The organism is Bacillus crepusculi (genome assembly GCF_014764715.1).
Classification (GTDB): Bacteria; Bacillota; Bacilli; order Bacillales; family Bacillaceae; genus Bacillus.
This window is the reverse complement of the sequence record NZ_JACXXE010000003.1, coordinates 229,477-286,576: the sequence shown is the minus strand read 5'-3', so window position 1 is coordinate 286,576 and position 57,100 is coordinate 229,477. Positions and strand designations below refer to the sequence as shown.

Annotated in this window: 61 protein-coding genes, 1 tRNA gene, 4 pseudogenes and 1 riboswitch (2 of these 67 running past the window's edge); of the genes and pseudogenes, 42 read left to right on the top strand and 24 right to left on the bottom strand. The window is 40.4% G+C overall.

Going from position 1 to position 57,100, the window contains the following annotated elements:
- The 4 genes from IEE86_RS08305 to IEE86_RS08290 form a co-directional block, all read right to left on the bottom strand.
- Positions 1-4, bottom strand: the 5' end (the start) of a protein-coding gene (locus tag IEE86_RS08305; RefSeq protein WP_191096782.1) for a CotY/CotZ family spore coat protein. 488 nt of this gene lie to the left of the window's left edge; the window shows 4 of its 492 coding nt (coding positions 1-4); its start codon is at positions 2-4; the stop codon falls past the left edge of the window.
- 146 nt (positions 5-150) lie between these two features.
- Entirely contained in the window at positions 151-633 is a 483-nt protein-coding gene (locus IEE86_RS08300; RefSeq protein ID WP_191096781.1) for a spore coat protein, read from the bottom strand.
- Positions 634-718: 85 nt separating this feature from the next.
- The gene (locus IEE86_RS08295; protein WP_191096780.1) at positions 719-1,063 is read right to left on the bottom strand and encodes a spore coat protein; all 345 of its coding nucleotides are present in this window, start codon (positions 1,061-1,063) and stop codon (positions 719-721) included.
- Between the two features lie 43 nt (positions 1,064-1,106).
- A complete protein-coding gene (locus tag IEE86_RS08290) occupies positions 1,107-1,502 on the bottom strand; it encodes a spore coat protein (RefSeq protein ID WP_318010271.1) in 396 nt (131 codons plus the stop codon).
- 167 nt (positions 1,503-1,669) lie between these two features.
- On the opposite strand from IEE86_RS08290, the gene IEE86_RS08285 reads away from it, so the two are divergent.
- The 5 genes from IEE86_RS08285 to spoVIF all read left to right on the top strand — a co-directional run bounded on the left by IEE86_RS08285 (position 1,670) and on the right by spoVIF (position 3,142).
- A complete protein-coding gene (locus IEE86_RS08285; protein ID WP_191096922.1) occupies positions 1,670-2,020 on the top strand; it encodes a DUF1360 domain-containing protein in 351 nt (116 codons plus the stop codon).
- A 71-nt stretch (positions 2,021-2,091) separates the two neighbouring features.
- Positions 2,092-2,220 carry a hypothetical protein gene (locus IEE86_RS19550; RefSeq protein WP_263479576.1) on the top strand — a complete coding sequence of 43 codons (129 nt, stop codon included), beginning with the start codon at positions 2,092-2,094 and terminating at the stop codon, positions 2,218-2,220.
- 84 nt (positions 2,221-2,304) lie between these two features.
- On the top strand, positions 2,305-2,526 hold the full coding sequence (locus tag IEE86_RS08280; protein WP_191096778.1) for a hypothetical protein: 222 nt from the start codon (positions 2,305-2,307) through the stop codon (positions 2,524-2,526).
- Positions 2,527-2,610: 84 nt separating this feature from the next.
- On the top strand, positions 2,611-2,748 hold the full coding sequence (locus IEE86_RS08275; RefSeq protein ID WP_008348419.1) for a YjcZ family sporulation protein: 138 nt from the start codon (positions 2,611-2,613) through the stop codon (positions 2,746-2,748).
- 136 nt (positions 2,749-2,884) lie between these two features.
- The gene (gene spoVIF / locus IEE86_RS08270) at positions 2,885-3,142 is read left to right on the top strand and encodes a sporulation-specific transcription regulator SpoVIF (protein WP_008348417.1); all 258 of its coding nucleotides are present in this window, start codon (positions 2,885-2,887) and stop codon (positions 3,140-3,142) included.
- A gap of 16 nt (positions 3,143-3,158) precedes the next feature.
- Here spoVIF and IEE86_RS08265 read toward each other — a convergent pair whose 3' ends face one another.
- Positions 3,159-5,471 (bottom strand): ATP-dependent helicase, encoded by a 2,313-nt coding sequence (locus tag IEE86_RS08265; RefSeq protein WP_191096777.1) that lies wholly within the window; start codon positions 5,469-5,471, stop codon positions 3,159-3,161.
- Positions 5,472-5,598: 127 nt separating this feature from the next.
- On the opposite strand from IEE86_RS08265, the gene IEE86_RS08260 reads away from it, so the two are divergent.
- Entirely contained in the window at positions 5,599-5,856 is a 258-nt protein-coding gene (locus tag IEE86_RS08260; RefSeq protein ID WP_008348414.1) for a hypothetical protein, read from the top strand.
- An 84-nt stretch (positions 5,857-5,940) separates the two neighbouring features.
- On the opposite strand, the gene IEE86_RS08255 is transcribed toward IEE86_RS08260, so the two are convergent.
- From IEE86_RS08255 to IEE86_RS08245, 3 genes are read right to left on the bottom strand one after another with little or no spacing between them, the layout of a single operon-like run.
- A complete protein-coding gene (locus tag IEE86_RS08255) occupies positions 5,941-6,375 on the bottom strand; it encodes a GNAT family N-acetyltransferase (RefSeq protein WP_191096776.1) in 435 nt (144 codons plus the stop codon).
- A 6-nt stretch (positions 6,376-6,381) separates the two neighbouring features.
- Entirely contained in the window at positions 6,382-6,897 is a 516-nt protein-coding gene (locus IEE86_RS08250) for a YjcG family protein (protein ID WP_191096775.1), read from the bottom strand.
- A 52-nt stretch (positions 6,898-6,949) separates the two neighbouring features.
- The gene (locus tag IEE86_RS08245) at positions 6,950-7,690 is read right to left on the bottom strand and encodes an alpha/beta hydrolase (RefSeq protein WP_191096774.1); all 741 of its coding nucleotides are present in this window, start codon (positions 7,688-7,690) and stop codon (positions 6,950-6,952) included.
- A 220-nt stretch (positions 7,691-7,910) separates the two neighbouring features.
- Positions 7,911-8,032: riboswitch (SAM riboswitch) on the top strand.
- Between the two features lie 78 nt (positions 8,033-8,110).
- Between IEE86_RS08245 and IEE86_RS08240 the strand changes: the two genes are divergently transcribed.
- The 5 genes from IEE86_RS08240 (at position 8,111) to IEE86_RS08220 (ending at position 13,124) form a co-directional block, all read left to right on the top strand.
- Positions 8,111-9,229, top strand: coding sequence for a methionine biosynthesis PLP-dependent protein (locus IEE86_RS08240; RefSeq protein WP_191096773.1), 1,119 nt, complete (start codon positions 8,111-8,113; stop codon positions 9,227-9,229).
- Positions 9,226-10,404, top strand: a complete 1,179-nt coding sequence (metC, locus tag IEE86_RS08235; protein ID WP_191096772.1) for a cystathionine beta-lyase — start codon at positions 9,226-9,228, stop codon at positions 10,402-10,404. The genes IEE86_RS08240 and metC overlap by 4 nt, the downstream gene beginning before the upstream one ends.
- 127 nt (positions 10,405-10,531) lie before the next feature.
- A tRNA-Val gene (locus IEE86_RS08230) sits at positions 10,532-10,604 on the top strand.
- A 432-nt stretch (positions 10,605-11,036) separates the two neighbouring features.
- A complete protein-coding gene (locus IEE86_RS08225) occupies positions 11,037-12,683 on the top strand; it encodes a T7SS effector LXG polymorphic toxin (RefSeq protein WP_191096771.1) in 1,647 nt (548 codons plus the stop codon).
- Between the two features lie 21 nt (positions 12,684-12,704).
- Complete coding sequence (locus IEE86_RS08220) at positions 12,705-13,124, top strand: hypothetical protein (protein WP_191096770.1); 420 nt, start codon at positions 12,705-12,707, stop codon at positions 13,122-13,124.
- A gap of 441 nt (positions 13,125-13,565) precedes the next feature.
- On the opposite strand, the gene IEE86_RS08215 is transcribed toward IEE86_RS08220, so the two are convergent.
- Positions 13,566-13,985 (bottom strand): stress protein, encoded by a 420-nt coding sequence (locus IEE86_RS08215; protein ID WP_191096769.1) that lies wholly within the window; start codon positions 13,983-13,985, stop codon positions 13,566-13,568.
- Positions 13,986-14,152: 167 nt separating this feature from the next.
- Between IEE86_RS08215 and IEE86_RS08210 the strand changes: the two are divergent.
- From IEE86_RS08210 to IEE86_RS08190, 5 genes and pseudogenes are all read left to right on the top strand, one after another.
- Positions 14,153-14,959 (top strand): annotated as a pseudogene (locus IEE86_RS08210) (sialate O-acetylesterase).
- A 152-nt stretch (positions 14,960-15,111) separates the two neighbouring features.
- Positions 15,112-15,774, top strand: coding sequence for a type A chloramphenicol O-acetyltransferase (gene catA, locus IEE86_RS08205; RefSeq protein WP_191096768.1), 663 nt, complete (start codon positions 15,112-15,114; stop codon positions 15,772-15,774).
- 205 nt (positions 15,775-15,979) lie between these two features.
- Positions 15,980-17,096: pseudogene (locus IEE86_RS08200) on the top strand (tetratricopeptide repeat protein).
- Positions 17,086-17,286 (top strand): RapH phosphatase inhibitor, encoded by a 201-nt coding sequence (locus tag IEE86_RS08195; RefSeq protein ID WP_191096766.1) that lies wholly within the window; start codon positions 17,086-17,088, stop codon positions 17,284-17,286. The pseudogene IEE86_RS08200 and the gene IEE86_RS08195 overlap by 11 nt, the downstream one beginning before the upstream one ends.
- Before the next feature lie 132 nt (positions 17,287-17,418).
- Positions 17,419-18,248, top strand: a pseudogene (locus tag IEE86_RS08190) (SMI1/KNR4 family protein).
- A 32-nt stretch (positions 18,249-18,280) separates the two neighbouring features.
- Here IEE86_RS08190 and IEE86_RS08185 read toward each other — a convergent pair.
- The 4 genes from IEE86_RS08185 to IEE86_RS08170 all read right to left on the bottom strand — a co-directional run bounded on the left by IEE86_RS08185 (position 18,281) and on the right by IEE86_RS08170 (position 21,601).
- Positions 18,281-19,165 carry a LysR family transcriptional regulator gene (locus IEE86_RS08185; RefSeq protein ID WP_191096765.1) on the bottom strand — a complete coding sequence of 295 codons (885 nt, stop codon included), beginning with the start codon at positions 19,163-19,165 and terminating at the stop codon, positions 18,281-18,283.
- 20 nt (positions 19,166-19,185) lie between these two features.
- Entirely contained in the window at positions 19,186-19,887 is a 702-nt protein-coding gene (gene cuyB, locus IEE86_RS08180; protein ID WP_191096764.1) for a cysteate racemase, read from the bottom strand.
- 243 nt (positions 19,888-20,130) lie between these two features.
- Complete coding sequence (locus tag IEE86_RS08175; protein WP_191096763.1) at positions 20,131-20,694, bottom strand: GNAT family N-acetyltransferase; 564 nt, start codon at positions 20,692-20,694, stop codon at positions 20,131-20,133.
- Between the two features lie 16 nt (positions 20,695-20,710).
- Positions 20,711-21,601 (bottom strand): LysR family transcriptional regulator, encoded by an 891-nt coding sequence (locus IEE86_RS08170; RefSeq protein ID WP_191096762.1) that lies wholly within the window; start codon positions 21,599-21,601, stop codon positions 20,711-20,713.
- A 127-nt stretch (positions 21,602-21,728) separates the two neighbouring features.
- Here IEE86_RS08170 and IEE86_RS08165 point away from each other — a divergent pair, with 127 nt between their 5' ends.
- Entirely contained in the window at positions 21,729-22,886 is a 1,158-nt protein-coding gene (locus tag IEE86_RS08165; protein ID WP_191096761.1) for an MFS transporter, read from the top strand.
- Positions 22,887-22,981: 95 nt separating this feature from the next.
- Here the strand turns inward: IEE86_RS08165 and lpdA (IEE86_RS08160) are convergent.
- Positions 22,982-24,280, bottom strand: a pseudogene (gene lpdA, locus IEE86_RS08160) (dihydrolipoyl dehydrogenase); the annotation flags it as partial.
- A gap of 122 nt (positions 24,281-24,402) precedes the next feature.
- On the opposite strand from lpdA (IEE86_RS08160), the gene IEE86_RS08155 reads away from it, so the two are divergent.
- From IEE86_RS08155 to IEE86_RS08145, 3 genes are all read left to right on the top strand, one after another.
- Positions 24,403-24,822, top strand: a complete 420-nt coding sequence (locus IEE86_RS08155) for a GNAT family N-acetyltransferase (RefSeq protein WP_191096760.1) — start codon at positions 24,403-24,405, stop codon at positions 24,820-24,822.
- A gap of 156 nt (positions 24,823-24,978) precedes the next feature.
- A complete protein-coding gene (locus IEE86_RS08150; protein WP_224740870.1) occupies positions 24,979-25,656 on the top strand; it encodes a tetratricopeptide repeat protein in 678 nt (225 codons plus the stop codon).
- A 528-nt stretch (positions 25,657-26,184) separates the two neighbouring features.
- The gene (locus IEE86_RS08145) at positions 26,185-26,493 is read left to right on the top strand and encodes a protein CgeA (protein ID WP_191096759.1); all 309 of its coding nucleotides are present in this window, start codon (positions 26,185-26,187) and stop codon (positions 26,491-26,493) included.
- 619 nt (positions 26,494-27,112) lie between these two features.
- Here IEE86_RS08145 and IEE86_RS08140 read toward each other — a convergent pair.
- Complete coding sequence (locus IEE86_RS08140) at positions 27,113-27,376, bottom strand: LacI family transcriptional regulator (RefSeq protein ID WP_191096758.1); 264 nt, start codon at positions 27,374-27,376, stop codon at positions 27,113-27,115.
- Positions 27,377-27,635: 259 nt separating this feature from the next.
- Here IEE86_RS08140 and alr point away from each other — a divergent pair, with 259 nt between their 5' ends.
- The 4 genes from alr (at position 27,636) to hag (IEE86_RS08120) (ending at position 32,617) form a co-directional block, all read left to right on the top strand.
- On the top strand, positions 27,636-28,817 hold the full coding sequence (gene alr / locus IEE86_RS08135; RefSeq protein ID WP_191096757.1) for an alanine racemase: 1,182 nt from the start codon (positions 27,636-27,638) through the stop codon (positions 28,815-28,817).
- A gap of 116 nt (positions 28,818-28,933) precedes the next feature.
- Positions 28,934-30,436: a Kelch repeat-containing protein gene (locus IEE86_RS08130; protein WP_191096756.1), complete on the top strand. Its 1,503-nt coding sequence runs from the start codon at positions 28,934-28,936 to the stop codon at positions 30,434-30,436.
- Positions 30,437-30,660: 224 nt separating this feature from the next.
- On the top strand, positions 30,661-31,500 hold the full coding sequence (gene hag, locus IEE86_RS08125) for a flagellin Hag (RefSeq protein WP_191096755.1): 840 nt from the start codon (positions 30,661-30,663) through the stop codon (positions 31,498-31,500).
- Between the two features lie 295 nt (positions 31,501-31,795).
- Entirely contained in the window at positions 31,796-32,617 is an 822-nt protein-coding gene (hag, locus tag IEE86_RS08120) for a flagellin Hag (protein ID WP_191096754.1), read from the top strand.
- 32 nt (positions 32,618-32,649) lie between these two features.
- Here hag (IEE86_RS08120) and IEE86_RS08115 read toward each other — a convergent pair whose 3' ends face one another.
- Positions 32,650-34,119 (bottom strand): NAD(P)/FAD-dependent oxidoreductase, encoded by a 1,470-nt coding sequence (locus tag IEE86_RS08115; RefSeq protein ID WP_191096753.1) that lies wholly within the window; start codon positions 34,117-34,119, stop codon positions 32,650-32,652.
- Between the two features lie 219 nt (positions 34,120-34,338).
- Here IEE86_RS08115 and IEE86_RS08110 point away from each other — a divergent pair, with 219 nt between their 5' ends.
- On the top strand, positions 34,339-35,157 hold the full coding sequence (locus IEE86_RS08110; protein WP_191096752.1) for a methyl-accepting chemotaxis protein: 819 nt from the start codon (positions 34,339-34,341) through the stop codon (positions 35,155-35,157).
- Positions 35,158-35,203: 46 nt separating this feature from the next.
- Here the strand turns inward: IEE86_RS08110 and IEE86_RS08105 are convergent, their stop codons facing one another.
- A complete protein-coding gene (locus IEE86_RS08105; RefSeq protein WP_191096751.1) occupies positions 35,204-35,575 on the bottom strand; it encodes a DUF5412 domain-containing protein in 372 nt (123 codons plus the stop codon).
- A gap of 243 nt (positions 35,576-35,818) precedes the next feature.
- Here IEE86_RS08105 and IEE86_RS08100 point away from each other — a divergent pair, with 243 nt between their 5' ends.
- Positions 35,819-36,442 carry a poly-gamma-glutamate hydrolase family protein gene (locus IEE86_RS08100; protein ID WP_191096750.1) on the top strand — a complete coding sequence of 208 codons (624 nt, stop codon included), beginning with the start codon at positions 35,819-35,821 and terminating at the stop codon, positions 36,440-36,442.
- Positions 36,443-36,466: 24 nt separating this feature from the next.
- On the opposite strand, the gene IEE86_RS08095 is transcribed toward IEE86_RS08100, so the two are convergent.
- Positions 36,467-37,015: an ImmA/IrrE family metallo-endopeptidase gene (locus tag IEE86_RS08095; protein ID WP_191096749.1), complete on the bottom strand. Its 549-nt coding sequence runs from the start codon at positions 37,013-37,015 to the stop codon at positions 36,467-36,469.
- Positions 37,016-37,324: 309 nt separating this feature from the next.
- Between IEE86_RS08095 and IEE86_RS08090 the strand changes: the two genes are divergently transcribed.
- Positions 37,325-38,224, top strand: a complete 900-nt coding sequence (locus IEE86_RS08090; RefSeq protein ID WP_191096748.1) for an N-acetylmuramoyl-L-alanine amidase — start codon at positions 37,325-37,327, stop codon at positions 38,222-38,224.
- Here IEE86_RS08090 and IEE86_RS19545 read toward each other — a convergent pair.
- The 6 genes from IEE86_RS19545 to IEE86_RS08065 all read right to left on the bottom strand — a co-directional run bounded on the left by IEE86_RS19545 (position 38,213) and on the right by IEE86_RS08065 (position 41,795).
- Entirely contained in the window at positions 38,213-38,344 is a 132-nt protein-coding gene (locus tag IEE86_RS19545; RefSeq protein ID WP_263479575.1) for a hypothetical protein, read from the bottom strand. The genes IEE86_RS08090 and IEE86_RS19545 overlap by 12 nt on opposite strands.
- A gap of 98 nt (positions 38,345-38,442) precedes the next feature.
- Positions 38,443-38,613, bottom strand: a complete 171-nt coding sequence (locus IEE86_RS08085) for a type II toxin-antitoxin system SpoIISB family antitoxin (protein WP_411955689.1) — start codon at positions 38,611-38,613, stop codon at positions 38,443-38,445.
- Positions 38,588-39,358, bottom strand: a complete 771-nt coding sequence (locus IEE86_RS08080) for a type II toxin-antitoxin system SpoIISA family toxin (protein WP_191096746.1) — start codon at positions 39,356-39,358, stop codon at positions 38,588-38,590. The genes IEE86_RS08085 and IEE86_RS08080 overlap by 26 nt, the downstream gene beginning before the upstream one ends.
- A gap of 140 nt (positions 39,359-39,498) precedes the next feature.
- Entirely contained in the window at positions 39,499-40,497 is a 999-nt protein-coding gene (locus tag IEE86_RS08075; RefSeq protein WP_191096745.1) for an inorganic phosphate transporter, read from the bottom strand.
- A 15-nt stretch (positions 40,498-40,512) separates the two neighbouring features.
- Positions 40,513-41,130: a DUF47 domain-containing protein gene (locus IEE86_RS08070; RefSeq protein ID WP_191096744.1), complete on the bottom strand. Its 618-nt coding sequence runs from the start codon at positions 41,128-41,130 to the stop codon at positions 40,513-40,515.
- Between the two features lie 206 nt (positions 41,131-41,336).
- Positions 41,337-41,795: an ASCH domain-containing protein gene (locus tag IEE86_RS08065; RefSeq protein WP_191096743.1), complete on the bottom strand. Its 459-nt coding sequence runs from the start codon at positions 41,793-41,795 to the stop codon at positions 41,337-41,339.
- Positions 41,796-42,022: 227 nt separating this feature from the next.
- Between IEE86_RS08065 and ggt the strand changes: the two genes are divergently transcribed.
- The 15 genes from ggt to IEE86_RS07990 all read left to right on the top strand — a co-directional run.
- A complete protein-coding gene (ggt, locus tag IEE86_RS08060) occupies positions 42,023-43,777 on the top strand; it encodes a gamma-glutamyltransferase (RefSeq protein ID WP_191096742.1) in 1,755 nt (584 codons plus the stop codon).
- A 256-nt stretch (positions 43,778-44,033) separates the two neighbouring features.
- A complete protein-coding gene (locus tag IEE86_RS08055) occupies positions 44,034-45,068 on the top strand; it encodes a sulfate ABC transporter substrate-binding protein (protein WP_191096741.1) in 1,035 nt (344 codons plus the stop codon).
- A gap of 11 nt (positions 45,069-45,079) precedes the next feature.
- Complete coding sequence (cysT, locus tag IEE86_RS08050; RefSeq protein ID WP_191096740.1) at positions 45,080-45,925, top strand: sulfate ABC transporter permease subunit CysT; 846 nt, start codon at positions 45,080-45,082, stop codon at positions 45,923-45,925.
- Between the two features lie 5 nt (positions 45,926-45,930).
- Positions 45,931-46,800, top strand: coding sequence for a sulfate ABC transporter permease subunit CysW (gene cysW / locus IEE86_RS08045; RefSeq protein WP_191096920.1), 870 nt, complete (start codon positions 45,931-45,933; stop codon positions 46,798-46,800).
- 15 nt (positions 46,801-46,815) lie between these two features.
- Positions 46,816-47,547, top strand: coding sequence for a sulfate/molybdate ABC transporter ATP-binding protein (locus tag IEE86_RS08040; RefSeq protein ID WP_191096739.1), 732 nt, complete (start codon positions 46,816-46,818; stop codon positions 47,545-47,547).
- Between the two features lie 238 nt (positions 47,548-47,785).
- On the top strand, positions 47,786-48,253 hold the full coding sequence (locus tag IEE86_RS08035; protein ID WP_191096738.1) for a PTS sugar transporter subunit IIA: 468 nt from the start codon (positions 47,786-47,788) through the stop codon (positions 48,251-48,253).
- Between the two features lie 53 nt (positions 48,254-48,306).
- Positions 48,307-49,680: a PTS galactitol transporter subunit IIC gene (locus tag IEE86_RS08030; protein WP_191096737.1), complete on the top strand. Its 1,374-nt coding sequence runs from the start codon at positions 48,307-48,309 to the stop codon at positions 49,678-49,680.
- A 19-nt stretch (positions 49,681-49,699) separates the two neighbouring features.
- Positions 49,700-49,978 (top strand): PTS sugar transporter subunit IIB, encoded by a 279-nt coding sequence (locus IEE86_RS08025; RefSeq protein WP_003212259.1) that lies wholly within the window; start codon positions 49,700-49,702, stop codon positions 49,976-49,978.
- 63 nt (positions 49,979-50,041) lie between these two features.
- Positions 50,042-50,488, top strand: coding sequence for a hypothetical protein (locus tag IEE86_RS08020; RefSeq protein ID WP_191096736.1), 447 nt, complete (start codon positions 50,042-50,044; stop codon positions 50,486-50,488).
- Positions 50,485-51,516, top strand: a complete 1,032-nt coding sequence (locus tag IEE86_RS08015) for an alcohol dehydrogenase catalytic domain-containing protein (protein ID WP_191096735.1) — start codon at positions 50,485-50,487, stop codon at positions 51,514-51,516. Before IEE86_RS08020 ends, IEE86_RS08015 begins: the two co-directional genes overlap by 4 nt.
- Before the next feature lie 182 nt (positions 51,517-51,698).
- Complete coding sequence (pdhA, locus tag IEE86_RS08010) at positions 51,699-52,682, top strand: pyruvate dehydrogenase (acetyl-transferring) E1 component subunit alpha (RefSeq protein ID WP_191096734.1); 984 nt, start codon at positions 51,699-51,701, stop codon at positions 52,680-52,682.
- A gap of 31 nt (positions 52,683-52,713) precedes the next feature.
- On the top strand, positions 52,714-53,694 hold the full coding sequence (locus IEE86_RS08005) for an alpha-ketoacid dehydrogenase subunit beta (protein WP_191096919.1): 981 nt from the start codon (positions 52,714-52,716) through the stop codon (positions 53,692-53,694).
- A 17-nt stretch (positions 53,695-53,711) separates the two neighbouring features.
- Positions 53,712-55,037 carry a dihydrolipoamide acetyltransferase family protein gene (locus IEE86_RS08000; protein ID WP_191096733.1) on the top strand — a complete coding sequence of 442 codons (1,326 nt, stop codon included), beginning with the start codon at positions 53,712-53,714 and terminating at the stop codon, positions 55,035-55,037.
- 12 nt (positions 55,038-55,049) lie between these two features.
- Entirely contained in the window at positions 55,050-56,432 is a 1,383-nt protein-coding gene (gene lpdA / locus IEE86_RS07995) for a dihydrolipoyl dehydrogenase (protein ID WP_191096732.1), read from the top strand.
- Positions 56,433-56,457: 25 nt separating this feature from the next.
- Positions 56,458-57,100, top strand: the 5' portion of a protein-coding gene (locus IEE86_RS07990; RefSeq protein WP_224740868.1) for an SDR family NAD(P)-dependent oxidoreductase. Its footprint extends 59 nt past the window's final position; only the first 643 of its 702 coding nucleotides appear in the window; the start codon lies at positions 56,458-56,460; the stop codon falls past the right edge of the window.

Sequence of the window (57,100 nt, the reverse complement as noted above, 5' to 3'; positions counted from 1 at the left end):
TCATGGATTTCAGCTCCTTTAACAAGGTATTTGACTTTAGTCCTTAACAACATATGTATGCCCCCTCTAGTTGGTGTGGGTAAATGACTATTTATATTTGTTGTATTTTTATAAAAGGAAAAGCAGAGCTTTTCACTCTGCTTTTGTACATTAGAGGATACCAATTGCAATGATTAGCGCAGCTAAAATTTGTACAAGCGCTTGAACTGAAACTGCTACATCTGCATCGACTGTTGTAACACTTACATCTCGAGAATTTTCAATGACAAGTTTTTGGCGGTTTGCTTGTTTAGTTGTCGTTAACTGTACTAGATCTTGTGCGATTTCGTCAGCTAAGTCATTGTCTGCAATCGAAATGTTAATAATTGCAACTAAGGCCAGCTGTATCGCTACTTGAATAGAAGCTGCGATTTGAGCATCAACTGAAGAAACATTGATATCGCAAGAATCCCTAATAATGATGACTTCTTCTGAAATTTGCTTACTTTGTGAAAATTGCTCTGCTGTTTGTAAAACATTTTCATCATCATCACAATGGTCATGACATACAGGCTTTCTATCGAAGTGATGGTAGTGTTCTTGATGTGTACAGTTGCGATCAAGTGCTACCCATGAATAAGGTTTTGATTCCATATTCTCTTCCTCCTCTCGTTTAGTTTATTAAATGCAAAATATTGATTTTGGATTGAGGCAAACACCTTGATATGAGCACCCATTTTTATTCATTGTTGTTTTGTTCAGACTGCTTTCGCTGTTGAATACGATGTCTCAATGTGTTTGTTCTTTTTCCACGCCTAGTTTTTGAATCAGTTTCTTCTGGTTGTTGAAAAACTTGAGTTTCTTCTTGACGTTTTTTTTCTTTCTGTGATTCAACAAAATCATTCGCCTTCTTTTGAAGATCTTCAACTAACTTTAAAATATTTCTTTTTTGATCATCATTTAAAGGTCGTCTATTTTCTGCTGTGATGTTGTACTTATTTAAAACATCACTGACAAGCAAGCTGGTTAAAGGATCTACATTTGTATCAATATTGTAATCTTGTTTTTTATGATCTTCAGACAAATTATTTCACCTCTTTCATACATAATGTTAGAAAAAGAAAGGGTCAAAGAATGCCGGCTTCAACTAAGAGTACATTCAATGTTTGAGTGAGAATTTGTACGGAGTTTAGAATGGATGCATCAGATAATGTAATCGTGACGTTATAGCAATTGATGATTTGAATCACTGTTTTCTTTTGGACTGTCACTTGTTGTGCAGCTAAAAGCTGCTCTGTGATGTTTGTAGCCAATTCATCGTCTGGTACAAGAATTTGAATTAAAAGAGTAATGATTGTCGTTACGGTCGCTTGAAGGGAAAGTGCGGCTGTTACATCTGTTTTATGAATCGTGACATTTTCGGAATCCTTGATTTCGATGAAATCATCATAATTGTTGATTAATTCGTTTAACAGTTGTGAGTATAATAAATCAGCACTTTCTTCAATAGACAATACTTTCACTCCTTTCTTATCTATACATTATTTAATGCAGCTGAGGCTCAAGGTGGAATCGGAAAGCGTGAAAAAGTACAACCCAATTTTATTTCCACTCGATCCATCATGGCGCTCTTTCTTTTTGCATATATAAAGAAAGGACAGAAAAAGAAGAAAGAAGGAGGTGGAGGTTCCTGAGCGGTGCTTTATCTTTTGCCATATTTGCCCTCGCATCCTTTAGACTGACGAGATTGATTGTGTTTGACACCATTACTGCCCCTTTCCGCCGTCTATTTCATGAAGAACAGGAAGAGGTAAACGAACAAGGTGAAGTCGAGACATATATCATCATTAAAGGAAAAGGACTGCGGTCTTGGATAGGTGAGCTGTTAAGCTGCTATTGGTGTACTGGCATGTGGTGCACTGCTGCTTTACTTGTGATATACATACTTTTTCCTGTCATCAGCATGTGGCTAAATTTACTATTAGCGATTGCCGCAGCAGCAGGCATTATTGAAGCGATTGTGTCGAAGCTTGTGAAATAAACAGGCATTCTCATCAGACACGCTTTTAAGAAATGCATATACTAACATGGAATAGGAAAGGAAGGGTTGCGATGAAACCAACTGAAACGCCGTCACATATGCTTCAAGGTTATCCAGCGCAGTCAAATCAACAATCTGTTTATACGAAGAAAATCAAGAAGGATGGCTGCGGCTGTGGAAAGAAAAAGAAACATCAATAAGGAAAAAACAAAAGCCGGATTTATCCGGTTTTTTTGTTACCCTTTTTTAAGTTCTGCATATGAAAGAGAGAAGGGGTGACCAGAATGGACGCATTTGAACAATTAATTGGCTCTTTGTTCACTAAACCACATGATGGAAAAGAACAAGCGCACGAAAAGGTTGAAATGGATCTAGCTGATAAAGCAAATGATCTTGAGCAGCACTTAAAAGTATTTGGTGACAAGATGGATGCGTTTGCGAAAGAAACAGAGGCATTCATGATTCGTCATGGAGAGGCAACTTACGTATTTAAACAGCAAAAATAAAAATTCCGCACTTTTTTATGTGATCGTCCAAACCATTTCTTGCATTTTTCATATTTTGTAAGGGAGAAGAGGAGGTGCTTAAATATGAGTTGTTACGGTTACGGTGGCGGTTATTGCGGAGGTTATGGCGGCGGCTACGGCGGCGGTTATGGTTCAACTTTTGTTCTTGTCGTCGTGCTTTTCATCCTTCTAATCATCGTTGGTGCTTCTTTCTTTAACTAAACAGTAAGAAGGTGAGGGAAGCAATAGGGAAGCCTTTTGCTTTCCTTTCTCTTTGTTAACAAGGCAGCAGGATAGGCACATATCTCGCCTATTTTCATATAGTAAGGTGATTACTCCACAAAGAGGAGGCAAAGGAATGGATAATAAATTCTTTAAAAGTGTGGAAAATAAAACAGGTGTAAATATGAATGATGTCTTTAAGCTTGCAGGTTCTTTGCAAAACGCGAACTTTAAAGATGAGAATACCGTTCGAGGTGTCATTAAAAAAGTAGCGCAGCTTGCAAACAAACGTGTACCGAAAGAAATGGAAGACAAAATTGTTCAATCGATTACAAGTGGGAAAGAAAAGCTTGACTTCAATACAATCGCTAAAATGATGAACAACAAAAAATAAACAACAGGCTCTCCGCTTAAAGGGGGGCCTGTTGTTTTTGTGTGAATAATTCACGGTTTTTCTTGAGAAGGGGGTATAAAAAGCGAGAACGATGAGCGGTTTTTCCGCGTCTAAATGATGGAACAGATAGATAAAGAGACTGTTCAGCTCTTGTCATGGCAACATATAATAAGCGCCGCTCTTCTTCAAGGGCTTCTTCATCACCGTTTCTTAGTTCGTCAAGTGAGAAATCATGAGGCAGGGCCCCGTCGACCACACAAGTGATGTAGACTGTTTGGAATTCAAGTCCCTTTGCGCGGTGGATCGTCATAAGCTGAACACCTGGTTCATCTATTTTTTCCTTTTCAGCAGACTTCATATGTTCGGCATGTGCGAGAAAGGCTTCAATTGTTTCAAAGCGCTTGGCAGCTGTTTTCACATCACGTACATCATCTGACCCTTTTTCAAGCACATTCGTATCGTTCACCCGTTTTTTTAAGTAATCACCAAGTCCCATTTTCTGTTCAATAAATGTCACTGCGTCAGACGGCTTTAACGTTCGTAACGTTCGGAACAAGGGAAGGATCGATTGTAGCTTTTTACGCTGAAACGGCTGAATGTCTGTTAGTTTTCCGAGGGCGTCAACCATAGAACAATCTTCCGTAATGGTCAGCGCCTTCAATGTGTTCAACGTCTGCTGCTTTAAAAAGAAGACCGGCAGCAGCTGTTTCATGGCAGCTACATCATCTGCATTTTGACTTAAGGAAAGAAAGGCGAGAAGAACCCGAACAATTCGTCGACTATAGAAGGCTTTCACACCAGCATCCGTCTCATACGGAATCGCCGATTGATGCAGCCGCTCATAAATCGCGCGGCCTCCTGTATTGGTTCGAAACAGCACGCAGAAATCATTCGGCTTTGCACCGTTTTTCATTTTCTCCTGAATATCTGCGACAATCATGGTCGCTTCCTCTTCCTCGTCATATGGATAAAAGAGCGTGGGAGGAATTTTTTCTGTACGAACGGCTTTTAACGTCTTCGCATAACGATGCTGATTTTTCTTAATAATGGCATCTGCACTTGCGACAATCGTATGGTGAGACCGGTAATTGGCATGTAAATGGACGACCTGAGCCGAAGGGTAGTCTCGTTTGAATTCTAGAATGAAAGCAGGATTGCTACCCCTAAAGGCATAAATGGCTTGATCATCATCACCTACACAAAATAGCTGCTCTGAATCTCCAGCCAAAAGCTGAATCAATTGATATTGCACCGGATTAATATCCTGAAATTCATCCACTAAAATATACTTGAATCGTTCTTGATAACGTTTGAGCAGTTCAGGCTGCTGCGTCAGCGTGTGTAAGCAGGCAATCGCCATGTCATCAAAGTCAAATTGCTGGTTGTCTCGTTTCTGCTGTTCATACGATTGATAGATCGTCCAGATTTTCTTTTCCTTTTCATCTTTCAAATCAGGAAGTTCGCCTGGTAAAAAGGCATTTTTCCAATAGCCGATTGCTTGTAATACTTGATCGGTAGGGTAGTCTTTTTCATCAAGGCCTTCATTTATGATGGCTTTCCGCAGGTACTGCTCTTTTTGCCAGTCGAACTTGATCAGATGCTGTCCGTTCCATTTATTCGGATCATCGTGAAGCAGCATTTTATAAAAAAGACTGTGGAAGGTGCCCGTCACGACTTGATTCGCTTGTGAGGGATGAAGCGCGTATTGTTTACGCAGTCTTTCTTTCATTTCAGTACTGGCTTTTGTGGTGAAAGTGACGAGTAAAATATGGTGAGCAGGAATTTGATGGTGTGAAATCAGATAAGCCGCTCTAGCCGTCAAGACCCTTGTTTTCCCGCTTCCAGCACCAGCCAGCACAAGCATTGGACCATCTTTATGTATGACAGCTTGAAGCTGCGGCTCGCTAAAGGTGATTTGAGGAAAGAGGTCGATGGTATGTACTCGTTCATTCTCTTCTAAATGTAAGGCTTCGCTGAATTGAATTGACCTTGGCTCCTGCCAGTCATCCGATTCCTTTGTTTGCGAAATGACCTGTTTGCCAGTTGGAAAACGAAAGCCGCCAAGCTCCTTGTAGGAGGTGCTTTCCTCTTGTTCTGACGTTTTTTTCATGTCTTCCTGTTCTTCTGCTTTTTCGCAAATCTCTTGTTGAGACGCTTGCTTATGAATAAAGGCAGGCGCTTCATGTATATTTAATCTAAAAAAGACAGGTTGCCTGCAATATGGGCAAGATAAGTGCCCTTTTTTTCCCTCGTCATGGAGGAATTGATAGTGTTCTCTCGAATATGTATGTAATGAGATCGTTCGATCATGTCGTCGTGCGCATTTCAAAGCTAGTCCTCCAATAGTCAATCAATGTTTAAAAGAAACAAATCTAATCATATCAAATGAAGCGTGTTTCAAACAGTCATAATTAGGGAATAGTAGAGTAGAAGAGAAGCAAAAGGAGGCGTTCTTGATGGGATATATAGCCCCGATTCAGCCGGATCTGTATTTTCAATATATCAACCGTCCTGCTCCTCAGGATAAAGAAGACTATGCGAAAGTGACAAAGGTCACTCGCACCTTTCATGACAAGGTTTACAGAGAGCTGGAGAAAAAAGAGGACTTAGTGACAGAAGCCGAAACGAAAGTGCAGCAAAAAAAGCGGGAACGCTTTGTGCGAGATATGTTTATGGAGGAAGGTAAGGGCGTTCATATCAATACTTACGTCTAAATGACTGCGCTTTCTTACCTTGACGAACGATAATCAATAAAGAAAAAGCCAGGGCATGATGGATGCTCTGGCTTTTCTCGTTGCTTAAACAGATAGCGTTTTTGTCATTTTAACATGTGTGACACCCGCTTCTTCAAACGGTTCAGATACGACTTTGTAGCCTTTCTTTTCGTAGAAAGGAAGCGCTTGGATTTGTGCATGCATAACCGCTTCCTTCGCTCCATTAGCCATGGCTTCTGTTTCTAGCGCTTCTAATAGTTTGTGGCCAAGGCCAAAAGAGCGCGCCTCTTTTAAGACACAAATCCGTTCAAGTTTTGCCTTTGAACCTTCAATGATCCGCAGTCTAGCAGCTGCCTGGGGCTTCTTGTCATCATGATAAATAACAAAATGGATGGCTTCGTCTTCTAGTTCATCTATTTCAATCTCTAATGGGACTTCTTGTTCTTTTACGAACACTTCTTTTCGAACATAATATGCATCTTCTCGTTGTGTTTGTGCTGTTGCGATGACTGTTTCCAACTGTTTTTAACCCTCTTCTCCTAAAATAAATGTTTCATAGACGGTCCAAGATCCGTTTTCTAATTGATATAAAAGATGAAAACGATCAACCGTTTCCTCGTGATCAATTTTTCTCAGCTTTAATGTGCCAAGTACGTCTGAATGCTCATCATCTGATAATTTTTGAGCCACTGTCACATGCGGAACAAAGGCATATTCAGGTGTACCAGCAAGTGGATCTGCGTACAATCTTTCATTGAGCGCCATGATGTCCTCGTTCGGTTCTACTTTCATATAAATGACGTTGTTTACAGGAGCGAATGAACTGAATTTTTTAATACGTAAAGTAATAGGAGAAGCATTTTTTGCATACTCTCGCAAGGTTGAGACGACCTCAGCCGCTTCTAGATCCGTTAATTCAAATGGTGTTCTTAATGTTAAATGAGGCGGTATGAGTGCATAGTTCGGATCATAACGTTTCCGATAAGAGTTCGCAATATCTTGCAATTTTTTCGATGGAAATATAACAACTCCGTATTTCATCATGTTCCCTCCTGATTAAGAAAGTATTTATTATTGTTTATTATAACAAAATTCAGTTGATTAACGAATATGGGAGCATTCTTTTTAACGAAGGGGCAATGAGTGGTTGCCAAAACGTCCATTTATGATCCCCTTCGAATGTCTCAAATAAATAATCCGCACCAGACTGTTCAAGAAGAGCCTTTAAATCTGCGTTCGGTTTGATAAAATCCAGTACTTGGCCATCTGTTGTTTTCACAGCCGTTTCTTCTGATCCAATTTGATGGATAATGGCATAATGAGAAAGTGCGGTTGACTGTTTAACGGCTTCCAGGACCGACTCATCAACGTAGGGAGACTGCAAAATCAGGCCGCCAAATAAAGAAGGATAATCAATGGCTGTCATAAGGGAAATCGTAGCACCTAGTGAATCACCAATAAACGTACGTCCTGATCCAATTTGATAGGTTGGATAGTGTTCATCAATATAAGGGACAAGTTCATTTGCTAAAAAGCGTTTATACGCTTCAAACTTTGTACCATCCGGATGATACGTATTCCGTCTTTCTGTGACATTTTCATAAGGAACACCAATAATAATCGAGCGTTCCATTTCTTTGTTTTGCATCAATTCTTCCGCCTGTCTGCCTATTTTACCTAAGCGGAAATAATCATGGCCATCCTGTGCAATGATGACATGATATGTATAAAGGGGGGAGTAATTGACTGGTAAATAAATTAAAACGGTCATGTCCGTCCCAAGTTCTTTTGATTGTAAGGTTTCTTCTTGAATGATGCCTGTTTTTTTCACCATAATCCATTCCTCCAGCTAACCAAATTCATCATAAGTGAAACGTTTCCATTCATTGTAACATGAAAAACAGCGTTGTTCCTATAGGCTAACATGCAAACAAATGAGCTGACATTGATTCTGTTATAAAATACAGAAAATTTTAATTAATCATGACATTTCCCCTTGAAAAATGAGGTTTAATGCGTTACAGTATTAAGAATTAGAACAGACAGACAACACATTCTTATCGTGAGAGGTGGAGGGACTGGCCCTTTGAAACCTCAGCAACCGGTATGCGTCACTTCACGTGATGTACCAAGGTGCTAAATCCAGCAAGCAGCTTTTTTGCTTGGAAGATAAGAGGAAGCGATTAAACCCCTTCTTCTTATGAAGAAGGGGTTTTCTGTTTTGAAATCAGATTTTTACTGAGGATGGTGTCAAATGACAGAACATGTGGAAACGAAATTAGCGCAAATTGGAAACCGTAGCGAAGAGACGACTGGTACGGTCAGTCCTCCCGTTTATCTTTCAACAGCATACAGACATAGAGGCATAGGTGAATCAACAGGTTTTGATTACATTCGAACAAAAAACCCAACAAGACAGCTTGTAGAGGATGCAATTGCTTCACTCGAAGAAGGAACGGCCGGTTTTGCCTTCAGTTCGGGAATGGCTGCGATCCAAACGATCATGGCTCTTTTTGAGAGCGGAGATGAATTGATTGTTTCATCAGATTTATATGGCGGTACATACCGTTTGTTCGAAAATGAATGGAAAAAGTATGGCCTGCGTTTTCTTTATGATGATTTTTCAGATGAAGACTGTTTACGCTCTAAAATCACGCCAAGCACAAAAGCTGTTTTTATTGAAACACCAACAAATCCCCTCATGCAGGAAGCAGATATTCAAAAAATAGCGAAGATTGCAAAAGAACATGGCGCTTTGGTCATTGTTGATAACACCTTTTACACACCCGTCTTGCAAAAGCCGATTACGCTTGGAGCGGACATTGTCATTCATAGCGCAACCAAATATTTAGGTGGACACAATGACGTCCTTGCAGGGCTTGTGGTGACAAAAGGAGAGCAGCTATCTGAAGACATGTTCCAGCATCAAAATGCTATCGGAGCGGTTCTATCTCCATTTGACTCATGGCTTCTCATGAGAGGAATGAAAACATTGGCTCTGAGAATGCGACAGCACGAGGCAAATGCGAAGGAACTAGCAGCGTTTTTAGAAAAGCAGCCGGAAATTCAAGATGTTCTTTACCCAGGAAAGGGAGGAATGCTGTCATTCCGTGTAGCCCAAGAGGACTGGGTCAATCCATTTTTAAAGCAGCTGAAAACGATTTGTTTTGCAGAAAGTCTAGGCGGAATCGAAAGCTTTATTACGTATCCAGCCACACAAACACACATGGATATTCCAGAAGAGATTCGCATTGCAAACGGTGTGTGTAACAAACTGCTTCGTTTCTCCGTTGGCATTGAGCATGTGGATGATCTGAAAGCAGACCTAAAACAGGCACTATCACAAGTAAAAGAGGAGGTACACGCCAAATGACTACACACGATTGGACACTCGAAACACAACTAGTTCATAATGCGTTTAAAACAGACCGTTCAACAGGTGCAGTCAGTGTGCCGATTCAGCATGCGTCGACCTTTCATCAAAGCAGCTTTGACGAATTTGGCCAATATGACTACTCCAGATCAGGGACACCTACACGTCAAGCATTAGAGGATACGATTGCGGCGCTAGAAGGAGGAACAAGAGGGCTTGCTTTTGCGTCAGGCATGGCAGCCATTTCAACTGCTTTTCTTCTATTATCAAAGGGTGATCATGTCCTTGTCACAAGAGATGTGTACGGCGGAACATTCCGCATGATCACGCAAGTTCTTTCGAGATTTGGAATTGAGCATACCTTTGTGGATATGACAGATTTAAATGAAGTCAAACAAGGCATTCAATCGAATACGAAGGTCATTTACATGGAAACACCGTCAAATCCAACACTAGGAATTACAGATATTGAAGGTGTAGTACAGATTGCGAAAGAGCATGACTGTCTGACCTTCTTAGATAATACGTTTTTAACGCCTGCGCTTCAGCGTCCGCTAGACCTTGGGGTTGATGTTGTGCTGCACAGCGCAACGAAATTTTTAAGTGGTCACAGTGATGTGCTGTCAGGCTTAGCGGTGGTGAAAGATGAAAAGCTTGGAGATGAACTCTATTCGCTGCAAAACTCCTTCGGTGCAGTGCTTGGCGTGCAGGATTGCTGGCTTGTGTTAAGAGGGTTAAAAACCCTTCAGGTCAGATTAGAAAAAGCAAGCCAAACGGCATTCGAATTGGCTTCATTTCTCAAAGGACATCCAGCGGTGAAAAAAGTATACTACCCAGGCTTAGATGACCATCCTGGTGCAGAGATTCAGCGAAAGCAAGCAAGCGGAGCAGGAGCCGTTCTCTCATTTGAATTAGAAAACCAAGCGGCTGTCAAAGAATTGGTGGATGCCGTCACATTACCTGTATTCGCCGTCAGCCTTGGCGCCGTCGAATCGATTCTGTCATACCCAGCCAAAATGTCACATGCTGCTATGCCAAAAGAAGAAAGAGAAAAAAGAGGCATTACAGATGGGCTGCTTCGTTTAAGTGTGGGTGTCGAAAACGGAGAAGACCTCAAACGCGACTTCAAACAAGCACTCGATCAACTAAAGCCAGTCCTTGTGAATCAATCATAAAGGGGAGGAAAAAGCCGGGGCTACACCGGCTTTTTGGTTTTTTTGAACAAAACCATTGACGCCTCTTACTTAGGATTATATAATAGAGACTGTCAGTAACAGAAAGCCCAGAACTGATACATAATCTGATTCCGTAGCTCAGCTGGGAGAGCGCTACCTTGACAGGGTAGAGGTCGCTGGTTCGAGCCCAGTCGGAATCATCGTTGAAGCCCTTGCGTAGCAAGGGTTTTTTTGTTTTTGGGGCAATGAATATTTGTTCTATTCCTCTTGATTGGGGTCGAATTGGGGACGAACTTGTATCCGCCAGATTGTTTTTTAATATTTCAAGGATCAAAATGATTGAGTGTTCAGCAGTGTTACATGTTCATTTGTTTGTGACATGTCCAGCTCTTTTCTGAATAATTTAGAGGGATGAAGAAGAGCTCGAAGGACAAAAAGATCGGTATTACAAGTTTAAAAAGCAAGCAACATATCAATTTTCTACAGCACTTGGAATCATCTGAGTGCTGTTTTTGTATCTTTATCCCTATTTAATGACTAGTTTCACGTTGGTAAAATTGACCTTGTCAATGAATAGGAGGGAGTGACTTCTTCTGGGCAAGATACTTGATGCAAAAGCACTAACCAGTGCCATGGATACAAGGGCTAAACATTATCAGGCACTCCGAGAAGAAATGGTTGATTTAAAAAAAGCGCTACAGGGCGTGGCGAACCTCGGTGACGACTTCACTGGAAAAGGTGCCGATAACATTAAAAGTTTCTATAAAGAACTCGCAGGAAATGTGGACATGTTCATCAGCTTCATTGATAAGCAAAAAGCCTTTCATGAAGGTGTTTCTGGGACACTTGATGATACGAGCTTTGGCGGCGACACCTTTGTAGAAGAACACTTTTTAGATAACGCAGTCCATATGGGCATTAAAAACGCCAAAAGCATTGTAAAGGATCAAAAAAAGGCACTCAAAACCATTTTTCAAGACATTGATGACCTCATTTCCCTAGAGGTATTTGATAGCCAAACCTTTGATGAAAAAATAGAAGATGCGGAAGACGAACGAAAAAAGACGGTCAAAGACCTAAGAGAGCTTGATCAAAATTTAAAAGATGAATATGCTTTGTCAGAGACGGAACAGCAAGCTACAATGGCATTGTACGCAGAAATGATGAATGCGACAAATGACGGAAAATCCATTTCGCCTATGAATTTTGACAAGAAAGCGTATCAAAATAGCGACATCTACAAGGCAAAAAGCCATATTGAGAAGCAAACTTCTGAATATTTGAACATCAAAAAAGAACAAGAAGAAGCACGCAAGATCGCAAAGGAACAAGAAGCACTCGCCAACCGTCCTTGGTATGAAAAAGCCCTTGATTATGGCGGGAATATCGTCAATGAATTGACAGGTGTGAACGATGCAAAACGTGCCGCTACAGGCGTCGATCCAATTACAGGCGAAGAGCTCACCGCAGGCCAGCGAGTCGCGGCAGGCGGCATGGCAGCAGCAGGTTACATCCCAATCGTTGGCTGGGCAGGGCGCATTTTTAAAGGCGGCAAAGCGGTCTATAAAACCACCCAAGCCACGTCAGCCGCAGTCAGGGCAGTCGACATTTACAAGACATCGCAAAAGTCCTTTGACGCCCTAAAAACATCACAAAAAGGCTTATATGGCCTCACAGCAACCAACGGCTTCAGCGAAGCAATTACGGGCCGAGACATGTTTGGAAATAAGGTCTCAAAAGAACAGCAGGAAGCGAGTCTAAATGCGGCGCTGGGAATGCTTTTGCCGTTTGGGGCGAAAGGGTTTCATGGGAAGATGGGAATTCAAGGTACAGGTGGAGATTCTGCGAGAAGAACGGTAATTAGTCCAGAAATTGAAGCTAAGATTCTTGAAGGGCAACGGAAAGTTCCCAAAAATCAGTTAATAGGTGGCCATTCGCCTAGAATTAATAATGATAATGAAAAATTTGCAGTTGAAGTGTTATCAACAAATACGGATGGTACAAAAAATGTTGTATTTACAAAACAGTTTTCTGATGGAAATATCTCTAAGATTAAAAAAAGTACTTTATTTCCCGATTCATGGAAGGATGAGAAAATTCTCAGAAGTATTACCGACGTTGGCGATACAGATGCTATCTCATCAAGGTTAAGAGATAGAGCGACTTGGCATAGAGCAAGTATAAATGGTGTAGAAATTGATGTAATTAAAGTGGGGAAAGATGTAACCAGTGGATATCCGACTGGTACAGAAAATGCTTTACGTCCATCAGGATTTTAATATAAATTGGAGGTCTTAAACGTGTTTAAGGAATTAGATAATCTTTTATCTGCTGATACAACAGTAGATTCATGGTATGATGACGGGTGTTTGATTGCTAGTGAGATACTCTCTGATTTTAGCCTAAACGACTGGGAAGAACTATCAAATCAAGTGCTTAATAAACCAATAGAGTGGCAGCGTAAAATAGCTTACTGTCTGGATAATGAGTGTAATGAATATGAGTTAAATATTTTAATAGATTTGTTGAATACTAATGATAAAGAATTATTTGAGATCTGTATTGATACATTGAGAAGTTTTCCAATTGAAGAAGGAAAAAAATTGATATTGGAGCATCCTCAAATTTTAGAACGTGTAAATCATGTGTTGGCTACTACTACGAATTCACCAGTAAAAGTAGTTCTTCAAGATTTTCTTTCAAAAATGAATTCAAATTAGTTCGTTTTAATGAGATTATTCAAAAAAGGAACGATCTGAAGTTGTTCTTTCTAGAGAAATTATCGGGAAGGGCTAAAGAAGCAAAAGTAAAAAAAGCTGATGAACTTAAATAAAGAGTGGCTCTTTATAGCTACTCTTTTTTGAACGGGAACGAATGTTTGATTAACTATGTCGATTTCATTATAATAAGAATAAGATTGACCCTTTCATGATGACACTTTATAACAGGATTTTTCTGTTTATATCCTAATGGGTCATTCACCTTGACAGGGGAGAGGTCGCTGGTTCGAGCCAGTCAATCAGCGTTGAAACCCTTGCCTAGCAAGGGTTTTTTGTTTTTCTGAACCCGAGTAATTGTTCGACGCCTGCTGAATTAGAGACCACCTTAAAGAATCCTTCTTTTTAAAGATTAAAGAAGCAATAAGTAAATGAAAAATAAAACTATTCTATTTCCTCATCCATCACTTTCTTATATTTTTCAAATTCAGAATCTTTCATTTCTCCATTCATTTGTAATAAGAAATCTCCTTTTGAATATGTGTGGGAGTAAAACATAGACCCAGCATTGCCCAACTCATCGTAATATGATTTTGCCTGGTTAAGATCAGTTTCATTTCCAAATTTAAAAATTCTCCCACCAGCATTTTCGCCTAAAGAGGGAATGAGAATCCTTTTTCCTTCTTCTCTTATATTGCCAAACTCTTTTTGTTTAAGATCAGTTGGTTTTTCTGCTTCAAGCCCAGCACTTTTGAAAGCTTCAATAAGGTTGTCTGTGGTGAGCTGTTTTTTAGTAGATGCTGCACTGCTACAAGCTGTTAACAATAATAAACAAGTAAAAAATAATAAAAAATATTTCTTCATAGTAGATCCTCCTGATTTATAGATGCATTAGGATCTTACAATAAGCAATTCCTTTTTACTATCCTTTCGACAAAAATAGACAAATATGAATATAAAAAGGAAGGGTAAAATGATAACGTTCAGATGAATACACATTTGATAAAATATTTAGTGGAGGGGAGAAAGATATGAAGTCACTTTTACTAATAGGACAATCAAATATGGCGGGGCGTGGATTCAAACATGAAGTGCCTCCGATTTATAATGAAAGAATCATGATGCTGCGAAATGGTAGATGGCAAATGATGACTGAACCCATTCATTTTGATAGGCCGGTAGCTGGCGTAGGACTGGCGGCTTCCTTTGCGGAGGCTTGGTGTAAGGATCATGAAGGAGAGAAGATAGGTCTTATTCCATGTGCAGAAGGTGGTAGTTCCATTGATGAGTGGTCGCTAAATGGAGCATTATTTCGTCATGCAGTAAATGAAGCTAAATTTGCAAAGGAAAATAGCAAATTGGTCGGAATATTATGGCATCAAGGGGAAAGTGACAGCCAAGATGGGAAATACAAAGAATACTATGAACTAAGAACAGAATTATCTGTGCCTAACATTCCGTTTTTGATAGGAGGTTTGGGAGATTACTTGGGACAGGTGGCATTTGGCGCTGGGTGTGTGGAATATCAACGTATTAATGAGGAACTACAAAAATATGCACATCATAATGAAAATTGCTATTATGTTACTGCGAAAGGTCTTATATCTAACCCAGACGGAATTCACATCAATGCGATGTCCTAGAGAATATTTGGTATAAGATACTATGAAGCATTTCGAAAAAATGATCATATACATGAACCATTACCAAATGAAAATGAGTTAGTCAATGAATGTCATAATAGAATGAATACCTCAGCGGAGAAAAAATATATCGCACTGGAAAAGTTCACATTCGGCAAGATTACTTACGAAGAGTTGCTGGAGGCTTTATCGTAGGCTAAGCTTAAGTTAGCCTTTGAATGAAAACGTTATAATTCACAGTAGTGTTAGACAGATAACATATCTCTTGAAAGGATGATTGTGGTGGTGAAAACAGATAAAATCTCCTCCTGAATTTACAAGAAATCACATTCAGGAGGAGATAAAAAATGTTTAAACTCATAGACGAAAATTATCCACGAAAAGAGCACTTTCATCATTATATGACGTTAACCCGATGCTCATATAGCCTGGTGATCGATCTAGACATCACGACATTGCATTCCATATTGAAAGAAAAAAAGCTAAAAGTATATCCTGTGCAAATTTATTTGTTAGCAAGAGCTGTGCAAAAAATACCAGAGTTTCGGATGGATTTAGTGAACGATGAACTTGGTCACTGGGATCTTCTTCATCCTAGTTATACGATTTTAAATAAAGAAACAAAGACATTTTCAAGTATTTGGACGCCTTATGACGAAAACTTTGCTCAGTTTTATAAAAGCTGTGTGGCCGATATTGAAACATTTAGCAAAAGCAGCAATCTATTTCCGAAACCTCATATGCCAGAAAACATATTCAATATATCAAGTCTACCGTGGATTGATTTTACTTCTTTTCACCTTAATGTATCTACAGATGAAACTTATTTACTGCCAATATTTACGTTAGGTCAATTTAAGATGAAAGAAGAAAAAATCATCTTGCCAGTCGCTATTCAAGTGCATCATGCTGTTTGTGATGGTTATCACGTCGGTCAATATGTGGAATATTTGAGGTGGCTTATAGAAGATTGTGAAGAGTGGTTAAACGATTCATTGTATATTACCTGAATGCAAAAGGTATTCCCATGGAAATCTAGAAGATGAAGGCAGACTGAAATGTGTCTGCCTATTTGTTTTGTGATGATAATGAAATGTGCCAAAGGTCTATTGATGCAACAATTGTTCTTCTTGCGGTTTCTTTTCGGTGTTTTGTAAATTACTGTATGTGATAATAAATGTAATATAAGGGAGCTTAGTGGAAGGGGAATAAGGGATGGAGAAAGTTCTTTTCACATGTAGGTGTGAAAATAAATGAATGGTATAAAATGATTCGGCAATTCAGTGTACCCGATGCAGAGATTTTGAAAGCTGAGGTAGAACAAGAAATTGAACGAATGGAAGAGGATCAGGATTTACTGATTTATTATCAATTGATGTGCTTTCGACATCAACTTATGCTTGATTATATTAAACCTTCAGAGAAACGGTCTTTATCCATTGCAGACCTAGTGGATAAAATCGAAAACTCAAATCATAAATTATCCGGCATGCTTCAGTATTACAACGCATTTTTTCGTGGGATGTTTGAGTTCAGCATAAAAGAATATGTACAGGCCATTCAATATTACAAGATCGCTGAGAGGCAGCTCGCACTGGTTGTAGATGATATTGAGCAAGCGGAGTTTCACTTCAAGGTGGCTGAAGCCTACTATATTATGAAACAAACTCATGTTTCTATGCATCACATCATAAAGGCGCTTGAAATTTACGATCAGTATGAGTTATACAAGATTAGAAAAGTTCAATGCTTATTTGTAATCGCAGGAAATTATGATGATTTTAAGCAGTATGAAAAATCATTAATACATCTGAATAAAGCCTATTCCATCGCTGAAGAAATAGCGGATAAAAGGTTGATTGCGAAGGCACTTTTAAATATAGGAAACAATTATGAAAAAAAACAAGATTATGCAAAGGCTATCCAATATTATCAAGAGTCCCTTGAAATATCAGAAGATGGTGTGGACGATGTAAAATCGGTCATATATGTTAACCTTTGTTGGGCGCTATATAAGACAGGAGAAAATGATGAAGCATCCAAATTAGTGGATAAAGCTTTGGAACTTGTCTCTCATAAAGAGAACCCGCATGAAATTTTATTATTACGTTCTATAAGAACAACATATGAAAGTAATGATGAGGAAGAGATTCAAGCTATGCTACAGACATTTGAAGAAAAGCAGTTGTTTGTTTTCGTAGAAGAATTCACTAAAAACCTTGCAGTTATTCATGAAAAAAGAGGAAAGTTTGAGAAAGCAACAGAATATTACAGGAAGGCATTTCAAGCCCAACATAATATTCAAAAAGGAGAGTGTCTTTATGAGTGTTAAAAAAATGATTGTTATAAGCTCTATTATCCTTCTAGGTGCAGGTGTATATGAAGCATCTAGCTTGATTAAACCAGCATCAAATCGAAATACAACAATGGAGGAGTCGAATCGAAATACAACTTTCATTCCACAAAAAATCGATCGAAACACGACAATGATCGATCGAAATGCAACATCTCCAAACGTATAGGTAACAGACCTTAAAGGGGTCTGTTTTTTTATGGAGAAGGATTTATAGCTGTCAAACTGTATTAATAATTAAAGTTCATGTACAGTGATCAATGATATACTGATCTCAATAAATACTGGAGAGGCATCCACTTTGAAACCATTCTGGGAAAAAGAAGAAGAGAGTCCTTTCATGTTAGAAAAGATAGATGAGGAAAAAGTTCATATAGCAGAGAAAACACTTGGTGTCACTTTACCTGATACATACAAAAAGCTCATTTTAGAATGGAATGGTGGTTTTACAGTTCGTAATGCTTTTCCAACCGAACGGCCGAATTCATGGGCAGAGGATCATGTTCAATTTGACCATCTAAGAGGAATCGCCAAAGATGATGGAATTATGAATAGTCCTCAGTTAAACGATGAATTGGATCTGCCTGAGGGGCTTGTGATCATCAGCGGAGAAGAAGATACATGGATCGCAATGGATTATCGAGAAACGAAAGAACATCCGCCTATTCACTATTTTGATTTAGAGCTGGAAGTAGATTTTAAGCTGGCAGATACCTTCGATGATTTTAATGAGCAGTTATATACAGCTGATGATGCGATGGTCGAGGTAGTAGAGATTGAGGAGGAATCCTCGGATTTGTATGTCAGTAAAGAAGAGCTTGAACACATATTTGAGAGGGAAGACATACGTCAGCAGACTCTCTTTAAAATGGCACATTATCCGATGGAAGAAATTGAAGAAATAGAATGGTTTTTCAATCGTATGAAAAAATGCATCAAACATATAAAAAATCAAGAAGTCTTGTATCAAGCAGCCACTACTATTCACTCCATCTTTTGTTAAATCCAGATATGCCAAGGAATGACCGTATCAATAAAGAGCTGCAAGAAATTGCTGAGTTTCTAGAAAATAATGGAGAGCCTAATACCGCCTTTTTGGGAGAAGACATTCATCCAGTGAAAAAATCATAGCAAAAGATGAAAAGCCCCTAATAGGGCTTTTTTTAAGTAGCTTGATCTAAATCATGAAAAAATTGTTTAAGGTGATCAATAAAAACAGATTTGGATGTTCCTTTTTTATAGATAAACTCAATATTGATGTTGAAATCGATGGATGGATCGATTGAAATTTGCGTTAATGTTCCTTGCGTTAATTCATTTCTAACACAATGATGAGGGAGAAACGAAAGCCCCATTCCTTGCAGTACTAAACTCTTTGCGGTCTCCATATGATCAACCTCAATGGAAATGTTCGGTGTGATATTGTTTTTTTGAAATAACCGATGCAGCATGAACCAATCGAATGAACCATAGTCAAAGAAAATAAAAGGTTGTTCTTCTAGTTCTTTCATATGGATAGTGTCATAGCTGGCAAGCGGGTGATGAGTTGGGACAAAAAGACCTATTGGATCGCTAAAAACTGGAATCGATTCAATTTGAGGGTGTGTTTCAGTTCTGACAATTCCAAAGTCCACTTGATTGTTGATCAACTTATAAACAATATCCTTTGAATGTCCCGTTACAATTTTCACTTTAAGGTTCTCGTACTTTTTTTTCAAAGCGGGCAATATGCTAGGCAATAGATTATTGGAAATAGAGGATGCACATCCAATCGTCAATTCATAAGGTATAATCATTTGTTTAAGACTATGTTTTGCTTCTTGGTAAGAGTGAAGAATCTTTTGGGCATGCGGGTAAAAATGATTACCTTTTTCTGTGAGAGACAGTTTATTTCTCTGTCTATCAAATAATTTTATGTCTAATTCTTTTTCTAACGATTGGATACGTGCCGAAACGGAAGGCTGGGTTAAATACAGTGCTTCCGCTGCTTTGTTGATACTTCCTAGCTGACATACATATATAAACGCTTCTATATTCTCAATATTCATTTTATCCCCTTATGATACGTTTATTGAATTTTATGCTTTTCAAGTTCATACGCTAATTTTACAGCTTTTTTAGCTAATATCACAGTCGGGTCAATCACATTCACCTCTTTAGTTGCTCTTAAGACTACAGGGATTTCTGTACAACCAGCAATGATGGCTTCAGCACCTTGATTCATTAAAATTTCTGCAGCTATCTTCAATTCGCTTTCGCCTTTACTTAATTTCCCTGCTTTTACTGCATATATCCCATTCATGACGTTTTTTTGAAGCTCCTCACTTGGCGTTATGACTTCAATATGATGATTTGTACAAGCATTTTGATAAAGCTTTGTTTTTAAAGTACCGTCTGTAGCCAGCAATCCAACAGATGTATACTGATGTTCTTTCAGATGGTTTGCTGTATCTAATGGCATGTTCATGATAGGGATATGAGTGGATTGTCGTACGTTTTGTAAAAAGAAGTGTGCGGTATTGCATGCAATAAGAATAAAATCCGCTCCGGCGCGTTCTAATCTCTTAGCTGATTCAATCATATAGTCTGTAGGGTCTTCGCCTGTCCCGAATATGGCAGTGGTTCTATCAGGAATTTGAGGGTAATTATCAGCAATCACATGTAAATGATCCTGATCTTTAATAGCTGGTGTATGAGAAATAATTTTTTTCATCAGATCAATCGTCGCTAAAGGGCCCATACCGCCCATAATCCCAATCGTTGTAGACATCAATATCACCACATTTCATTTTTTTCTATTATAAAAAAAGAAAGTATGGTGAGTGTTATAGAAAAGTTCTATTTGTATATAGAAGGTTGATCAAAACCGCCTTTTATTTTCTTCTTTACCTGCCCTTGAGGTATGAGTTGCAATCTAATCAAAAAACATTAGAATAAAGAAAAATTGATAAAGGAGCAACCGTATGAAGTTCAATTTTAATGAAGCTGTGGATTTTGAATAGGAAATAGATGTTTAATGACGCTTAGCGGCCCACTCAGATTGAAGAATGGCATATTGATATTCATCGACCCAATGCCCCTTTGACAGATAATTTTGAAGCAAATGTCCTTCGCGTCTCATTTCTAAACGTTCCAGCACTCGAATGGATTTTGCGTTGCGTACATCTGTAAAGGCAATGATTTTATGTTTGTTCAACGTATGAAAAATATATTCTAGGATGGAACCTAGAGCTTCGTGAATATAGCCCATTCCTTGATATTCAGGTGCGAGTGTAAATCCTATTTCAACGATTCTAGGCTCGCTGTCTAGTGTATGAATGGCGCAATCTCCTATCAGCTGATTGGAATCAGATAAGGCAATAGCGTATTGAAACCATGTCCCAGGTTGATTAGGTTTTTGCGCCATTTGATGTTGAACAAATGATTCAGCTTCTTCATACGTGTAGTTCTCCCAGGATTGAAATTTCGCAATAGAGGGATTTGCTCGGTATTGATAAAATGCTTCGATATCTTGCCGATCAAATTGGCGAATAACAACCCGGTTTGTCCTTGTAAATATGCTGTTTTCATTCTTCATGTTTTCACCTCACTTTTTAGTTAGTTCTTGATTTGAAAAAGTCAATCAGCCATTCGGACAGCTGCTTTTGTGCTTTGCTGACAAATCGATCTGCATAATAAGTTAATTCCAGATGCCGAACAGGAGCTGGATCAGAAATAGGGATAGAGACAATATCTGGCCATGCTGAATGCTGCTTTAACAGCCCTCTCGGCTGGATGGTTGCACCAATCCCTGCTTCAACCAACTGCAATAGCGAAGTTGCAGAACCAACTTCCATGACGGTGTCCAATTCAAAACCTTGTTCTCTACAAACTTCATCTACTAAATCTCTGCCCAAATACCCCTTCGGATACATAACCAAAGCATGCTGCGTCAGTTCTTCTAACGTCACTTCACGCTTTTTTGCCAGCTCATTGTCTGAATGAACAAATAGTTCGTAAGGTTCACTTCCAAGTGGAATTTGAACAAGACGCTTATCCATAGGACCACGAAGCCCGATGCCGAGATCTACTTTATGCGAAAGCACCTCTTCGCGCACGAGAATGGTTGAAAATGCCTTTAAATTGGTTTCAGGATAAAGCGTTTTAAATTCTATAAAAAGCGGAACAAGCTGAAAGTCAAGATCAGAGGGAAGTACTGCAAGCCGAACGGTTCCTCGTTTTTCAGATAACAGTTCTTTCATGGCGTTTTTCGCATCTCTTTCAGCTTGAATCATTTTCATACCATATTGATAAAGCAACGTACCAGCTTCAGTTGCTACGACTTTTTTACCAATCCGATCAAAGAGCGGCATCCCAACTTCAGCTTCAAGCAGCCGAATCTGCTGGCTTAATGTAGGCTGTGATATGCCTAATTGCTCAGCAGCCTTTGTGAAATGCAAGTGATTGAATACAGCCATAAAATACGTAATATGCCGAGTATCCATATGTCATCCTTTCATAAATGATAGTCTTTTTCTATCATCATAATACGAATTATTGTATTGAACAATGGATGCGGCAGATTTATACTCAAAGTAACCTCAACACGATGAGAGAGGAAGAAGAGTATTGATGAAAAAAATATTTTATTTAGCCGCTTTATTTTTAGCAGCCTTAAACTTGCGCCCAATTATTACATCCGTAGCTTCTATGATGAGCATGATCCAATCAGACCTTGGTGTTAGTGCACTAACGGCAAGTCTTTTAACCACTTTGCCGGTCTTGTGTATGGGAGTGTTTGCACCTGTAGCAACCAAACTAAGCCGCCGGTTTGGTTTAGAGAGGACCCTTTTTTTCTCGATTCTTCTCATTACAATAGCGACTGGACTACGTGGTACAAGTCAAACGGTTGCCATCCTTCTTATCACTGCATTTGCAGGAGGAGTTGGAATTAGCTTTGCAGGACCATTGTTGTCTAGTTTTATTAAAAAGTATTTTCCGAAGAGTCCGGGAATTGTCAGTGTGTATTCTATTTCGATGACGATTGGGGCAGCCCTTGCTTCTGGCTTTACCATTCCGATTTACCTTCGCAGTGAGCATAACCTGCCGTTAGCCCTGTCTTGCTGGGCGGTTTTAGGAGTCATTGCACTGGTTTTATGGCTCGGTCTTGCTCGGAAAAAACAACAGGCTGATCATGCCGCCTTGCCTCTAAGGTTGCCGCTGCGAAACAAAAAGGCTATTCAGTTCACTTTGTTTTTTGGCTTTATGTCCAGCATGTTCTATTCGTTAACAGCGTGGATTTCACCGATTGCTCTTAGTTTTGGTAATAGTCCGCAATATGCCGCCTTGCTGCTTACGATATTTACGCTTATTCAGATTCCCGTGGCGCTTCTCGTTCCGGGGGTCGTCACTCGTTTAGGAAAACCGAAATTATTTCTGGTTTTATGCAGCATGTCAGAGCTGATTGGTCTCATTTTTCTTCTACTTCCAATGCCGATCCTGCCAGCCGTCATTTTCCTAGGTATGGGTGCCGGTGGATTATTTCCTTTAGCCCTTATGCTCCCGATTATGGAGACGAGTACTCCGGAGGAAGCCGGAACATGGTCTGCGATGTCGCAGATGGGCGGTTACATCATGGGAGGATTCGGTCCGTTTTTCATCGGTCTTGTTTTCGATATAAGCGGTCATTTTTATGCTTCCATTGTTGCTATGCTCGTCATCGTCATGCTGATGATTGGCGTTCAGTTGTCTATGAATCTCGGAAAACAACGCAAAGTAGACCCCAATTAAAGATCGATCAAATGAAATCGCCACAGCCTATTTTCAAAATAGGCTTATGACGATTATGCTGCTTTATTTTTAGAAACTGCACTCGAAACCATTTTTTATCGTGCAAGATACCTTTCAACTTTATGGCTGGCCATTTCTGCGGCTTCCATGATGATTTCACCTAACGTTGGGTGAGGATGAATTGTCATTGATACATCTTCTACTGTAGCGCCAATTTCAATAGAGAGAGAAAGTTCTGATATAAGAGTAGATGCTTCAGCACCTACGATTTGTGCGCCTAAAATAAGACCAGATTCAGCATGGGCTACAATCTTCACAAAACCTTCTGGTTCTTTTAATGATAGCGCTTTACCATTAATAGAGAACAGCGCTTTACCAATGACAAATGGAATGGATTTTAGCTTGCAATCAGTTTCACTCAGTCCAACACCGGCCAATTCCGGGCTGGAAAAAACAACAAGTGGGATCGCTTTATAATCTATCATTGAAGGTTTACCGGCGATAGCTTCTGCTGCAACTTTCGCTTCATAGGAAGCTTTATGAGCGAGAGCAGGACCATGAATGATATCACCAATGGCATAAATATGCGGAATTGATGTTCTGCATTGTTCATCAATTTCAATCAGTCCTTGAGAGGTCATGGACAACCCGGTAGAATCAAGACCTAATGCTCCATCTGTATTCGGTTTCCTTCCTACAGTAATCAGTGCATATTCCGCATTCACCGTGTAGCGCACTTCCTGCTTCTCATAATGAAGATCTATTCCGTTTGTATGCTGATCGGCACCTGTGACGTTTGCTCCTGTAATCAGCGTGATTTCATCTTCTTTCAGTTGACGAACGACAGGCGAGACAAGTTCACTTTCAAAGCCAGGCAATACTTGTTCACCGCCTTCCAGAATGGTGACTTTCGTTCCAAACCTTGCAAACATCTGTCCTAGTTCAACCCCAATATAACCACCCCCAACTACTACAAGATTTTTAGGAATCTCGCGAAGAGATAGAGCTTCAGTAGAAGACAATATACGACCTCCGAAAGGGAGTGATCTAATTTCAATTGGGCGGGAACCGGTTGCTAGTATAAGATGTTTGAAAGTGATACGCTTTTCACCTTTTTCGGAATGTTGAATCGCCGCTGTATGTTGATCGATCAAGCTTGCTTCGCCTTCTAGAATTGTAACTCCCGCTGACTTTAACAAAAACTGGACGCCTCCAGCTTGTTTTTTCACAACAGCTTTTTTGAACACTTGAGCTTCCTTGAAAGAATCGCCTTCTTGAAAAACCCCCAATTGTGTGCGGAGTTTGAAACGCTCTGCTTCTGCAATTAGTGCCTTAGAAGGGATACAACCTACATGGGTGCATACTCCCCCCAACTGATCACGCTCTACAATCGCTCTTGCACGAGCTGTCAATGATTCGCAGTTCAGTGATCAATTGTTACTGGCAGGCATAATACAGGCGAAACGCGTTCTAGAGGCGAATTAACATTCAAATAAAAAACATAGGGGATGTTGCGATGTTGATTAGAGAAGCAAGCATAGAAGATTATCCAGAATTAAGACAAATCTATTTAGAATCCCGACGCCAGAGCTTTCACTGGCTCAATCCAGAAGAACTCAATCTGCAAGATTTTGATCAAGATACGCAGGAAGAGCAAATTTTCTTAGTTGAAGAGAACAATAAAATCCTTGGATTCATTTCTCTATATGTACCAGATCGTTTTATTCACCTCTTGTTTGTACATCCAGAAGCTGCTGGTCAAGGAGCTGGTGATCTGCTGCTCAAACAAGCTATAAAAGTTTTGGGAACACCTGTCACCCTCAAATGTGTCTCCAAAAATCACAAAGCTTTATCCTTTTATCAAAAAAAAGGGTGGAAGGCTGTTGTAGAAGAAGGAGAACCTGGGGCGGAATACTGGGTACTTATTTATGAATAGAAGTCTTTTTATCTTATCATTCACGGGGCCCTTTATAGGGTTTTTTGCGGTTTCTTTTCGGTGTCGACACGTCGGTTTGAAAATCAATGAATGGTATTATCATATTCAAAGATTGAACGTACCGACGCCGAAGCATATAAAGAGTAAATCAAATCAATGCTTGATTACTTGAATCCTTTAGAAAATGGGAAAGAGCGAGCCAACTTCAGAGAACTAGCAATGAAGATAAAAAAGGATCAAGAGAAATTAACAGGATTACTTGAGTACTACTTCAATTTTTTCTACGGTATGCATGAATTTGAAAACTATGAATACCTAAATGCCATTACCCTCTATAAGCGTGCAGAAAAAAAGCTATCTCTTGTAAGTGATGATATTGAACGTGCCGAGTTCAATTACAAGATGGCTGAAATCTATTACCACATGAAACAAACCCACATGTCCATGCACCATATCGCACAGGCGATAGAATGCTATCGAGAAAAAGATACATACACAGTAAGAGAAATACAATGTTCATTTGTCATTGGATTAAACTATATAGATATGGGCTGCCCCGAAAAAGCAATACCCCATTTTGAACACGCATTAGAAAAAGCTGCAGACAACTCAACAAAACGATTAAAAGGATCAGCGCTCTATAATTTAGGGTTGAGTTATTTTCATAACGAAGAACTAGCACAAGCAATTACTCATTTTAATGACTCGATTCGAGCATTTAGAGAGCAGGGGTACGAGCATTTAAGTGTTGTTGGTTATTTTATGTCTGAAGTTACTGCAACTCATGATGAAGTAAGGAGAGGCCATACGGCAAGTATCGGTTATTCTGCTTAAAACAAAAAGCCCTAGAGGGGGCTTTTTGTTTTAAGGATGAATTTGAAAATATTGCATGAATGAGGAGGGGATAAAATGTTAAAATCAAAGTTATTCCGAAGGGTTTTCATCATATTTTTTGTTTTAACCTTTATGATTTGTTTGTTTAATATGGCTGTGTTTCCAGGGACACCTGTGTCTTATTATGTTGTCCTGATTAGTAAGATGTTGTTTATCAGCTTGTTAAACGGTATGTTTTTCGGGACAATATTCTATTTGATTGTTACCTTTATCAACTTTCTTATCGCTAAAAATTTTAATCAAAATCAATAGTTAACGATGCATTTATGAAGCACACATTCAAGAATTGCTGCAAATGTTTGAATGGAAGGCAAGCAGTATAAGTTAATACTGGAACAACGCAGCTTCAAAAGTTCTCCGTATCTCATTTTTCTTCCGCAAAACTCCACTATAAGCTCATTCAAAAAAATTCGATGAGAATAGACTGTATGGAATAGAAGGGGAAATTAGAGAGAAGGAGGCATTATCGTGGGAAATATAACAAAGGATCTATCGGCTCTTGGTATAAACATCTCGCACAGTGTAGGCTTTGGTGATAATCAATCATCAGACCCTACAACAAGTTCATCGAAATTTAATGGGCTTTTTGCTGGACTTACACCAGGTACTGCTCACGGTATCGTCGGTGATTCAGGTTATTTTTATGGACCAGGTAGCTTTGTCACTTATGACCAAACGGCGGGCATTGTGTTTTTTAATGACCCAACTTCGGTAGGAGGTACTGCAATTAGTTTAATAGATGTGAACAAAATTGAAAGTGTAACATTCACCGGTTAAATATTAAAGACTTTCGGTCATGTGAGAATAAATCTATAGCTGCATGCGTGGGAATTAAATCAATGGAGGGATTTCCAGGGAAATAATCGATTGATGCCATGCAGTTGCGAATACCATATTTATCTGAAGATATCAATAAATGTTGATTTTAGTGGACGCATTCCTCAAGAAAATAAGCGATAACACAACATGAGCATTGCGTGTTGAAAAAATGAACATGTATGAATTGAGGGCCACGCTATACTGTGAATAGAAAAACATGTAAACGAATTTTACTTTTTTAATAGATGAGGCACTTCAATCGAGAGTAACGGTCAATGACAAAGAGAAATCAAATATCACCTTAACCTTTATACATTTTGGATTACCTGTTAGAAGAAATAGTGCTGAATACGTGGTCGTTCGAGAAAGAGTCGATGAGGCTTATCATTATATCGATTCAATGCTGAATGCAGTCAACCAAACGTCTATCATGACATAAGAATAGATGAAAAGTGTAGGATATGAAAATGATTAGCAAAAGAGTCACAGCTTTATGTGAAACCTCTGTGCAAGTGAAGCATAAAAGTGAAATCTGCCCCAGCAATCAAATGGGGCAGATTTATTTGCATTCTTTACATTACTCGTAAACGTAACAAGTACCGCTTATAACAGTGACACATTCATAGGTATTAGAGTAAGACTTACCATTCGAATCTCTAGAGAAAACGGTGACGGTTGCTACTCCTCTGCTATTGTAGCCATTCCATTGATATTGATAACCATCATACTTGTCCCTAATTGGGATTAGATTCGCAGCTGCATCAGCAGGAATTGCAGAGAACATTAAAGCACCAGTGAATATAGCAGCTCCCACTATTTTTTTCATTTTCCCCTTAATCATCAAAACATCTCCCTTTTCCTTATATTCTTCTATTAAAACAATGTTTAATAGATACTTATAAGAATAGCAAATGGAGAAAGAAAAAAATGTCAAATATTGTATAAAAGATTTAAAATTCATAATTTATACATATTTAGTAATCATATGTATTTTTGTTCTGATGTGTCTTGAATGTTTTTCCTTAAAAATGAATAAAGATAGACTACGTGAAAGAGAACATTGATCAAGGAATGATTAAATGTATCAGGAGGAAAAATAAATGAAAAAGCTTTGCCGGGAAGTCTGGATCGAAGTGAATCTTGATGCGATTAAGAGAAATATCCAAGCCATTCAAGCGCATATTCCGAGGAAAAGTAAGATCATGGCTGTCGTGAAAGCGAATGCTTATGGACATGGCTCAGTGGAGGTAGCACGACAGGCACTGGAAAGCGGTGCAACGGAGCTGGCGGTTGCCAGCTTGGAAGAAGGGATTGTATTGCGAAGAGCGAACATTGAAGCGCCTATTCTAGTCCTTGGATTTACACCGCTCGATTGTGTGAAAAAGGCTGCAACATGGAGAATTGACCTATCCGGCCTTCGTGAAGACTGGATCATTCAAGCAAATGAGATTTTAGGGGAAGATGAAAGTCAGCACCAGCTTGGGATTCATGTCAATGTCGACACAGGGATGGGACGACTAGGTGTAAGGACGAAGGAAGAGCTGTTAGATGTCGTTAAGGCCCTTGAAAAGAGCGAAAACCTCAGATGGGACGGCATTTTTACGCATTTCTCTACTGCGGATGAGTCAGACCCCGATTTCACGCTGCTACAGCACAGCATTTTTATTGATTTTCTTCGGTTCTTAAAAAAACAAGGCATTACGCTGCCCACTGTACATATGAACAATACAGCGGCTTCCATTGCGTTTCCTGAATTTAGTGCTGATATGATCCGGCTTGGCATCGGGCTTTATGGACTATATCCCTCGCAATACATTGAAAGCTTAGATACTGTACAACTAGAGCCTGCACTTAGTTTAAAGGCGAGAATTGCTTTTGTGAAGGAAATGGTGACAGAGCCTAGAACCGTCAGCTATGGTGCCACCTATGTGGCAAAGCCTGATGAGGTCATTGCGACCATACCAATTGGTTACGCGGATGGGTACTCTCGAGCTTTATCAAATCGAGGATTTATGCTTTTCCGCGGAAAACGAATGCCGATTGTGGGGCGAGTCACGATGGATATGACCATGATCAGTTTAGGAGAAATGAAGGCAAAGCAAGGGGAGGAAGTCGTTATTTATGGTCGCCAGAAGGGCGGGGAAATTTCTGTTGATGAAATTGCCGAAATGCTCAATACAATTAACTATGAAGTCATCGCCACCTTAAGCCGCCGCATTCCAAGATTTTACCGTCGAGGTGGGAAGATTATTAAAGTATCGACACCGGTGATGTATGTGTGAGGGTAAATAGCAGATGTACTTTGGAGATATTCATTCTGGTGTATAATAATAAATTAAATTTTATTACAAATATGTCGATAAAAGGAGGGATATTTAAGATATGGAGGAAAGAAACGATGAAAAAAGGATTATTTTTAGTGCTTTTAACCATTTTTATGATGGTCACAATTCTACCGTTAAAAGCTCATGCAGCTGAGACAAATGGATGGACGAAGCGGGCAGACTTACCGGAAGAGAGACTTCATTCTAGCTCCGCAGTAGTAGATGGGAAGATTTTTGTTTTTGGGGGAAGTAGTGAAAAATCATCTAGTAATAAAAATACCTACATGTATGATCCTTACAAAAATGAGTGGAGCTCAAAAGCTGATATGCCAAGAGAAAGAACAGATAGTGCGGCAGTGGTGATAGGGAAAAAAGTATATGTCATAGGAGGAGCATATCAAGATAGCACAAAAACAATTGATATTTATGATGTAGAATCCGATACATGGTCAGAAACACCAATTAATATACCAAACCTAGCTGTGACAAAAGGTGATTTAAGCGCGAGTGTTGTAAATGATAAGATTTATATTCTTGCAACGAATAAAAGTCCTTATCAAGAACATAATTTTTATAGTTATGATACAAAAACGGATACATGGCAACAATTGAAAATGTTTCCTCAGCAATTTACTGGTATGTCTATGTCAGAAGTTATTAACAACAAAATTTATGTCACAGGTGGAGAAAGAACAGTTAGTAATTCCAAGAATGCCCAAGTGTATGAATATAACATTGAAACAAATCAATGGGTACAAACGAAATCAAAGTTGAAGTTTTATCAACTAGGGGCAGCTTTTACAACATATCAAGGAAAATTGTTTATGGTGGGCGGTCAGTATGACGATGACAGATCCAGCCCAATATCACCATATTCGCAGTATTATGATGTCGATTCTAATTCTGTGAAAAAAAGTATAAGCGAATTACCTGAAGCTAGAGTTGGATCAAGTGCTGTAACACTTGACGGCACGATATATATCATAGGTGGGAGGAATTTTAAAGAATATTATCATTCCAAATCGGTTAAAAATGACTTTAAATCAGTAATTTCTATCTCAATAAATGACTTACAAATTGCTGAAGATGAAAAAAAGCCAGATGATGGGTCAGCCGAAGAACCAAAAGATCAGGACGGAACAAATCCTGGTGATGGCACAACGGAAGAACCAAAAGATCAGGACGGAACAAATCCTGGTGATGGCACAACGGAAGAACCAAAAGATCAGGACGGAACAAATCCTGGTGATGGCACAACGGAAGAACCAAAAGATCAGGACGGAACGAAGCCTGGTGATGGGTCAACGGAAGAACCAAAGGATCAAGACGGAACAAATCCTGGTGAAGAATCAACAAAAGGTATACTTTCAATTACTATGATAAACGGACTGCAAAAGGATTATTTGCTTTCAATGAAAGAAATCAACGATTTTCTTAACTGGTACAAAGAAAGAAGCTTTGGAATCGGAATGAATTTCTATGAAATCAATGATGAACACAATAAAGGACCTTTCACAAGTAAGAAAGATTATGTGGTGTACCAAAATATTTTGATGTTTGATATCAAGCAATATTGATAAACTGTAAAGCTGCTGATAATAGATTAGCAGTTTTTTATTTTTACATAATTGTTAAAATTAGGATGAACATCATAAAAAAACAAGATATTTTTTAAAAATCTGCTAAACATCCTATAACCACGTCCGATAATAGAATTGTCAGGGTTGATAAGCCCTAGAATAAAGGACTTTTTTCAGACAAGGACGTCTGTCAGGTCCCACATACATGGAGGTAATAGGAAATGAGAATTAACCACAATATCGCAGCACTTAACACACTTAACCGTTTGTCTTCAAACAACGCTGCTAGCCAAAAGAACATGGAGAAACTTTCTTCTGGTCTTAAAATCAATCGTGCAGGAGATGACGCAGCAGGTCTTGCGATCTCTGAAAAAATGCGTGGACAAATCCGTGGACTAGAAATGGCGTCTAAAAACGCACAAGACGGTATCTCACTTATTCAAACAGCTGAAGGTGCATTGACTGAAACTCACTCAATCCTTCAACGTGTTCGTGAACTAACTGTTCAAGCAGGTAACACTGGTACACAAGATGCAACTACAGATCTTAAAGCAATCCAAGATGAGATTGACAACCTTTTAGATGAGGTAGATGGCATTTCTAATCGTACAGCATTTAACGGTAAGAAATTGCTTGATGGCACAGCAACAGATGGATTTACTTTCCAAATCGGTGCTAACAAAACTCAACAATTAACTGTTAATATTGGTAACATGGGTACTGCAGCTACAGGTCTTGATATGCTGAAAGCGGACTATGTTGTTACAACAGCTACTGCTGCTAATACTGATGCTTTATTAGATAAAGTAGATGCTGCAATCAATAAAGTATCGTCAGAGCGTGGCAAACTTGGTGCAGTCCAAAACCGTCTAGAGCACACAATCAACAACCTTGGTGCTTCTGGTGAAAACTTAACAGCTGCTGAGTCTCGTATCCGTGACGTTGACATGGCGAAAGAAATGAGTGAGTTCACTAAGAACAACATTCTTTCTCAAGCTTCTCAAGCAATGCTTGCACAAGCGAACCAACAGCCACAAAACGTACTTCAATTACTACGTTAATGAAAGGCCCCTTGATGGGGCTTTTTTTTTTATGCTCTTTTTTCTTCGCTTTTTCTCCTTCTCCTGACATATGATTCTTAAATCCCTTTGATAAATGATGAAAATGACCTTTAAATTTGGAATACTCTAGCGAAGTGATCATAATGAATGAGACTTTTTCCTTATTTATTCCTTTTTTGTTAAACATATTCCATTAAAGTTCGATAAATGGATTGTAAGGCTTACAAAAAAATTCTAATTTAGAACTTTTGGACATGGATGTCTAATTGGTTCAAACACATGGAGGTCATTTAATATGAGAATTAACCACAATATCGCAGCACTTAACACACTGAACCGTTTGTCTGCTAACAACGGTGCTAGCCAAAAGAACATGGAGAAGCTTTCTTCTGGTCTTCGTATTAACCGTGCAGGAGATGACGCAGCAGGTCTTGCAATCTCTGAAAAAATGCGTGGGCAAATCCGCGGCTTAGAAATGGCGTCTAAAAACGCTCAAGACGGTATCTCTCTTATTCAAACAGCTGAAGGTGCATTAACAGAAACACATGCCATACTTCAACGTATGCGTGAGTTGACAGTTCAAGCGGGTAACGTTGGCACTCAACAAACAGAAGATTTAACAGCTATTCAAGAAGAACTCACTGCTTTGGTTGATGAAATTGATGGAATTTCTCAGCGTACAGCATTTAACGGAAAGAATTTGTTGGATGGAAGCGTTGAGGATGGATTCCAATTTCAAATTGGTGCAAACATTGAGCAAAACATTAACGTGCAGATCGGCAAAATGGATGCAGAAACATTGACTGTAAAAGATATTAAAGTGAATGAAGACGGTTTTAATTTTGATACAGAGGTAGCAAAAATTGACGCAGCAATCGGTGCCGTGTCTAAACAGCGTTCAGCACTTGGTGCGGTTCAAAACCGTCTAGAGCACACAATCAACAACCTTGGCGCTTCTGCTGAAAACCTAACAGCTGCTGAGTCTCGTATTCGTGACGTTGACATGGCAAAAGAAATGAGTGAGTTCACAAAGAACAACATTCTTTCTCAAGCTTCTCAAGCAATGCTAGCTCAAGCAAACCAACAGCCACAAAACGTACTTCAATTATTACGTTAATCAAAAAGCCCCAATGAGGGGCTTTTTTTGTTTCAAGCTAATGACAGCAAGTGCTCTAGACGAAAGTCAGGGACCGCTTCATGGAAAAAAGCTCGGTTGCCATCATCGTTCTTTTGATCCCATTGATTCCACCATTCGGCGGTTTCTCCAGAGGTGTCAGCTTGAATCATGACATGTAGCTGTTCTAAGTTAATGATTTCCCTCGGTTCTATTAAGAATGAATGCATACGATGATACGCTTCAAGGCATTTAGGTTGTTTTGTTTGAACGGCGTATTGTACATAATAACTTAAAAATTCTTGTACAAATGTCAAATGGGGAATGGGGGTTCCTTTTAACTCGACGCCTTCCCATGCCATATCCGCAATTGCACAAAGCCACCAGCCTAGTTCACTCGCGTGCTGCATTTGTTGTAACGTGTCCTTTTCAAAAGATAGCCGTTCATTTTCTTGTGCTTGTTTGAGCATACGCTCAAGTGTCTGTGCCTCAAGAGCTGCCTTTGTCATTCCCTGACCATGTATTGGATCTAATGTGCACAGGGCATCACCCATGACCAATAAGCCTCTTGGCCAATCTTCCATTTGTTCATAGTGGTTCCTGACACAAGCCGGAACTCTAAATCCTTTTGGTTTCGTATAGGGAATTAAATGAGTGATGGCTTCTGCTATAGCGGGATGGGTAAGCGCAGCGGTTTCTGAATCAAATTGATCAGTGTCCGTTGTTGGATAATGTGAGCCGCCTGCTGCTGAGAGAAGAACAGCTACTAAATCATGATCGACTCGTTCAAATAGTCCTGTCGGGATTTGTTTATTTGGCTGTCCACCTACAACCATTGATTGCAGGTTTGGCGCTTCGGGTGGTATGTGGTAGTATCTTGTGCTGTAGCCAAGAGAGACGTGTAACTTATCTGCCAGTGGCAAGGTTCGTCCTGCACTTTTCAGCCATTTTGGCAATTTAGACATTCTTCCAGACGTATCGATCACTAAGTCTGCTTTCATTAGATCAATGATTCCTGGCTTTACACTGCGATCTTTGACCTGTAAACCGATGACTCGATTTGTCCCTACCTCAAACTGTAGCGAGATCGCTTCATGCTTTTCTAAAAAATGAACACGTTCCTCATTTAACATTCTTTGCATCAGCACCCACTCTAGCATGGCACGTCTTGTGACAACTGTTTCTTCAGTATCGGTGAGCGTTAATTCACCATCTTTTGTGATAAATCGAGATGTTTGATGCAACGTGTTGAACCCGCCCATTGCCAGTAACTCTTTTGTATAACCAGGAAATAGACGTTCAACAATTTGTTTGCCAAGTGGTAGCATTCTATGTGGATGAAAGGATTGAGGCGTGCCGAGACGATTCGCAGGAGAATCTGGCAGTTCGTCCCTTTCAATGATAAACACTTGATGATAAAACGTTGATAAAATTTTTGCAGCGAGCATTCCGGTGATACCGCCGCCAATGACGATCGCCTGCTCATACTTCATGGGTTGTGTCACAACATGCGCCTCCAATGAATAAGTAAAATGGTTACATGACCACTTCATCATATGTTGATACTCTCATTATAGCAAATTCGTGTTTTTTTGAATATATAAAGTGAATACCATACTTTTTGATCGTAAATACGAGAAAAATATTCGATAAAATTCTTATTTTTTAAAATAACTATTAAATTAAGATCAATGACCGATAAATACAATAAGGAGGTAGGGAAAATGGATATACTACATAGTATTGTGACAGCTGCACCTTATATGATGCAGATTTTAAAGAATGAAGTGACAATAGGTGTCATTGATCGAGAGAAATTCTTGCTGTATTTGCCATCGAAGGATGTTGATTTTCAAATTCGGGCTGGTGAACGCATTAAACCAGATGACCTGAATATGAAAAAAGCGTTAAGAGGCGAAACTTCAAGTACATTTGTACCAGAATCGGTGTATGGAACGCCCTTAAATGCAATGGGTTTGCCGATTTTTGATGAAAATCAACAGGTTATTGGTGCAATCGCTTTAGGTTTTCCGCTCAAAAATCAATTGGTGCTTGAAGCGTATATGGAGTCATTGAATGACATTATTCAAAGCATTCAAGAAAAGGTGCATGTGGTGGCGGCGCATTCAGAGGAACTCTCTGCTACAAGTGAGGAAATGACCTTACAAACGCAGCAAACACTTGAAAGCTCGAAAAAAACATCAGATATTACCAAAATGATTAAAGGTATCTCAAAACAAACGAGTTTGTTAGGTTTGAATGCGTCAATTGAAGCAGCCCGAGCAGGAAAAGAAGGAGCAGGTTTTAGTGTCGTAGCAAACGAAGTCCAAAAGCTATCAAGTGAAACTTCACGTGCAACGGAAAATATTGAAAGCTCATTGCAGGGAATTTCCTCTAATATACATACATTACTTGAGAGCATGGATCATATGAAAGGATCATCATCGGAACAGGCTTTACTTGTCACAGAGTTTAGTGAAATTGTAGATCGATTGACTATAGTAAGCAAAGAAATGAAAGTTTTTATGCAAAAGGTGATGTAAACGTAAAAAAACGAATCTACAGAGGATTCGTTTTTTTAATGGCTCGTTATTTTCTGTTTCTCTTCTCAAAGCGATAATCGTATGTTTCGCCTTTTACAACATTTAAAAATTCGTGTCCAATTTGAACAAGCTGTGCATTTTTCCATTTGATGAGAGGGTCTTTATCAGGGTATTTCCAGTAAATCGTTTTCTTTCGATGGGTCAGTTTGTTTTCAATTTCTGCTCTGACTGCGTTCTCCTTTAGTTTGCCTCCACTATGTCGGTAGGTATTAATGATATATGTTCCATCAGGTGATGACGTAGAGCGGATGAATGTTCCGTGAGACACGCCTTGAAGAGAGAAGCATTTCCAATAAATGATACCAGCGAAGCTAATGAATAAGATGATAAGGATGAGGGTGGTTTTCTTTTTTAACATGAATTCCTCCAGATGTAGATCACAATATTTCTAATATATGAGAGAGAATATAAAAAGATTCATATAGTCCAAAAGTTCTATTCATTTCAATTATCGGTCATTTTTTCACAAAATTCAACAGAAAGCCGAAAAAATAAGGAAAATTTAAGGATGTCTTCATATGGATAGACGGCTCGAAAACACTTTACAAAAGAATTTGAGATCAGTAGACTTATGCTCATAAAGAGAAATGGGGCAGATGGGATGACGCAAATTATTGATACGTATCAAAATTATGAAGAGCTTTCCGCTCATGAAAGAAAAGGGATTGATTATCAAATTCTTCACAAGCGGAAAGGGGATCAGCTTCTGGTTTTGTCGCCACATGCCGGAGGAATTGAATCGGGCGTGAGTGAGCTGATCCATGAATTAGCAAGTGATTATTCTATGTATTTATTTGAGGGCCTTAAAGTGAAAGGCAATCATGTTCTGCATATTACAAGCACACGTTTTGATGAGCCGATTTGTCTTTCTCAAGTGCGTACACATCATTATACGTTTGCGCTCCATGGCTACGCAGAAACAGACGTGCTTCAATCATTAGTGGGTGGTACAGATAGAGAAAGAGCTGCCGAAACGGTGGAACGTTTAACATTGAATGGTTTTCCTGCATTGCTGCTATCTGAATCCGATCGTTTTTCTGGAACACATCCTCATAATATTAATAATCAATGTCTGACAGGGCAAAGCGTTCAAATTGAAATCAGTCAAGCTCAAAGAAGAGCATTCTTTCAGGACTTTAGGCGGAGCTATCGGCGTGATACGCAAAATGAACAATTTTATAGGTACACAAATGTACTGAAACAAGTATTGCGCCTTTATGAATAAACCTCTGTTGTCATGTACAGGCGTTTACGTTTGATAAACGGCTTCTTTTTCCGCAACCTTTTCCGCTTTCATTAAATAAGAAGTAAATTCCTTTTGGAAGCGAATACCTGCTCTTCGCTGTTCGAATAAGGCAAGCCGTTTTTCAGCAAAAGACCAGGTGACGTGAAATGTTTGGGCAATTTGCAAAATGGCTTGCTGCCGAAGATTTGGAAGCTTCATTTGCAGCAGTAAAAAGGTCGGGACACAAAAGTGATACATGAATTGTTTTGCCTGAAACTCTTGCAGTTCTCGAAAGAGCTTGTGCATGTTGAAATGATTGCCTGCGTGTTTCAGCACATGACAAAGCTCGTGGGCAAAATCCTGCCACTGTTCTTCAGATGATAGCGATCTGTTTAAAACAATACTGTAAAGACCTTGATGTTTGATCATCATGCTGCCGGTATCCTCGTAGTGGACCCATACATGAAATTCAGAAGCGATCCTTTGCATATCCAAATAAGCAGGACCGCTTATTTGTAGTTGAGCGTATAATTTCTTAATATCTTCTTCTAAATAGGTTAAAAAACCAGTCATTTAAAAACCTCCATACAAACGTATGTTCTATTTTGGTGTAAAAGAAAAGTCCATATAGGACTAATTGGCTAATTAAGCTATCGCTTACTTTATATATCGGCTTGTTATTAACAATTTTAACATAAAAATCAATAAAAATGGAATTAATTCCTGTTTTTTTCTTCATTTTTTCATTCTCCACGGTTCAAAAGGGAGGATTGAATTCAAATTTTACCATAGTCTTATGACTAAAACAAACAAAATTTGTCTTACGAATGCCACCGATTGATGAGAGAGAACAAATCAACTTAGCAAAAGGGAGTGCAGAACATGGTGCAAATTTATCGAGATTTTATTCCAGTAGGGAACGGAAACCGGCCAGGATATGCCATGACACCGGTGTATGTAACTGTTCATAACACAGCGAACACGTCAAAAGGAGCTGATGCGAAAAGTCATGCGGCATATGTGAAACGCCAAGGGACAGAGGTGAGCTGGCACTTTACAGTGGATGATCATGAAATCTTTCAGCATTTGCCTTTAAATGAAAATGGCTGGCATGCAGGAGATGGACATGGGAATGGGAACCGGAAATCAATTGGAATTGAAATTTGTGAAAATGAGGATGGGAACTTTCAGCAGGCTGTCAAACATGCTCAATGGCTCATTCAAAAGCTATTAAAAGAGCATGACATTCCACTTGCAAATGTGGTTACGCATCAGCATTGGTCTGGAAAAGCATGTCCACGTCTGCTTTTATCTTCATGGGATGAATTTAAAAAAGGAATTGAAACGGCAGGTGATCCGGAGACGGTCATAACGTATGTGGTTAAAAGCGGGGATACGTTAACGAGCATTGCCAAAGCCCATGGGGTCACTGTTCAAGATCTGCAGAAGTGGAATAACATTAGCGATCCGAACATGATTCAAATTGGACAGGTTCTCAAAATTTATCGAAATGATGGAAAGGTCATGTTTGAGCTGCCGGATGGAGTGTTAAAGATGACATCTCCTCTGACAAAGGGAGAGCACGTAAGTCTCGTCCAAAAAGCGCTTGCTGCTGTTTATTTTTATCCTGATAAAACGGCTGTAGATAAGGGAGTCGACGGAATTTATGGAGAAAAGACGGCCAATGCTGTAGCGCGTTTTCAGCTGGTGAATGGTCTGACAAGTGATGGGGTATACGGGCCTAAAACGAAGAAAAAGCTACTTGAGTTGTTAAATAAGTGAGTGCTTACGTTTGTATGATTGGATGACTGCTTCACTTTTTTCATTTAATTGGCGGACATAAGGGGACGGCTGAAATTCAGCAAACTGAACATATCTCATTTGTTTCACTTTCTTTTTCATGTTGGCACCTCAATCGTTGCAGCGTATGGTTTATTGTATGCACGTCTATGTAAAAAAGGAATCAGGACGCGGATTTCGTTCCGCGTCCTTTAGTGTGATCAAGCCTTTTTATTTTTATACTCATCCAGGAGCTGTTCATTCTTTTTGAAAATTCGCTCTGTATGGGGGCTTACCTTGTAATCGGCCATACTAATATGGCGCTTCTTCTTTAAAATCTTAAAAGGGTTTTTCTTGCGATTGTTGCTATCCCCTTGAAGTGCGTGGTCCATCTTCATCACCTTCCTCTTCGTCAGGCAAGATTAGGTCATAAATCGTTGTAAGTGAAGTCATTAATAAGTAGTCGAACTCAGTGACAATCTCATCAGAGGTCAGTTTAATGACAAAATGTGCATCTGCTACTGAAAACGGGATGAGTACCATTTTGCCAAAATCATCGTAATATACTTCCTGCCTGTCAAGCTTTGCCTGAATGAGCGCTCGCTGGTCAAGTGTCCGCAGCAGATCATCTTTTTGTTCCTGCGTATCATATGGACAAAGAACCGCTTGGATATTCATCTTTTCAGCAAAAGAATAAATCAGCCGCTCAATTCCCTCTATATATGCCTCTATACTTCCATAATATACATGGATCGGTTCGTTTTTCAATAGGTATTGGTACGTTTTTAGTTTATTGAGGTAAGAATGCAGTAGATCGTTATTTTGTTCAAGGAGTTGATGGGTGTCGGTTTCCAGCTCGTGATTCCCAAGTTTTTTAATATAGGAGCTGAGAAAAATGAATGCATCGGTTAATGCGAAAAAAACGGCAATGATCAAGTAGTGCATCCAATTGGTGAAGATTGAAGAGGGGTCATTTGTCCAGTAAACAACAGCACCAGCTACATAAATCCAATACCACGTTTTACGAATGGCAAACATCTTTTCTTTTACTTTTTGTTCAAAGCGCCATACAGCAAAAACATACACAGCAAGCGCACCTAGTAATAACCATACGGTCAATTGAAAAAATAATAGCATGTTCTTCTCTCCCATAGACAGATGAATACTTGTTTACTTCTATGGGTATGATTGGAAACCCTGCTTCATGAAAAAAACTGCTAGTTAGAATAGACAGTTTGTCTACATAAAAAAAAGACCTGCTAGACAGGCCTTTTCCCTTATAGAAACGTATTTAACACAAAGTATATGAGAGCACCTAGAGTCCCTGAAATTGGTAATGTGATGACCCAAGTGACAAGCATACGTTTTGCTGTACCCCAGTTCACACCTTTTACTCTGTGCGCAGAGCCTACGCCTAGAATAGAAGACGAGATCACGTGTGTGGTACTAACAGGTAAGTGGATAAACGTTGCACCGAAAATAATAGCTGCACCAGTTAAGTCGGCAGATACCCCGTTTACTGGACGAATTTTCATGATTTTACCGCCGACTGTTTTAATAATCTTCCAGCCGCCAATAGAAGTACCAAGTCCCATTGCAAGCGCACAAGAGAATTGTACCCAGAATGGAATGTCGTCTGTTGTATGCAAATTACCTGCGATGAGAGCCATCGTAATAATTCCCATCGCTTTTTGCGCATCGTTCGTTCCATGGGTATAAGATTGCAGTGCAGCAGTTAAAATTTGAACACGTCGGAATTGTTTATTTGTTTTTGCAAGATTGTTGTTTCTGAATATAAATTTGATAATGGTATACACGATATATCCCAATACGAAAGCTAGGATAGGTGAAAGCAAAAGGGCTTGAATGATTTTAATGAATCCCGAATAGTTTAAAGCGCCAAAACCCGCAGAGGCAATAACCGCTCCTGCAATTGAACCGATCAGTGCATGGGAAGAACTACTCGGAATCCCGTAATACCAAGTAAGCAAGTTCCAAGTGATAGCTGCAATTAAAGCAGCCAAGATGACAACAGAACCGTTTTGAAGTGTAAATGGATCTGCGATGTCTTTTGTAATGGATTTTGCTACACCTGTAAATGTCATTGCTCCTAAGAAGTTCATGAACGCTGCCATAATAATAGCATGTCTAGGCTTTAACGCCTTTGTTGAAACCGAAGTGGCAATGGCATTTGCTGTATCGTGGAATCCGTTAATGAAATCAAAAGCAAGTGCACAAATGACAATAAATATGGTAAGGATGAGTAATGTGTCCATGTTTAACTAACCCCGTTACGCATTCTTCATAATGATTGTTTCTAGATTGTTGGCAACACTTTGACAGGAATCAGCGATTTCTTCAAGTGTTTCGTAAATTTCTTTGTATTGAATCACTTTAATTGGGTCTGTTTCTTTTCCAAACAAGTTCTTTAGTGATTTGCGATGAAGATTGTCACAATTATGCTCAATCTCTTTGATCTTGATTGCGTGCGGATGAATATCTTTCAAGCGATTTTCAGCCAGTAGTTCAATTGTGATTAATATTTCTTTCGCGCATTCTCTGATGTAGTGGCTGAATTTGTCGATATGTTCGTCAGAGCTTGTGATTGAATAAATTTCTAGCGTTGCTGAAAAATGCTCAATTCCATCTAAAACATCATCGAGACTATTCGTCAATTGAAGAATGTCTTCACGTTCAATCGGTGTAATAAAGGCTTTGTTCAGCTCTTTAATCATGGTATGAACATGAGTATCACCTTTTGTCTCATATTCCTTCAATGTGTCAGAAAATTCTTTCAGAGTGGTTTGATTTGTTACTTTATAGCTAACAAAATACTCAGCTGTTTCATCTAAATTTTTAGCAATTTCCGTTAACAAGACGGAAAACTTGTCTTTTTTCCTTTTTAACATGTAAAAACCCTCCATTGTATAAATGAGACAATGCACACATCAAATAATTATATATTCTTTTGTCGAAAAAAAACAGGTGTAGTCGAAAATTTCTTCACTTTTTCTATTTGATCTTATTCTGACCTAAAGATGTGATCTCAACACACCTTTTTCAGAAAGGGTGAAAGAAACGGAAAAAGCGGGCCGTTTTTGGCGCCGCTTAAAGGCTAAGAAGCTGAATGAATCAGCTTAAAACGTTCACAAACAAGAAGCATGTCTTCTTTAAAATCTAATCCATATGGCTTGAGTGCTTCTGTGAAGAATTCTTTATGCGCTCTGTACCAATAGTCATATGATAGATCGCCTTCACCTTCTGCTTGAGCAAATGATTCTGGCACCTCATTCATTGGCATCACTTCTACATGCGTGATCTCGATGATGGCTTTAGGTTCCTCCTGGCTGTCCAAAATGATCGCATATTGCCCACGCTGCGGAAGCGGCTCCTGTTCCTTCTCATAAAAAATATGACCAGAACAAGTGGCTGTTTTTTTTCCTTGCTTGACAAGGTCAAGTAAGTGATCTGGATCTGCACCAAATGCCCAAGCCGAAACAGACGTGTCCGCTGGTGCCTTTTCTGCTGTCTCTTTCCAATACGTTTCCCAAAAAATTTGGCTTTTGTGGTTCACCATTTTTCCCCCTTTGTCATGTGTTTATTATACCGTTAAGTCAAGTAGGTGAAAGTATTATGTCTTTATACCTATTTTTTGTATATGTCATATGTTTTGGAAAAGCATGTTTTATTTGATCGATGTAGGATGATAGAATGAAAATTTTAGAAATTTTAGAATAATCTATTGTATTCTGGTTAAGAAGTAGGTAATGTCAAAGTAAGAATATGGAAGGGGTGTTGTTTATGAAACGCATTTCTCTAACTGTTTTGTCCATATGTCTGTTTGTTTTCTCGTTTTTCCTGCCTGTCAGCCAAGTCCATGCAAACGAAACTCATGGGGATAAAGTAGCTGTTGGCAAGGATGGCATGGTCGCTACAGCCCATCCGCTCGCATCAGAAGTTGGTGCCGATGTATTGAAAAAAGGTGGAAACGCAGTTGATGCTGCTGTTGCCATCCAGTACGCACTGAATGTAACAGAGCCAATGATGTCTGGAATTGGCGGCGGAGGATTTATGATGGTTTATGATGAGAAGACAAAAGAAACATCCATCATCGATAGCAGAGAACGAGCACCACAGGGCGCAACACCTGACATGTTTTTAACAGATGAAGGAAAGGTGATTCCATTTGCCGAGCGCTCTACACATGGAAATGCGGTTGGTGTTCCTGGGACAGTAAAAGGTCTCGAAGCCGCATTAGATAAGTGGGGTACTCGTTCTATGAAGGAATTGATTAAGCCTTCCATTCAGCTCGCAGAGGATGGATTTGAAATTGATTCGGTCCTGGCAAAAGCGATTGATGATCATCAAGAGAAATTGAAAAAAACGGCTGCAGCGCCAATCTTTCTTCCAGATGATCAGCCTCTCGAAGAAGGAGATCTGCTTGTCCAGCCAGGTCTTGCAAAAACATTTAAATTGATTGCGAAAAAAGGAAGCAAGGCGTTTTATGAAGGAAAAGTAGCAAAGGCACTTGCCAATACAGTCCAAGATTTTGGTGGTACGATGACAACAGATGACATTGGTCATTATGAGGTCAAGACTGAAAAGCCAATCTGGGGAGACTATAAAGGGTACCAGCTTGCAAGTATGCCTCCACCAAGCTCAGGCGGGGTGTTTATGCTACAAATACTCAAAATACTTGACCACTTTAACCTATCTCAATATGACCCCAAATCATTCGAAAAATATCAGCTGCTTGCTGAAACGATGCATCTCTCCTATGCTGACCGTGCTGCATATGCCGGTGACCCCGAATTCGTAGATGTTCCACTAAAAGGACTATTAGACGATGATTACATTTCAGAAAGAGCCTCTCTTATTCAATTAGATCAAATGAATCGTAACCCGAAAGAAGGAGATCCGTGGAAATATGAGGATGAAAAAAATCCATCCCCAATTGTCCCGCAGCCAGAGGATAAAACCATTGGTGAAACCACCCATTTTACTGTTGCAGATCAGTGGGGAAATGTTGTGTCGTTTACAACAACCATTGAACAGTTGTTTGGTACAGGGATTCTTGTCCCAGAGTATGGTTTTTTCTTAAATAATGAACTCACGGATTTTGACGCAAGGCCTGGCGGTGCCAATGAAGTGCAGCCAAATAAACGTCCATTATCAAGTATGACGCCAACGATCATCTTTAAAGATGGAAAGCCTGTTATGACCGTTGGATCACCTGGAGGAACCACTATTATTGCTTCTGTTTCACAGACGATCCTAAATTTGCTTGAATATGACATGGAGCTTCAGGATGCGGTGGAAGAGCCTAGAATTTATACTAACAGCCTAACTTCTTACCGCTATGAAGTAGGTGTCCCTCTCGATGTGAGAACAAAGCTAAATGATATGGGTCACCGTTTTGGCAGTTCACCTATCGATATAGGGAACGTGCAAGCTTTACTAATTGATCGAAAAGCAGGGACATTTACTGGAGTTGCTGACTCCACGAGAAATGGAACTGCTGTAGGTGTCAATTTAAAGCTATCTGCAGATCAATAACATTTCCCGGGAAAAGGAGCGCCTCTTGAAGATGGCGCTCTTTTTGTCTAAATAAAAGAAAAAACACAGTTGACACCTGTGAATAGTTTGAATAATATATAGACTAACATCAATCATACATAGCTGATCGGACAACCGAAGGCTCTTGGCAATTTGAAGTACAGGACTGTGATGTACTTCAATGGCTAAGGGTCTTTTTTGCGTAGAAACGGCAAGATTGGTGTCACCATTATGTGATAACAGGGGAGCGGATAACATGAAAAAGTGGAAATGGGTCTCTATCGTGACCATCATATTGATCATGACTGTGACGAGTGCATGCTCAAATGCGAATGAAGCCTCAAACCAAAAGGGAAAGATTGAGCTGTTAAATGTTTCGTATGATCCTACACGTGAATTGTATCAGGAATACAATCAAGCCTTTCAAACATATTGGAAAGACAAAACCGGTGAGGATGTCACTATACAGCAGTCTCACGGAGGATCAGGTAAACAGGGAAGGTCTATTATTGATGGACTCGAAGCAGATGTGGCGACACTTGCGCTTGGATATGACATTGATGCAATTGCAGATCGCGGACTACTTTCAAAGGATTGGCAAAAGGAATTTCCGAACCAGTCAACCCCCTATACGTCTACCATTGTGTTTCTTGTGAAGAAAGGAAATCCAAAGAAGATTAAAGACTGGGATGACTTGATTCAACCAGGCGTGTCCATTATTACGCCTAATCCAAAGACGTCCGGCGGTGCAAGGTGGAATTACTTAGCCGCATGGGCATATGCCGATAAAACCTTTCATGGTGATGAAGAAAAAACAAAGGATTTTGTCAAGAAGCTATATGAACATGTCGAGGTCCTTGATTCAGGCGCCCGTGGAGCCACCACCACCTTTGTTGAACGGGGCCAGGGTGATGTGTTAATTGCATGGGAAAATGAAGCCTATTTGACACTGCATGAATTAGGCAAAGACAAATTTGAGATTGTCAGTCCATCCATTAGTATTTTAGCAGAGCCGCCCGTTGCCGTCGTTGATCAAAATGTGAAACGAAAGGGAACAGAGAAAGTGGCAAAGGCTTATTTAGATTATTTGTATTCCAAAAAAGGGCAGGAAATTGCGGCGAAAAACTATTATCGGCCAAGAAATAAAGAAGTGTTAAACAAATATAAAGACCAGTTTAAAGAAATTGATATGGTGACAATTGATCAAGCATTTGGCGGATGGAGAAAGGCGCAGAAAAGATTTTTTGATGATGGCGGATTATTTGATCAAATATATAGTGGACAAAAATAGGGGGCGATGTGATGAAGAAAGTGCATGTTGCCGCCAATAAAAGAAAACATGTATTGCCTGGTTTTGGGCTGAGTCTTGGGGTGACGCTCGTTTATGTGAGTGCGATTGTCGTCATTCCTTTATCCATGGTATTTATCTGGACCGGTTCATTAGGGGCAGAGGGGATATGGAAGGTTTTTAGCGATGCACGGGTGCTGAAGTCGCTTCAGCTGACAGTTGCGACTTCCTTTGCTGCGGCCCTCATCAATGTAGGATTTGGTGTATTGATTGCATGGGTTCTCGCGCGGTATTCGTTTCCTGGAAAGAAAATGTTGGATGCGCTCATCGACTTACCGTTTGCTCTCCCAACGGCTGTTGCGGGGATTGCTCTCACTACTCTTTATTCTCCAAATGGATGGATTGGGCAATTTTTGCATATGAAGGTGGCATATACACCACTCGGTATTATTCTCGCACTCATTTTTATTGGCATTCCATTTGTGATTAGAACAGTTCAGCCGGTCATAGAAGGGCTTCAGCAGGAGGTGGAAGAGGCTGCGGCGATCCTTGGTGCAACAAGGGGCCAGACCTTTTTTCATGTGTTGCTCCCCGCCTTGTTTCCAGCGGTGATGACTGGCTTTTCTCTTGCATTAGCAAGAGCACTAGGTGAGTATGGCTCTGTTGTGTTTATTGCTGGAAATATTCCGTTTAAAACAGAAATTACACCACTGATGATCATGTCTAAGCTTGAGCAATATGATTATCACGGTGCAGCAGCGATAGCCTGCTTCATGCTGCTCCTTTCATTTTTCATTCTGTTATTGATTCACGGAGTGCAGTGGTTTGTAGAGCGGAAAAAACAAGTGGAAGTGAGGTGAGACGATTGGAAAGAGAGCTTCGTAAACAGCACCGCATCACATTCAGGAGCCCTGTGACGGAATCAAAAGCGGTGAAGGTCATTTTCATTACCGTTGTGTATGCGTTTTTGATTTTGTTTTTATTCATGCCGCTGATCGCCGTGTTTTCAAAGGCATTTGAGAAAGGATGGAGTTCTTACCTTCTGGCCATCTCTCATCCAGATACACTTGCCGCAATCAAATTGACTGTCTTTATTGTAATCGTGACACTGCCGCTTCAAATCATCTTTGGGGTCAGTGCTGCATGGCTTATTACAAAATTTAATTTCCGCGGAAAACGTTTGTTAACGACTGTGATTGACCTCCCGTTTGCCGTTTCACCGGTGATTGCTGGACTTGTCTTTGTCCTTTTATTTGGTTCAAACGGACTTTTAGGTCCATGGCTTTTAGCAAATGGATGGAAAGTTATTTATTCTGTACCAGGCATGATTCTTGCAACTATATTTGTCACGTTTCCGTTTATTGCAAGAGAGCTAATCCCGTTTATGCAAAATGAAGGTATTCATGAGGAGGAGGCATCGCTCACGCTTGGTGCAAATGGGTGGAAGACTTTTTTTCTTGTGACACTGCCAAATATCAGATGGGCACTTTTTTATGGCGTCATTTTAGCAGGGGCAAGGGCGATTGGTGAATTTGGTGCAGTGTCGGTTGTATCTGGTCATATTCGCGGGATGACCAATACGATGCCGCTTCATATTGAAATTCTATACAATGAGTACCAATTCCAAGCCGCTTTTGCTGTAGCGTCTCTTATGGCGTTTGTGGCGGTCATCACTTTAATCATCAAGCACATCATTCAGCAGAGGGAACACAGGCTCAGCAAGCGGTCAACATAAATGGAGGGATCGGCCTTGGGGATTACAGCGAAACAAATATCAAAACAGTTTGGGCAGACGAAGGTTTTGCAAAACGTCGATTTGTCTATTAAAAATGGCGAATTGATATCTTTATTAGGGCCATCTGGCTCTGGTAAGACGACTTTATTAAGAATTATTGCAGGGCTTGACTACGCAAATCACGGACAGATTTTATTTGGAGATCAGGATTATACTCATATTCCTGTGCGAAAGCGGCAGATCGGTTTTGTGTTTCAGCAATACGCTCTTTTTCGAAATATGACGGTATTTGATAATGTTGCGTATGGTTTGAAGATGAAGCCAAGAGGAGAAAGGTTGCCTAAAAAAGACATCAAAGAGCGAGTATATGAGCTACTAGAGGTCGTTCAGCTAACGCAGTATGAGCACCGTTATCCAGAGCAGCTGTCAGGCGGACAAAAACAGCGTGTCGCACTTGCACGCGCACTTGCCGTCAAACCGAAGGCACTCCTATTAGATGAGCCCTTTGGCGCTCTAGATACGAAGGTAAGGAAAGAATTAAGACATTGGCTGAAAAAAGTCCATCGAGAATTTCAAATGACAACCATCTTTGTGACACATGATCAAGAAGAAGCATTCGATATTGCTGATCGTGTCGTGGTCATGAATGAAGGCAGAATCGAAAAGATCGGGACAAAACAAGAAATGGCAGAGCAATCAGACAATCTATTTGTATCTGAATTTTTAGATATAGGAAACTATATTTAACAAGGTGTGTACAAGGTTCGAAGAGAGGATGCAGCATAAGCTGCGTCTTTTTTTATAAAAATTTCCCTAGGAACATTGACTTATAATTTCGAATATTATAATATCTTTACAAAGGTAACATCATTGAACATTTTTAAGAACATATAATTGTAAGCGCTTTATAAAAGGTTCTGTTCTAAAATGTTCTTTCGTTTTGTTACATGTGTTCATAATTATACCAAATGAAAGAGGTGGTTGTTTGAACAACTTGTTTGAGTTAGATGAACAGCTGATCAAGCTGCAATACGAAGCATCTTCGGGAGAGGAGGTGACCACATATTTAGCAAAGCGGTTAGAAGCTGGGGGGTATATTAAATCGAGCTTTCTGCCAGCAGTGCTTGAAAGAGAAAAAACATATCCTACGGGCCTGCCTCTTGCGACCTTTGGAGTGGCAATTCCGCATACAGATCCTGAACATGTAAACAAACCGGCGATCAGTGTAGCGACATTAAAGGAGCCTGTTATATTTCATAAGATGGGTAGCCCTGATGAGACAGTGCAAGCCAAAATTGTGTTCGTCCTTGCAATCTCTGAACCTAGTAAGCAGCTTGTGATGTTAGAAAAGCTGATGACGCTTTTTAGAAAAGAAGAGGTGATGAATCGGCTATCTCACATGACATCGTATGAAGAAGCTGTTGATGTCCTGCAACAAGAATTAAACCAATAGTCATTCACGAAAGAATGTAAGCGCTTCATCTGAAAAAATCAGGAGGTGGATGTATGATCAAGCAAGCCGTCGATTTTATATTAGACCTTGGACCAACTATTATGCTCCCGATTATTATGACGCTTTTCGGTATGATTTTAAGGCAAGGCTTTAAGAAATCCTTCCGAGCCGGTATTACGATCGGAATTGGCTTTGTCGGTGTCAATCTTGTCATTAATTTGCTTGTCAGCGGTCTTGGACCAGCAGCAAAAGCCATGGTCAATTCCCTTGGGTTAAAGCTCGATATTTTAGATGTCGGCTGGCCAATTGGAGCCGCCATTTCATTTGGTACACCTGTTGCCCCTTTGATGATTCCTCTTGTTCTTTTGTTAAATGTCATCTTATTGTCCGTTAATTTTACGAAAACACTGAATGTGGATATTTGGAATTTCTGGCATTTGATTTTCGCAGCCTCTGTTACTTACTATGCTTATCATAATATGTTCTTGGCTCTTGCTGTTGGCTTGATCGTTTCTGCCATCACACTTAAGTTAGCCGACTGGACGGCGCCGACAATTGAACATCATTTCGGATTAAAAGGCGTATCGATGGCTCATGCTGAAACGGTCAACTTCGCGCCGCTTATGTATGCGTCCAACCGCATCATTGATAAGATCCCTGGTTTAAACAAAATTCATGCTGATCCAGAAACATTGAAGAAACGCTTTGGCATTTTTGGCGAACCACTTGTGATGGGTCTCATACTTGGTATCATTATTGGTCTTCTTGGCGGGTATGATGCGAAAGGCGTCATGACGCTTGGTATTCAAATGGCAGCAGTTCTTGTGTTAATGCCTAGAATGGTTGCGTTATTAATGGAAGGACTGATTCCAATCTCTGAGGGCGCACGTTCTTATATTCAAAAGCGTTTCCCAGGAAAAAACGTCTATATTGGCTTAGATACAGCGATTGTGATCGGTCATCCGGCGAATATGGCGGTAGCTCTTTTGATGGTGCCAATTACGATTTTGCTCGCTGTTGTTCTTCCTTATAATGGCATGCTGCCATTTGCGGATTTATCGGTTCTGCCATTTACGGTGGTATGGGCAGTAGCAGCCGCTCGTGGAAATATTATACGTGGTCTTATTAACAGTATTTTCACATTAATGATTGTCTTCTTTATCGCAACGAATCTCGCACCACTTGCGACAACGATGGGGAAAGCAGTCGGCTTTGATTTCCCAGAAGGGGCAAACATGATTTCTGGTATTGACCTTGGTTCCCACGTCATTCCTTGGATCATGGTGAGACTTCTTGATCCGAGCAACCCTTACTTTATTGCAGCGATTGTTTGTGCACTGGCTTACGCGCTTCTATGGTACTGGGTACGGAATGATATTAGAAGGCAGTATGCGAAAGAAATGGGCTTAGATCAGAAAGATCAATAAATGAGCTGGAGGGATTTTTATGGCGAAGAAAATATTGGTATCGTGCGGAACAGCGGTTGCAACATCTACGGTTGTTGCAAAAAAAGTAGAAGAGACGTTAAAGGAAAAAGGATACGATGTCGTCGTTGAACAATGTAAGGCATCTGAAGTCCCGCAAAAAGCAGAGGGCGCCGATTTAATTGTGACGACAACACCAGTAAGTGATACAAAAGGAACGCCTGTGATCCAAACATTATCCTTTTTAACCGGATTTGGCATTGAAGATGATATTGAGAAAATCATAGATCATATTAAGTAAATGACCACTTGCATGAAGGAGCCTTCGTCGCTCCTTCCATGTCATCTGAAAGGAGGAGGTCTCATGCAGCATCATGCTTATAGCCGAACGTCTGCGGTGTTTTCTATTTTTCTTCCGGCCGTGCTCATCTGTCTATTTTTTCTTTGGTCTCTTTATACGTTAATGTCAGCAGGACCTGAGCCGTTAGCTGTGTTAGGAGTTTATACGCTGCCTATCCTCATGCTTTCTAGTATCACGGGTCTGAACCAGCCGACAAACGTCATCATAAGTGAAGATAAGCTGAAGATAGGGGCTTTTGGCAGATGGCACACATATGCTGTTTCTGATATTAAAGGGAAGCTTTTTTTAAAGCCATATCCTCATATTGGGAAAGTATATGTCAGGGTGGGCCCAGCGCGCATATTCGGAGGACGTTACTGGATATCAAGTGAGATGAGTGAGTATAAGCAGCTTGTTCAAACGTTACAGGATTTTGCGAAGGGTGATGAAAAGGAGGATGCAGCGATATGAAATCAGCTGTCTTTTATTCTTCAGAGGACATTCGATATGAGGAGAGGAACCGGCCTGCAATTGGTGAAGATGAAGTTCTATTAAGAATGCGTGCCTGCGGCTTATGCGGGACGGATATTTACAAAGCAACACATGAGACAGTGCCTCCTGGAACGGTGCTAGGACATGAAATCGCTGGTGATATTGTGGAAACCGGCAAGCACGTGACAAAAGTCAAAACGGGAGACAGGGTCTATGTCGCGCACCATGTACCTTGCTTCACCTGTGACTTTTGTCAAAGGGGATTTTATACAATGTGTCCGCAGTTTACAGCCACGAATGTAGAGCCGGGCGGGTTTTCAGAGTATATCCGTGTACCTGCTTTGCATGTCAAACACACAATGGGGAAGCTTCCGCATGGCGTCTCATATGAGCAAGGGGCGATGGTTGAGCCAGTCGCCTGCTGCTTGCACGGATTCGAACGAGCACCTGTACATCCAGGAGATTCTGTGCTGATTCTTGGAGCGGGACAAATTGGCTGTATTCAATTACAGCTCGCCCAATATTATTTGGCTGGGAAAGTGATGATAACGGATGTGAATGAAAACCGGCTGCTCCAAGCGAGGAATTTAGGTGCAGATATTGCTTTTCACCCAGCATCTGAGCCAGTGGAAAACCGGGTGATGAAAGAAACGAATGGAAAGGGAGCAGACCTCGTCATTATTTCTGTTGGGAGCAGTGCGCTTTTAAAAGAGGCGTTTCAAGCTGTAGCGAGAGGCGGGACGATTTTGGTGTTTGCTCATTTTCCGAAAGGAGATGTCTCCATTCCAGCAGAACGATTTTTCCATGATGAAGTGAAAGTAGTGGGAGCCTATTCCTCACATCCTTATCATTATCGTGAAGCGCTGGAGCTTTTAAAGGCGAAGGTCGTTCATACAGAAAAAATGGTGACACATCGTTACCCGTTAAGTCAGCTGCTTCAGGCGATAGAATGTGCAAGGCATCCTGAAGGTGAGAGCGTCAAAATCATGATGTATCCAGATGAATGAGAATGCAGAAGATTGAAAGAGAAAGAGAAGTTCTTTGGAAAAGGGCTTTGCCTTTCTCTTTTTTTCTGATAAAAGATGAAAACGCTTAAAAATGAAGGAGGAATGCTTGACTTCGGTGACACTTAAACGTATGATGATTACAAATGTAACATATAAGAACAAATGTAAAGGGGAGAGAAAAAATGCAAAAACAAATCACTTTGCCTGAACAGATTAGTCATGAGAAATTAGCAGATTTATATAAACAAATGTGGTTAGTGAGATATTTTGATGAAAAGGTCGACCAATTCTTTGCAAAAGGGCTCATTCATGGAACGACTCATTTATGTGTTGGACAGGAAGCGTCAGCTGTTGGATCAATTGCCGTGTTAAAGGATGAGGATAAGATCGTCAGCACACACCGTGGACATGGTCATTGTATTGCAAAAGGTGCAGAGGTCAATAAAATGATGGCTGAGCTGTTTGGACGTGAAACCGGCTATTGTAAAGGAAAAGGCGGCTCGATGCATATTGCCGATTTAGAAAAAGGGAATCTTGGAGCAAATGGAATCGTTGGCGGCGGTATCCCGCTTGCAACTGGCGCAGCGCTCACATCTAAAATGAAGCAGGAAGGCTTTGTTGTCCTTTGTTTCTTCGGAGATGGTGCAACAAATGAAGGCAGCTTCCATGAGGCATTAAACCTTGCTTCCATTTGGGATTTACCTGTTGTGTTTATTTGCGAAAATAACCAATACGGCATGTCTGGTCCTGTGAAAGAAATGATCAACATTGAAGACATCTCAACAAGAGCAAAGAGCTACGGAATGCCAGGGGAAACTATCGATGGAAATGATATGGTTGAGATTATGAACACAGTAGATGAAGCGGTCAGCCGTGCAAGAGCTGGAAAAGGTCCATCACTCATTGAAATGAAAACGTATCGCTGGAAGGGGCATTCTAAGAGTGATGCGAAAAAATACCGTACACGTGAAGAAGAAACAGAGTGGAGACAAAAAGACGGAATCAAACGCTTTAAGTCTCTCTTAATTGAACTAAATGTTTTGACAGAAGAGCAGGCCGCAAGCTTACAAGAAGAAGCAAAGCAGGAGATCGAGGCATCTGTTGAATTTGCTAAAAATAGTAAAGAACCGTCAATTGACACACTATTAGAGGATGTATACGCCTAATTAGGAGGGGAATCACGTGACAAAAACAACAGTGAGAGAGATTTCGTATTTAGAAGCCGTTCGAGAGGCTATGAGTCAGGAAATGAGAGAAAACCAAGATGTCTTTATTTTAGGTGAGGATATCGGTGTATATGGAGGCGCTTTTGGGGTCACGCGCGGTATGATCGAAGAATTCGGTCCAGAGCGCGTTCGCAATACACCGATCTCAGAGGCTGCCATCGCAGGGGGCGCAGTCGGAGCTGCTTTGACAGGTATGCGTCCGATTTTAGAGCTTCAATTCTCTGACTTTATTACAATCGCGATGGATCAGCTTGTGAACCAAGCAGCCAAAACACGCTACATGTTTGGCGGAAAAGGAAAGGTGCCGCTTGTTGTGAGAACACCAGCAGGGTCGGGAACCGGTGCAGCGGCGCAGCACTCACAAAGCTTAGAAGCGTGGATGGCTCATATTCCGGGACTAAAGGTGGTTCAGCCTTCCACAGCGTATGATGCAAAGGGACTTTTAAAAGCGGCTATGGATGATGACAATCCTGTCATTTTCTATGAACATAAGCTTTTATATAAAACAATCAGCGAAGTGCCAGAGGAGCAGTATTCGATTCCTTTAGGGAAAGCGGATGTGAAGAGAAGCGGAAAGGATGTCACGATTGTCGCAACAGCCATTATGGTGCACAAAGCGTTAGAAGCGGCGAAGGAATTAGAAGCAGAGGGAATCGATGTCGAAATCATTGATCCAAGAACACTTGTACCTTTAGATGAAGAAACCATTATCGAATCTGTGAAGAAAACGGGTAAATGTATCGTTGTTCATGAAGCGGTGAAACGAGGCGGCTATGGCGGAGAGATTGCGAGTATGATAGCGGAAAGTGAAGCCTTTGACTACTTAGATGCTCCGATTAAACGACTTGGCGGTCTTGCGGTACCAATTCCATATAACCCGACGCTGGAAAAAGCGGTCATTCCACAAGTGCCAGATATTATTGAAGCAGCAAAAGAGCTTGTGCGCTCTTAAATAAAGGGGAGAAGATCATGCCAAAAGAGATATTTATGCCGAAGCTAAGTAGTACGATGGAGATCGGTACCTTGCTTCAATGGTTTAAAGAAGAAGGAGATTCGGTTGAAATCGGTGAACCTCTTTTTGAAATTATGACAGACAAGATCAATATCGAAGTGGAAGCCTATGATGATGGTATTTTTCTAAAAAAATATTATGAAGCTGATGATCAAATTCCTGTCAATGCTGTCATTGGCTATATCGGAGAGGCGAATGAACAGGTGCCAAGCGAGCCGCCTGCACAAGCAGATGAAGATTCCCCTGGCAGCGGTGAATCGTCTTCATCAGACACTGCTTCATCCGGTTCTACCGAAGCCCCAAAAACGTCTGATGAAAAAGTACGTGCCACCCCCGCAGCGAGAAAAACGGCAAAGGATCATCATGTACCGATTCACGAGGTATCTGGCACAGGACCAAAAGGCAGAGTTCAAAAGCGGGATGTCGAAGCAGTCGTTCAAACGGGTGAGAAGGATCAGCGTGTGTCCCCGCTTGCAGAAAAAGTCGCTGCGCGTGAAGGAATTGATTTAGCAGCAGTTTCTGGATCTGGCGCACACGGGAAAATCATGAAGAGTGACGTACAAGCAGCAGCTGTACGAGCAGCAGAGGCTTCGCCGGTGAAAACACAAAAACTAGCTGGCATGAGAAAAGTGATCGCAGATCGCATGTCACAAAGTGCCTTTACAGCACCGCACGTCACATTAACAAGTGAAATCGATATGACCAAAGCAAAAGAAGTGCGCAAACAGCTACTGCCGGCGATTGAAAAAGAGACAGGGTACAGATTGTCGTTCACAGAGCTCATCATTCATGCGGTCAGCAATGTCCTGACGCGCCATCCGCAGATCAATATGACGTTTGAACAAAATGAGCTCCACTTCCATGAGGATGTGCACATTGGTCTCGCTGTTGCAGTGAAAGACGGCTTAATGGTTCCAGTCATTTCTCATGCGAATCAAAAAGGCTTAAAACAGCTGACAAAAGAGGCAAAAGAAATTGGCCGAAACGCACGTGATCAAAAACTGCTCCCAGATCAGTTGAAAGGGTCGACATTTACCATTAGTAACTTAGGCATGTATGCCATTGATACCTTTAGTCCGATCATTAATCAGCCAGAAGTGGCCATCTTAGGTGTTGGGCGCATTCAAGAAAAACCTGTAGTGATAGATGGAGAAATTCAGGTGCGGCCAATGATGGGTGTTAGTTTATCGTTTGATCACCGAGTCGTAGATGGTGCACCAGCGGCTGCCTTTTTAACAGATCTCAAAAAAGTACTTGAACAACCATTTGAATTGCTAATGTAGGAGATGAATTGGATGACGAAAACGTATGATCTGACAGTCATTGGTGGAGGGCCTGGCGGGTATACTACTGCCCTTCAAGCAGCGGAGCGAGGACGAAAGGTTGCTTTAATTGAAGAGGATTTTCTGGGCGGTACGTGTTTAAATCGAGGCTGTATCCCCTCAAAGACACTGCTCAAACATGCAGAAGTCATTGAATCAATTGAGAAGGCGAAAAGCTGGGGAATCGAAACAGGTGACATGATCCTTTCCTTCGATAAAATGAGAAAACGAAAAGATGACGTGATTGAAAAGCTCAGAGGCGGAATCGCCTTTTTATTAAAACAAGGAAAGATTGATGTATATAACGGCAGAGGCACAGCTGTTACAAGGCACCGGATTGAGATTGAAAAACAAGACGGATCAGAATCGATTGAAACGAAAGAGCTTATTATTGCGACCGGATCTTCACCAGCCATTCCGCCAATACCGGGGCTTCAAGAGACTCAATTTGATACAAGTGATACGATCTTTGATATCCCAGATATTCCTGCTTCTGTCGTTATTATTGGCGGAGGTGTCATTGGGCTTGAGCTGGCTTGTATTTTCCAGAGTCTTCAATCCAAAGTCACGATTATTGAAGCGGCTCCGTCCATTATTCCGCAAGAGGATGAAGAAGCATCTAAGCTACTAGAAAGAGAATTGAAGAAAAAGGGCATCCATATCGCAAAGAAAACTACTGTGACAGAGGTGACCGAAAGCGAAGGAGTTAAAGCGGTTCATGCAACAGATGATAAAGGGGAGACTCACATTTTTACAGCTGAAAGACTGCTTGTATGTGTAGGGAGAAGACCGAATGTATCAGCTGTAAGTAAGCTTGATCTCAAGCTGGATGGCCCATTTATCAAAGTGAACGACCAGATGCAGACAAGTGCTGAAGGTGTATATGCAGTGGGCGATGTCGCCGGCGGCTATCAGCTGGCTCATGCGGCGATGGCAGAGGCAGCCGTTGCGGTCAGCAATATATGCGGCGTACCTGAAAAAATGAATGCTGATATCATGCCGAGATGTATTTATACATTACCAGAGGTGGCAAGTGTCGGTCTTACAGAGAAAGAGGCAAAAGCCAAAGGGCTTAACGTGCGGGCAGAACGATTTGATTTAGCGGCAAGCGGAAAAGCATTAGCGGCAGGTGTTCAAACGGGCTTTATTAAATTGGTGTACGATACTGCATATGGTGAAGTGATCGGCGCCACAATGGTTGGTCCGCACGTCACAGAGATGATTTCCGAAGCTTCCTCATTTATGTATTTAGAAGGAACAGCAGAAGAGATGGCGAAAATGATTCATCCGCATCCAACCATCTCAGAAGGCTTTTACGAAGCAGCCCTTCATATCGTGAGTAAGCTGAGAAAATAAATGCCAAACAAGGGATAGGGAGGAGATGCATGTGCACGTCCAGCTTCATCAGAAAGCGGCACTTGTGACAGGTAGCACAGATGGATTTGGAGAAGCCATCTGCCTGGCTTTAGCCCGGGCAGGTGCACATGTTTTTATACACACGTTTCATGATGAATCAAAGGCTAAAACCATTCGGGAAGACATTCAAAAAATGGGCGGAAAAGCAAGTATTATCATGAATCCACTTAAGACACCGCGTGATGCTACGAATATGATGAGGCGAGTGATCGATACATGCGGTAAGCTTGATATTTTGGTCAACCAAGCAGAGCAAAAAGCGGGCACAGAGCTTACCGGCGTCAGCCCTGATAGATGGGTGGATGAAGTGGAAGCGACCGTCAACACAGCTTTTCTTTCAAGTCAAGCCGCCGTATGGCACATGATTGACCATAAGCAAGGCTGCATCATTAATATATCGTCCTCAGGTAGTATAACAGGTGATGGCGGGATGTCACATGCGACCTCGAATAGTATGCTGAATGCGATGACAAAAGGGTTAGCACGAGAATTTAAAGACAAAGGCATCCGGGTACTGGCCCTATTGCCGCCTCCTCTTCATTTGCTTCCGGACACAGATCAAATTAAGGAAACAGTGGCTCATATGACGGTGTTCCTAAGTACATCGT

Bases quoted from the DNA above. Each gene is read 5' to 3' on its own strand.
- alr (WP_191096757.1), top strand. From the start codon at position 27,636: ATGAAAAAGCTTTGCCGGGAAGTCTGGATCGAAGTGAATCTTGATGCG.
- IEE86_RS19545 (WP_263479575.1), bottom strand. From the start codon at position 38,344: ATGAAAAAGAAAGTGAAACAAATGAGATATGTTCAGTTTGCTGAATTT.
- IEE86_RS08260 (WP_008348414.1), top strand. From the start codon at position 5,599: ATGGGATATATAGCCCCGATTCAGCCGGATCTGTATTTTCAATATATC.
- IEE86_RS08080 (WP_191096746.1), bottom strand. From the start codon at position 39,358: ATGCTATTATTTTTTCAATTGACCGTATGGTTATTACTAGGTGCGCTT.
- IEE86_RS08155 (WP_191096760.1), top strand. From the start codon at position 24,403: ATGTTGATTAGAGAAGCAAGCATAGAAGATTATCCAGAATTAAGACAA.
- IEE86_RS08185 (WP_191096765.1), bottom strand. From the start codon at position 19,165: ATGAATATTGAGAATATAGAAGCGTTTATATATGTATGTCAGCTAGGA.
- IEE86_RS08245 (WP_191096774.1), bottom strand. From the start codon at position 7,690: ATGGTGAAAAAAACAGGCATCATTCAAGAAGAAACCTTACAATCAAAA.
- pdhA (WP_191096734.1), top strand. From the start codon at position 51,699: ATGCAAAAACAAATCACTTTGCCTGAACAGATTAGTCATGAGAAATTA.
- ggt (WP_191096742.1), top strand. From the start codon at position 42,023: ATGAAACGCATTTCTCTAACTGTTTTGTCCATATGTCTGTTTGTTTTC.
- IEE86_RS08075 (WP_191096745.1), bottom strand. From the start codon at position 40,497: ATGGACACATTACTCATCCTTACCATATTTATTGTCATTTGTGCACTT.
- metC (WP_191096772.1), top strand. From the start codon at position 9,226: ATGACTACACACGATTGGACACTCGAAACACAACTAGTTCATAATGCG.
- IEE86_RS08110 (WP_191096752.1), top strand. From the start codon at position 34,339: ATGGATATACTACATAGTATTGTGACAGCTGCACCTTATATGATGCAG.
- IEE86_RS08250 (WP_191096775.1), bottom strand. From the start codon at position 6,897: ATGAAATACGGAGTTGTTATATTTCCATCGAAAAAATTGCAAGATATT.
- IEE86_RS08165 (WP_191096761.1), top strand. From the start codon at position 21,729: ATGAAAAAAATATTTTATTTAGCCGCTTTATTTTTAGCAGCCTTAAAC.
- IEE86_RS08025 (WP_003212259.1), top strand. From the start codon at position 49,700: ATGGCGAAGAAAATATTGGTATCGTGCGGAACAGCGGTTGCAACATCT.
- IEE86_RS08150 (WP_224740870.1), top strand. From the start codon at position 24,979: ATGCTTGATTACTTGAATCCTTTAGAAAATGGGAAAGAGCGAGCCAAC.
- IEE86_RS08195 (WP_191096766.1), top strand. From the start codon at position 17,086: ATGAGTGTTAAAAAAATGATTGTTATAAGCTCTATTATCCTTCTAGGT.
- IEE86_RS08095 (WP_191096749.1), bottom strand. From the start codon at position 37,015: ATGACTGGTTTTTTAACCTATTTAGAAGAAGATATTAAGAAATTATAC.
- IEE86_RS08175 (WP_191096763.1), bottom strand. From the start codon at position 20,694: ATGAAGAATGAAAACAGCATATTTACAAGGACAAACCGGGTTGTTATT.
- IEE86_RS08100 (WP_191096750.1), top strand. From the start codon at position 35,819: ATGACGCAAATTATTGATACGTATCAAAATTATGAAGAGCTTTCCGCT.
- IEE86_RS08070 (WP_191096744.1), bottom strand. From the start codon at position 41,130: ATGTTAAAAAGGAAAAAAGACAAGTTTTCCGTCTTGTTAACGGAAATT.
- catA (WP_191096768.1), top strand. From the start codon at position 15,112: ATGTTTAAACTCATAGACGAAAATTATCCACGAAAAGAGCACTTTCAT.
- IEE86_RS08140 (WP_191096758.1), bottom strand. From the start codon at position 27,376: ATGATTAAGGGGAAAATGAAAAAAATAGTGGGAGCTGCTATATTCACT.
- IEE86_RS08215 (WP_191096769.1), bottom strand. From the start codon at position 13,985: ATGAAGAAATATTTTTTATTATTTTTTACTTGTTTATTATTGTTAACA.
- IEE86_RS08225 (WP_191096771.1), top strand. From the start codon at position 11,037: ATGGATACAAGGGCTAAACATTATCAGGCACTCCGAGAAGAAATGGTT.
- IEE86_RS08000 (WP_191096733.1), top strand. From the start codon at position 53,712: ATGCCAAAAGAGATATTTATGCCGAAGCTAAGTAGTACGATGGAGATC.
- cuyB (WP_191096764.1), bottom strand. From the start codon at position 19,887: ATGTCTACAACGATTGGGATTATGGGCGGTATGGGCCCTTTAGCGACG.
- IEE86_RS19550 (WP_263479576.1), top strand. From the start codon at position 2,092: ATGAAACCAACTGAAACGCCGTCACATATGCTTCAAGGTTATCCAGCG.
- IEE86_RS08090 (WP_191096748.1), top strand. From the start codon at position 37,325: ATGGTGCAAATTTATCGAGATTTTATTCCAGTAGGGAACGGAAACCGG.
- IEE86_RS08055 (WP_191096741.1), top strand. From the start codon at position 44,034: ATGAAAAAGTGGAAATGGGTCTCTATCGTGACCATCATATTGATCATG.
- hag (WP_191096754.1), top strand. From the start codon at position 31,796: ATGAGAATTAACCACAATATCGCAGCACTTAACACACTGAACCGTTTG.
- cysT (WP_191096740.1), top strand. From the start codon at position 45,080: ATGAAGAAAGTGCATGTTGCCGCCAATAAAAGAAAACATGTATTGCCT.
- IEE86_RS08280 (WP_191096778.1), top strand. From the start codon at position 2,305: ATGGACGCATTTGAACAATTAATTGGCTCTTTGTTCACTAAACCACAT.
- IEE86_RS08240 (WP_191096773.1), top strand. From the start codon at position 8,111: ATGACAGAACATGTGGAAACGAAATTAGCGCAAATTGGAAACCGTAGC.
- hag (WP_191096755.1), top strand. From the start codon at position 30,661: ATGAGAATTAACCACAATATCGCAGCACTTAACACACTTAACCGTTTG.
- spoVIF (WP_008348417.1), top strand. From the start codon at position 2,885: ATGGATAATAAATTCTTTAAAAGTGTGGAAAATAAAACAGGTGTAAAT.
- IEE86_RS08300 (WP_191096781.1), bottom strand. From the start codon at position 633: ATGGAATCAAAACCTTATTCATGGGTAGCACTTGATCGCAACTGTACA.
- lpdA (WP_191096732.1), top strand. From the start codon at position 55,050: ATGACGAAAACGTATGATCTGACAGTCATTGGTGGAGGGCCTGGCGGG.
- IEE86_RS08020 (WP_191096736.1), top strand. From the start codon at position 50,042: ATGCAGCATCATGCTTATAGCCGAACGTCTGCGGTGTTTTCTATTTTT.
- IEE86_RS08275 (WP_008348419.1), top strand. From the start codon at position 2,611: ATGAGTTGTTACGGTTACGGTGGCGGTTATTGCGGAGGTTATGGCGGC.
- IEE86_RS08170 (WP_191096762.1), bottom strand. From the start codon at position 21,601: ATGGATACTCGGCATATTACGTATTTTATGGCTGTATTCAATCACTTG.
- IEE86_RS08105 (WP_191096751.1), bottom strand. From the start codon at position 35,575: ATGTTAAAAAAGAAAACCACCCTCATCCTTATCATCTTATTCATTAGC.
- IEE86_RS08015 (WP_191096735.1), top strand. From the start codon at position 50,485: ATGAAATCAGCTGTCTTTTATTCTTCAGAGGACATTCGATATGAGGAG.
- IEE86_RS08085 (WP_411955689.1), bottom strand. From the start codon at position 38,613: ATGGACCACGCACTTCAAGGGGATAGCAACAATCGCAAGAAAAACCCT.
- IEE86_RS08030 (WP_191096737.1), top strand. From the start codon at position 48,307: ATGATCAAGCAAGCCGTCGATTTTATATTAGACCTTGGACCAACTATT.
- IEE86_RS08130 (WP_191096756.1), top strand. From the start codon at position 28,934: ATGAAAAAAGGATTATTTTTAGTGCTTTTAACCATTTTTATGATGGTC.